Source organism: Pseudomonas sp. IT-P100 (assembly GCF_949767185.1).
In the GTDB taxonomy this organism is placed as follows: domain Bacteria; phylum Pseudomonadota; class Gammaproteobacteria; order Pseudomonadales; family Pseudomonadaceae; genus Aquipseudomonas; species Aquipseudomonas fluorescens_B.
This window is the reverse complement of record NZ_CATKQK010000044.1, coordinates 1-56,182: the sequence shown is the minus strand read 5'-3', so window position 1 is coordinate 56,182 and position 56,182 is coordinate 1. Positions and strand designations below refer to the sequence as shown.

General features: G+C 59.8%; 54 protein-coding genes and 1 pseudogene (1 of these 55 cut by a window edge). 38 read left to right on the top strand and 17 right to left on the bottom strand.

The window, feature by feature from the left end:
• The 3 genes in view from ACM6IQ_RS22500 to ACM6IQ_RS22490 are tightly spaced (at most 40 nt apart) and all read left to right on the top strand, a layout consistent with a single transcriptional unit that may run on beyond the window.
• On the top strand, window positions 1-1,094 hold the 3' portion of the coding sequence (locus ACM6IQ_RS22500; RefSeq protein WP_414879895.1) for a sensor histidine kinase. It extends 715 nt beyond the left edge of the window; only the last 1,094 of its 1,809 coding nucleotides appear in the window; the start codon falls outside the window, past its left edge; its stop codon occupies window positions 1,092-1,094.
• On the top strand, window positions 1,091-2,476 hold the full coding sequence (locus ACM6IQ_RS22495; RefSeq protein WP_017335937.1) for a sigma-54-dependent transcriptional regulator: 1,386 nt from the start codon (window positions 1,091-1,093) through the stop codon (window positions 2,474-2,476). Before ACM6IQ_RS22500 ends, ACM6IQ_RS22495 begins: the two co-directional genes overlap by 4 nt.
• A gap of 40 nt (window positions 2,477-2,516) precedes the next feature.
• Window positions 2,517-2,972: a thioesterase domain-containing protein gene (locus ACM6IQ_RS22490; RefSeq protein WP_017335936.1), complete on the top strand. Its 456-nt coding sequence runs from the start codon at window positions 2,517-2,519 to the stop codon at window positions 2,970-2,972.
• A gap of 174 nt (window positions 2,973-3,146) precedes the next feature.
• On the opposite strand, the gene cysQ is transcribed toward ACM6IQ_RS22490, so the two are convergent.
• Both cysQ and nudE read right to left on the bottom strand, forming a co-directional pair.
• Window positions 3,147-3,974: a 3'(2'),5'-bisphosphate nucleotidase CysQ gene (cysQ, locus tag ACM6IQ_RS22485; RefSeq protein WP_017335935.1), complete on the bottom strand. Its 828-nt coding sequence runs from the start codon at window positions 3,972-3,974 to the stop codon at window positions 3,147-3,149.
• Window positions 3,971-4,537 carry an ADP compounds hydrolase NudE gene (gene nudE / locus ACM6IQ_RS22480; RefSeq protein WP_017335934.1) on the bottom strand — a complete coding sequence of 189 codons (567 nt, stop codon included), beginning with the start codon at window positions 4,535-4,537 and terminating at the stop codon, window positions 3,971-3,973. Before nudE ends, cysQ begins: the two co-directional genes overlap by 4 nt.
• A 90-nt stretch (window positions 4,538-4,627) precedes the next feature.
• On the opposite strand from nudE, the gene yrfG reads away from it, so the two are divergent.
• A complete protein-coding gene (gene yrfG / locus ACM6IQ_RS22475; RefSeq protein ID WP_017335933.1) occupies window positions 4,628-5,290 on the top strand; it encodes a GMP/IMP nucleotidase in 663 nt (220 codons plus the stop codon).
• A 144-nt stretch (window positions 5,291-5,434) separates the two neighbouring features.
• Here the strand turns inward: yrfG and lysM are convergent, their stop codons facing one another.
• On the bottom strand, window positions 5,435-5,875 hold the full coding sequence (lysM, locus tag ACM6IQ_RS22470; RefSeq protein ID WP_017335932.1) for a peptidoglycan-binding protein LysM: 441 nt from the start codon (window positions 5,873-5,875) through the stop codon (window positions 5,435-5,437).
• A 136-nt stretch (window positions 5,876-6,011) separates the two neighbouring features.
• On the opposite strand from lysM, the gene ACM6IQ_RS22465 reads away from it, so the two are divergent.
• From ACM6IQ_RS22465 to ACM6IQ_RS22450, 4 genes are all read left to right on the top strand, one after another.
• On the top strand, window positions 6,012-6,899 hold the full coding sequence (locus ACM6IQ_RS22465) for a LysR family transcriptional regulator (protein WP_017335931.1): 888 nt from the start codon (window positions 6,012-6,014) through the stop codon (window positions 6,897-6,899).
• A 94-nt stretch (window positions 6,900-6,993) separates the two neighbouring features.
• Window positions 6,994-7,833, top strand: a complete 840-nt coding sequence (gene fdhD / locus ACM6IQ_RS22460) for a formate dehydrogenase accessory sulfurtransferase FdhD (RefSeq protein ID WP_017335930.1) — start codon at window positions 6,994-6,996, stop codon at window positions 7,831-7,833.
• A complete protein-coding gene (locus ACM6IQ_RS22455; protein WP_017335929.1) occupies window positions 7,830-10,178 on the top strand; it encodes an FdhF/YdeP family oxidoreductase in 2,349 nt (782 codons plus the stop codon). Before fdhD ends, ACM6IQ_RS22455 begins: the two co-directional genes overlap by 4 nt.
• 363 nt (window positions 10,179-10,541) lie before the next feature.
• A complete protein-coding gene (locus tag ACM6IQ_RS22450; protein WP_414879894.1) occupies window positions 10,542-11,021 on the top strand; it encodes a glycine zipper domain-containing protein in 480 nt (159 codons plus the stop codon).
• Between the two features lie 68 nt (window positions 11,022-11,089).
• Here the strand turns inward: ACM6IQ_RS22450 and ACM6IQ_RS22445 are convergent, their stop codons facing one another.
• The 3 genes from ACM6IQ_RS22445 to ACM6IQ_RS22435 form a co-directional block, all read right to left on the bottom strand.
• Window positions 11,090-11,521 (bottom strand): acyl-CoA thioesterase, encoded by a 432-nt coding sequence (locus ACM6IQ_RS22445; protein WP_017335927.1) that lies wholly within the window; start codon window positions 11,519-11,521, stop codon window positions 11,090-11,092.
• Window positions 11,522-11,613: 92 nt separating this feature from the next.
• Window positions 11,614-12,840 (bottom strand): 3-hydroxyacyl-CoA dehydrogenase NAD-binding domain-containing protein, encoded by a 1,227-nt coding sequence (locus tag ACM6IQ_RS22440; protein WP_414879893.1) that lies wholly within the window; start codon window positions 12,838-12,840, stop codon window positions 11,614-11,616.
• Between the two features lie 102 nt (window positions 12,841-12,942).
• Window positions 12,943-14,877, bottom strand: a complete 1,935-nt coding sequence (locus ACM6IQ_RS22435; protein WP_414879892.1) for an ATP-dependent DNA helicase RecQ — start codon at window positions 14,875-14,877, stop codon at window positions 12,943-12,945.
• A gap of 274 nt (window positions 14,878-15,151) precedes the next feature.
• Between ACM6IQ_RS22435 and ACM6IQ_RS22430 the strand changes: the two genes are divergently transcribed.
• On the top strand, window positions 15,152-16,216 hold the full coding sequence (locus tag ACM6IQ_RS22430; protein WP_414879891.1) for a S8 family peptidase: 1,065 nt from the start codon (window positions 15,152-15,154) through the stop codon (window positions 16,214-16,216).
• 46 nt (window positions 16,217-16,262) lie between these two features.
• On the opposite strand, the gene ACM6IQ_RS22425 is transcribed toward ACM6IQ_RS22430, so the two are convergent.
• Window positions 16,263-16,766, bottom strand: a complete 504-nt coding sequence (locus tag ACM6IQ_RS22425; RefSeq protein WP_017335923.1) for a hypothetical protein — start codon at window positions 16,764-16,766, stop codon at window positions 16,263-16,265.
• A gap of 295 nt (window positions 16,767-17,061) precedes the next feature.
• Between ACM6IQ_RS22425 and ACM6IQ_RS22420 the strand changes: the two genes are divergently transcribed.
• The 5 genes from ACM6IQ_RS22420 (at window position 17,062) to ACM6IQ_RS22400 (ending at window position 19,265) form a co-directional block, all read left to right on the top strand.
• On the top strand, window positions 17,062-17,337 hold the full coding sequence (locus ACM6IQ_RS22420; protein WP_017335922.1) for a hypothetical protein: 276 nt from the start codon (window positions 17,062-17,064) through the stop codon (window positions 17,335-17,337).
• Between the two features lie 280 nt (window positions 17,338-17,617).
• On the top strand, window positions 17,618-17,914 hold the full coding sequence (locus ACM6IQ_RS22415) for a hypothetical protein (RefSeq protein WP_017335921.1): 297 nt from the start codon (window positions 17,618-17,620) through the stop codon (window positions 17,912-17,914).
• Between the two features lie 153 nt (window positions 17,915-18,067).
• Window positions 18,068-18,511 carry a hypothetical protein gene (locus ACM6IQ_RS22410; RefSeq protein WP_031318228.1) on the top strand — a complete coding sequence of 148 codons (444 nt, stop codon included), beginning with the start codon at window positions 18,068-18,070 and terminating at the stop codon, window positions 18,509-18,511.
• Window positions 18,511-18,810, top strand: a complete 300-nt coding sequence (locus tag ACM6IQ_RS22405) for a type II toxin-antitoxin system RelE/ParE family toxin (protein ID WP_017335919.1) — start codon at window positions 18,511-18,513, stop codon at window positions 18,808-18,810. Before ACM6IQ_RS22410 ends, ACM6IQ_RS22405 begins: the two co-directional genes overlap by 1 nt.
• Before the next feature lie 101 nt (window positions 18,811-18,911).
• Window positions 18,912-19,265 carry a DUF1493 family protein gene (locus ACM6IQ_RS22400; RefSeq protein ID WP_017335918.1) on the top strand — a complete coding sequence of 118 codons (354 nt, stop codon included), beginning with the start codon at window positions 18,912-18,914 and terminating at the stop codon, window positions 19,263-19,265.
• 143 nt (window positions 19,266-19,408) lie between these two features.
• On the opposite strand, the gene ACM6IQ_RS22395 is transcribed toward ACM6IQ_RS22400, so the two are convergent.
• On the bottom strand, window positions 19,409-20,950 hold the full coding sequence (locus ACM6IQ_RS22395) for a phosphoenolpyruvate carboxykinase (RefSeq protein ID WP_017335917.1): 1,542 nt from the start codon (window positions 20,948-20,950) through the stop codon (window positions 19,409-19,411).
• Window positions 20,951-21,132: 182 nt separating this feature from the next.
• Complete coding sequence (hslO, locus tag ACM6IQ_RS22390) at window positions 21,133-22,035, bottom strand: Hsp33 family molecular chaperone HslO (protein WP_017335916.1); 903 nt, start codon at window positions 22,033-22,035, stop codon at window positions 21,133-21,135.
• Window positions 22,036-22,136: 101 nt separating this feature from the next.
• On the opposite strand from hslO, the pseudogene ACM6IQ_RS22385 reads away from it, so the two are divergent.
• A pseudogene (locus ACM6IQ_RS22385) lies at window positions 22,137-22,373 on the top strand (phosphoesterase); the annotation flags it as partial.
• 212 nt (window positions 22,374-22,585) lie between these two features.
• On the opposite strand, the gene ACM6IQ_RS22380 reads toward ACM6IQ_RS22385, so the two are convergent.
• Window positions 22,586-22,993 carry an RNA-binding S4 domain-containing protein gene (locus tag ACM6IQ_RS22380; RefSeq protein ID WP_017335914.1) on the bottom strand — a complete coding sequence of 136 codons (408 nt, stop codon included), beginning with the start codon at window positions 22,991-22,993 and terminating at the stop codon, window positions 22,586-22,588.
• Window positions 22,994-23,109: 116 nt separating this feature from the next.
• On the opposite strand from ACM6IQ_RS22380, the gene ACM6IQ_RS22375 reads away from it, so the two are divergent.
• Genes ACM6IQ_RS22375 through rimK form a run of 3 tightly spaced genes read left to right on the top strand, consistent with a single transcriptional unit; the run spans window position 23,110 to window position 25,287 of the window.
• Window positions 23,110-23,889, top strand: coding sequence for an EAL domain-containing protein (locus tag ACM6IQ_RS22375; protein ID WP_017335913.1), 780 nt, complete (start codon window positions 23,110-23,112; stop codon window positions 23,887-23,889).
• Between the two features lie 34 nt (window positions 23,890-23,923).
• Window positions 23,924-24,385, top strand: coding sequence for an ATP-dependent zinc protease (locus ACM6IQ_RS22370; RefSeq protein WP_193393014.1), 462 nt, complete (start codon window positions 23,924-23,926; stop codon window positions 24,383-24,385).
• Window positions 24,382-25,287: a 30S ribosomal protein S6--L-glutamate ligase gene (gene rimK, locus ACM6IQ_RS22365; protein ID WP_007949201.1), complete on the top strand. Its 906-nt coding sequence runs from the start codon at window positions 24,382-24,384 to the stop codon at window positions 25,285-25,287. The genes ACM6IQ_RS22370 and rimK overlap by 4 nt, the downstream gene beginning before the upstream one ends.
• Before the next feature lie 129 nt (window positions 25,288-25,416).
• Here rimK and ACM6IQ_RS22360 read toward each other — a convergent pair whose 3' ends face one another.
• A complete protein-coding gene (locus tag ACM6IQ_RS22360) occupies window positions 25,417-26,730 on the bottom strand; it encodes an ATP-binding protein (protein ID WP_017335911.1) in 1,314 nt (437 codons plus the stop codon).
• A gap of 103 nt (window positions 26,731-26,833) precedes the next feature.
• Entirely contained in the window at window positions 26,834-27,574 is a 741-nt protein-coding gene (gene ompR, locus ACM6IQ_RS22355; RefSeq protein ID WP_008149284.1) for a two-component system response regulator OmpR, read from the bottom strand.
• A gap of 360 nt (window positions 27,575-27,934) precedes the next feature.
• Between ompR and ACM6IQ_RS22350 the strand changes: the two genes are divergently transcribed.
• From ACM6IQ_RS22350 to tauD, 7 genes are all read left to right on the top strand, one after another.
• Window positions 27,935-30,259, top strand: coding sequence for a Tex family protein (locus ACM6IQ_RS22350; protein ID WP_017335910.1), 2,325 nt, complete (start codon window positions 27,935-27,937; stop codon window positions 30,257-30,259).
• The gene (locus tag ACM6IQ_RS22345; protein ID WP_017335909.1) at window positions 30,259-30,642 is read left to right on the top strand and encodes a PaaI family thioesterase; all 384 of its coding nucleotides are present in this window, start codon (window positions 30,259-30,261) and stop codon (window positions 30,640-30,642) included. The genes ACM6IQ_RS22350 and ACM6IQ_RS22345 overlap by 1 nt, the downstream gene beginning before the upstream one ends.
• A gap of 272 nt (window positions 30,643-30,914) precedes the next feature.
• Window positions 30,915-32,498, top strand: coding sequence for a glutamate--cysteine ligase (gshA, locus tag ACM6IQ_RS22340; protein WP_414879890.1), 1,584 nt, complete (start codon window positions 30,915-30,917; stop codon window positions 32,496-32,498).
• A 305-nt stretch (window positions 32,499-32,803) separates the two neighbouring features.
• Complete coding sequence (tauA, locus tag ACM6IQ_RS22335) at window positions 32,804-33,781, top strand: taurine ABC transporter substrate-binding protein (RefSeq protein WP_414879889.1); 978 nt, start codon at window positions 32,804-32,806, stop codon at window positions 33,779-33,781.
• Between the two features lie 16 nt (window positions 33,782-33,797).
• Complete coding sequence (gene tauB / locus ACM6IQ_RS22330; protein WP_414879888.1) at window positions 33,798-34,592, top strand: taurine ABC transporter ATP-binding subunit; 795 nt, start codon at window positions 33,798-33,800, stop codon at window positions 34,590-34,592.
• On the top strand, window positions 34,589-35,422 hold the full coding sequence (gene tauC / locus ACM6IQ_RS22325; RefSeq protein ID WP_414879887.1) for a taurine ABC transporter permease TauC: 834 nt from the start codon (window positions 34,589-34,591) through the stop codon (window positions 35,420-35,422). The genes tauB and tauC overlap by 4 nt, the downstream gene beginning before the upstream one ends.
• A gap of 54 nt (window positions 35,423-35,476) precedes the next feature.
• A complete protein-coding gene (gene tauD, locus ACM6IQ_RS22320; protein WP_017335904.1) occupies window positions 35,477-36,319 on the top strand; it encodes a taurine dioxygenase in 843 nt (280 codons plus the stop codon).
• A gap of 163 nt (window positions 36,320-36,482) precedes the next feature.
• Here the strand turns inward: tauD and mgrA are convergent, their stop codons facing one another.
• Together mgrA and ACM6IQ_RS22310 are read right to left on the bottom strand one after the other, a co-directional pair.
• Complete coding sequence (mgrA, locus tag ACM6IQ_RS22315; protein WP_017335903.1) at window positions 36,483-37,520, bottom strand: L-glyceraldehyde 3-phosphate reductase; 1,038 nt, start codon at window positions 37,518-37,520, stop codon at window positions 36,483-36,485.
• 163 nt (window positions 37,521-37,683) lie between these two features.
• Window positions 37,684-38,574 (bottom strand): LysR family transcriptional regulator, encoded by an 891-nt coding sequence (locus ACM6IQ_RS22310; RefSeq protein ID WP_414879886.1) that lies wholly within the window; start codon window positions 38,572-38,574, stop codon window positions 37,684-37,686.
• Window positions 38,575-38,707: 133 nt separating this feature from the next.
• Here ACM6IQ_RS22310 and ACM6IQ_RS22305 point away from each other — a divergent pair, with 133 nt between their 5' ends.
• Together ACM6IQ_RS22305 and ACM6IQ_RS22300 are read left to right on the top strand one after the other, a co-directional pair.
• Complete coding sequence (locus ACM6IQ_RS22305; RefSeq protein ID WP_414879885.1) at window positions 38,708-39,448, top strand: SDR family oxidoreductase; 741 nt, start codon at window positions 38,708-38,710, stop codon at window positions 39,446-39,448.
• A 94-nt stretch (window positions 39,449-39,542) separates the two neighbouring features.
• The gene (locus ACM6IQ_RS22300) at window positions 39,543-39,803 is read left to right on the top strand and encodes a hypothetical protein (RefSeq protein ID WP_017335900.1); all 261 of its coding nucleotides are present in this window, start codon (window positions 39,543-39,545) and stop codon (window positions 39,801-39,803) included.
• Window positions 39,804-39,805: 2 nt separating this feature from the next.
• On the opposite strand, the gene betT is transcribed toward ACM6IQ_RS22300, so the two are convergent.
• Complete coding sequence (betT, locus tag ACM6IQ_RS22295; RefSeq protein ID WP_193393013.1) at window positions 39,806-41,761, bottom strand: choline transporter BetT; 1,956 nt, start codon at window positions 41,759-41,761, stop codon at window positions 39,806-39,808.
• A 532-nt stretch (window positions 41,762-42,293) separates the two neighbouring features.
• Window positions 42,294-43,220, bottom strand: coding sequence for a serine O-acetyltransferase EpsC (gene epsC / locus ACM6IQ_RS22290; protein WP_017335898.1), 927 nt, complete (start codon window positions 43,218-43,220; stop codon window positions 42,294-42,296).
• Between the two features lie 192 nt (window positions 43,221-43,412).
• Between epsC and ACM6IQ_RS22285 the strand changes: the two genes are divergently transcribed.
• From ACM6IQ_RS22285 to ACM6IQ_RS22235, 11 genes are all read left to right on the top strand, one after another.
• Window positions 43,413-44,411, top strand: a complete 999-nt coding sequence (locus ACM6IQ_RS22285) for a D-cysteine desulfhydrase (protein WP_017335897.1) — start codon at window positions 43,413-43,415, stop codon at window positions 44,409-44,411.
• Window positions 44,412-44,762: 351 nt separating this feature from the next.
• On the top strand, window positions 44,763-45,557 hold the full coding sequence (tcyJ, locus tag ACM6IQ_RS22280) for a cystine ABC transporter substrate-binding protein (protein WP_414879884.1): 795 nt from the start codon (window positions 44,763-44,765) through the stop codon (window positions 45,555-45,557).
• Window positions 45,557-46,222, top strand: coding sequence for a cystine ABC transporter permease (gene tcyL / locus ACM6IQ_RS22275; protein WP_414879883.1), 666 nt, complete (start codon window positions 45,557-45,559; stop codon window positions 46,220-46,222). Before tcyJ ends, tcyL begins: the two co-directional genes overlap by 1 nt.
• A gap of 4 nt (window positions 46,223-46,226) precedes the next feature.
• Window positions 46,227-46,982: an L-cystine ABC transporter ATP-binding protein TcyN gene (gene tcyN, locus ACM6IQ_RS22270; protein ID WP_017335894.1), complete on the top strand. Its 756-nt coding sequence runs from the start codon at window positions 46,227-46,229 to the stop codon at window positions 46,980-46,982.
• 468 nt (window positions 46,983-47,450) lie between these two features.
• A complete protein-coding gene (locus ACM6IQ_RS22265) occupies window positions 47,451-48,215 on the top strand; it encodes a hypothetical protein (protein ID WP_017335893.1) in 765 nt (254 codons plus the stop codon).
• Window positions 48,216-48,594: 379 nt separating this feature from the next.
• Window positions 48,595-49,836, top strand: a complete 1,242-nt coding sequence (locus tag ACM6IQ_RS22260) for an SfnB family sulfur acquisition oxidoreductase (protein ID WP_414879882.1) — start codon at window positions 48,595-48,597, stop codon at window positions 49,834-49,836.
• Window positions 49,837-49,859: 23 nt separating this feature from the next.
• Window positions 49,860-51,053: an SfnB family sulfur acquisition oxidoreductase gene (locus ACM6IQ_RS22255; RefSeq protein ID WP_414879881.1), complete on the top strand. Its 1,194-nt coding sequence runs from the start codon at window positions 49,860-49,862 to the stop codon at window positions 51,051-51,053.
• Window positions 51,053-52,411 carry an LLM class flavin-dependent oxidoreductase gene (locus tag ACM6IQ_RS22250; protein WP_414879880.1) on the top strand — a complete coding sequence of 453 codons (1,359 nt, stop codon included), beginning with the start codon at window positions 51,053-51,055 and terminating at the stop codon, window positions 52,409-52,411. Before ACM6IQ_RS22255 ends, ACM6IQ_RS22250 begins: the two co-directional genes overlap by 1 nt.
• Window positions 52,412-52,588: 177 nt before the next feature.
• Entirely contained in the window at window positions 52,589-53,398 is an 810-nt protein-coding gene (locus ACM6IQ_RS22245; RefSeq protein WP_017335889.1) for a MetQ/NlpA family ABC transporter substrate-binding protein, read from the top strand.
• A 2-nt stretch (window positions 53,399-53,400) separates the two neighbouring features.
• A complete protein-coding gene (locus ACM6IQ_RS22240) occupies window positions 53,401-54,522 on the top strand; it encodes a methionine ABC transporter ATP-binding protein (RefSeq protein ID WP_414879879.1) in 1,122 nt (373 codons plus the stop codon).
• Window positions 54,512-55,156: a methionine ABC transporter permease gene (locus ACM6IQ_RS22235; RefSeq protein WP_017335887.1), complete on the top strand. Its 645-nt coding sequence runs from the start codon at window positions 54,512-54,514 to the stop codon at window positions 55,154-55,156. Before ACM6IQ_RS22240 ends, ACM6IQ_RS22235 begins: the two co-directional genes overlap by 11 nt.
• 68 nt (window positions 55,157-55,224) lie before the next feature.
• On the opposite strand, the gene ACM6IQ_RS22230 is transcribed toward ACM6IQ_RS22235, so the two are convergent.
• Window positions 55,225-56,182, bottom strand: a 958-nt coding sequence (locus ACM6IQ_RS22230) for an RHS repeat-associated core domain-containing protein (protein ID WP_414879878.1), incomplete at its 5' end; no start/stop codon positions are given.

Sequence of the window (56,182 nt, the reverse complement as noted above, 5' to 3'; positions counted from 1 at the left end):
CCCGAGAACCCAAGCCGTTGAACCTTGATCCGGACGCGTGGCTGACCCAGACCCGGCAGATCGACGAAACCGGCTGGAGCGTCAGCATCCTTGCGCCGCGCACCCTGATCGACCGCCCGGTGCGCACGGTGGTCGCCATTGGCGGCGCGACGCTGCTGGTGTTGATGCTGCTGCTCGGCCTGATGATGCAACGCCGCCGCCACTACCTCGATCGAATCGCCTTCGAAGCCAAGGCCCGTCGGGAACTGGAGGGCCGCGTCGCCGAACGCACCAGCGACCTCGAAGGCCTCAACCGTCGGCTGAAACAGGAAGTGCTGGAGCGTGAAAATGCCCAGCAGGAATTGGTGCGCGCCCAGGATGATCTGGTGCAGGCGGGCAAGCTGTCGGCGCTCGGGACCATGTCGGCGAGCATCAGCCACGAACTCAATCAACCGCTGGCGGCGATTCGCAGCTACGCGGAAAACGCCGAAGTGCTGCTTGATCACGAGCGCACCGACGATGCGCGCGGCAACCTCAAGCTGATCAGCGAACTGACCGGGCGCATGGCCTCAATCATCGCGCACCTGCGTGCCTTTGCCCGGCGTGATCGCCACGCCCCGGAAAGCGTTGCGCTGCAACCGGCGCTGGATGACGCGCTGGCGCTGTTGGCCAAGCGCCGGCGGAGCATGGAGGTCGAGTTGATCCGCGATTTGCCGGCCGCCACGCTGTGGGTCGAAGCCGGGGAAACCCGTTTGCGTCAGGTGCTCGGCAACCTGCTGGCCAACGCGCTGGACGCGCTGACGGAAAAAGGCCCGCCGCGTAAACTCTGGTTGAGTGCCCAATCCACCGCCGATGGCGTCATTCTGTACATTCGCGACAACGGCCCTGGCTTTTGCATGGAAGCCCTCGGCCGCGCCAGCGAGCCTTTCTACACCACCAAGACCCGCACGCAGGGCCTGGGCCTGGGGCTGGCGATTTGCGAGACCCTGATGCGCGCCTTCGGGGGTGAACTGTCGTTCGCCAACCACAAGGAAGGCGGTGCCTTGATTACCCTGAAACTGCGCGCAGGCGCACCGGGCGTGAGCCTGCAACCGTCCGAGGACCGAAGTGCATGACCATCGACAACCGCATCCAGGTCGTGTTGATCGACGACGATCCGCATCTGCGCCAAGCCTTGAGCCAGACGCTGGACCTGGCGGGCCTGAAAATCCTGCCACTCGCCGAAGCCAAGGGCGTGGCCGGGCAACTGGAGCGTGACTGGCCGGGGGTAGTGGTCAGCGACATTCGCATGCCGGGCATGGACGGTCTTGAGTTACTGACCGAACTGCACGCGCAAGACCCGGAGCTGCCCGTGCTGCTGATCACCGGTCACGGCGACGTGCCGCTGGCCGTGCAAGCGATGCGCACCGGCGCTTATGACTTTCTGGAAAAACCCTTCGCCAGCGACGCCCTGCTCGACAGCGTGCGCCGTGCATTGGCCTTGCGCCGGCTGGTGCTGGACAACCGCAGTCTGCGTCTGGCCCTGAGCGACCGCAATGAACTGAGCGCAAGACTGGTCGGGCAATCGGCGCCGATGCTGCGTTTGCGCGAACAGATCGGTGCACTGGCCGCGACCAAGGCCGACGTGCTGATCCTCGGCGAAACCGGTGCCGGCAAAGAAGTCGTGGCCAGGGCCCTGCACGATTTGTCGAACCGGCGTAACGGCCCGTTCGTGGCCATTAATGCCGGGGCCCTCGCCGAATCAGTGGTGGAAAGCGAGTTGTTCGGTCATGAACCGGGCGCGTTTACCGGGGCGCAGAAGCGCCGTATCGGCAAGTTCGAATTCGCCAGCGGCGGCACGGTCTTCCTCGATGAAATCGAAAGCATGAGCCTGGACGTGCAGGTGAAGCTGCTGCGCTTGCTGCAAGAGCGGGTGGTCGAGCGTCTGGGGGGCAATCAGCTGATCCCGCTGGACATCCGCATCATCGCCGCGACCAAGGAAGACCTGCGCCAGTCCGCCGATCAGGGACGCTTCCGCGCCGACTTGTATTACCGTCTCAACGTCGCACCGCTGCGGATTCCGCCGCTGCGCGAACGCGGTGAAGATGCGCTGATGCTGTTCCAGCATTTTGCCGATGAAGCCAGCGCTCGCCATGGCTTGCCGCCCCATGAACTGCAACCGGGGCAACGGGCGCTGCTGCTGCGTCACACCTGGCCGGGTAACGTGCGGGAATTGCAGAACGCCGCCGAACGCTTCGCCCTGGGCCTGGAACTGGCACTGGACAACAGCGCGCCGGAGGCTGGAGCGAGCACAACGGTTGAAGCGTTCAGCGGCGGATTGAGCGAACAGGTGGAAAACTTCGAGAAATCGCTGATTGCCGCCGAACTGGCGCGCTCTCACAGCTCGGTCCGCAGCCTCGCCGAAGCCCTCGGCATTCCGCGCAAGACCTTGCACGACAAACTGCGCAAGCACGGGCTGAACTTTGCCGACCATCACCCGACCGACGAACTCGATTGAGTGACCGTCAATCCTTACTCCTCAAGCAAAAGGCCCATTCATGAACCGCGACAGTCGTCATCTGGAATCAGTCCTGCACCGCGACATTCCCCTGACGCAGGCCATGGGCGTCAAAGTGCTCGACTGGCATGACCAGCAATTGCGCCTGTACTTGCCGCTGGAAGCCAACGTCAATCACAAGAGCACCATGTTCGGCGGCAGCCTGTATTGCGGCGCGGTGCTGGCGGGCTGGGGCTGGCTGCACTTGCGTCTGCGCGAGGAAGGGATTGAGGACGGGCACATCGTGATCCAGGAAGGGCAGATCAGCTATCCGCTGCCGGTGACCATGGACGCGACGGCGATTTGCCAGGCGCCGAGTGCGGCGGTATGGAAGAAGTTCTTGGCGATGTATGGACGCTATGGGCGGGCGCGGTTGACGTTGCACTCACGGATTGTGAATGCCGATAGCGATGACGATGCAGTAACGTTCACCGGGCAGTACGTCCTTCACCGATAACGACACAACACCTGTGGCGAGGGAGCTTGCTCCCGCCGGGTCGCGGAGCGGCCCCAAGGCCAGCCACCGCGCGATATCATTTAAATCCCGGTGCCTGAATTGCGGCTGCTGCGCAGCCGAGCGGGACGGTGCGGCGTTCCGACAAGCTCCCTCGCCACAAGGCGTGTGCGCAGATCAGGAACGGGCGAGTTCCAGCAGTTTTTCCCGCCAGGCAGCCTTCGCCGGCAGCGCCAGGAAAAACTCGTTCAGCAAAGACTCCCGCGCCGGATAACTGAACGGCACGCCGCTCAACTCCAGCACTTCACCGCCGGCTCCTTCCAGCACACCTTGGGCCGCCGCCGTATCCCACTGCGAAGTCGGTGCCAGGCGCGGATAACAATCGGCCGCGCCTTCCGCCAGCAGGCAAAATTTCAGCGAACTGCCGATATTGGCCAGTTGCAACTCACCGAGGCTGTCGCTCAGTCCGGCCAGCAAGCGTTCTTGTTCAGGGCTTGAATGCCGACGACTGGCAACGACCGTGAACGCCTCTCCAGGAGCCAGAGCATTGCGAACCTGAATCGGCGATGGCTCGGCTTCTCGATCACCACGCCACGCGCCAAGACCCGCACCGCCAACATAGAAACGCCCGTTGGTCGGCATCGACACCACACCAAACACCACGCGACCTTGCTCGATCAGCGCGATGTTGACGGTGAACTCTTCGCTGCCCGAGATGAACTCCTTGGTCCCGTCCAGCGGATCGACCAGCCACCAGCGCTGCCAGCCGGCACGCACGCTCTGCGGGATGTTGGCGTCCTCTTCGGACAACACCGGAATGCTTGGGTCCAGCGCGGTCAGCCCGGCCAGAATCAGGTGATGAGCGGCAAGGTCGGCCGCGGTGACCGGTGAATCGTCAGCCTTGGCGGTCACCGCAGTGCCGGTACGCCAAAACGGCAGGATGGCGTCGCCAGCCTTCAGTGCCAGTTCAACCACCGGCGCCATCAAGGGATGCGGAAAATTCATGGCAGGAATACCCCGCGCTGAGTCAGCAGATCGCGGGCCAGGTACAGCGCCGCCAAGGCACGGCCCTCGGTGAATCGCGGGTTCTGTGCCAGGCCGGACAGTTCACGCAGATTGATCTTGTCCACGCCCATAGGTTCGGGCTCGTCACCCTCTAGCCGTTCTTCGTACAAGTCGGTGGCCAGGACCACCTGAATTTTCTGGCTCATGTAACCCGGCGACAAGGACAACTCGGTCAGATGCTCCAGCTGTCGTGCGCCATAACCGGCTTCTTCCTTGAGCTCGCGCTCCGCCGCCGCCAACACGTCTTCACCCGGTTCGATCAAGCCCTTGGGCAAAGACAGCTCGTATTCATCGGTGCCGCCGCAATATTCCTCGACCAGCACCGCGTGGTCTGCATCGATCATCGCCACGATCATCACCGCGCCATACCCGGCGCCCTTGCCGACCAGTCGTTCATATGTGCGCTCCACGCCATTGGAAAAGCGCAGTTTCAGCTCTTCGACGCAGAATAAACGGCTGGTGGCGACAATCTCGCGGGCGAGGACGGTGGGTTTCTGGCGCATGAAAAGCTCCTTGGCGTGAACGCGTTACTATACCCGGCCTATCCTGATTGTTGACCTCGGATATCTTTTTTACCGTTGGAGAAGTTTTTTATGTCACTGCTGCCGTGGCGCGACATCGACACCGTTCTGCTGGACATGGACGGCACGCTGCTGGACCTGCATTTCGACAATCATTTCTGGCTGGAGCATTTGCCCCAGCGTTACGCCGAGTTGCACGGGGTGAGCCGGGCCATGGCCGAGATGGAATTGCAGCCGCTGTTCGAACGCAACGCCGGCCAGTTGCAGTGGTATTGCCTGGATTTCTGGAGCGCCGAGCTGAAGCTGCCGGTGCGCGAACTGAAACTGGAAACCGCGCACCTGATCGCTTTGCGCCCCGATGCGGATACATTTCTGGAGGCGATCAGGAAGGCGGGCAAACGGGTGGTGATGATCACCAATGCGCACCGGGACTCGTTGTCACTGAAGCTGGAACGAATTGAACTGGCGCCCTACTTCGAGCGATTGATCAGCTCTCACGATTACGGCTTCCCCAAGGAGAATCCGCAGTTTTGGGAGGCCTTGCAGGCGGACATCGGCTTCGATCCGGCGCGCAGCCTGTTTATCGACGATACGTTGCCGATCCTGCGCAGTGCGCGGGATTTCGGTGTTGCGCATTTGTTGGCAGTGCGGGAACCGGACAGCCGCAAAGGGCCGAAAGACACGGCGGAGTTTGTGGCGGTGATCGATTATCGGGAGCTGATTGCCGGGCTTTGAGACTTGTGGCGAGGGAGCTTGCTCCCGCTGGAGTGCAAAGCGCTCCCAATCTGGCTGAAGTTTCCTTCAGAGAATTGCGGCTGCTGCGCAGCCGAGCGGGACGGTGCGGCGTTCCGACAAGCTCCCTCGCCACAGGTTTATGTGTTACTCCGGAATCCGCAACGACTGCCCCGGATAAATCTTGTTCACATCCTTGAGCATCGGCTTGTTGGCCTCGAAGATTTTCTGATACTTGTTGGCATCGCCATACACGCGCAAGGAAATCGCACTCAGGGTGTCGCCCTTCACAACCGTGACAAAGGTCGCAGCCTTCACCACCGGCCCGGTCACCGTAATCTGGTCATCCACGCTCCCGACACCGGCGATATTGCCCACCGCCAACAGAATCTTCTCCTTCTCTTCCTGACTGCCGACTTCACCTGTCACCGTGACCTTGTCGCCATCCACTGTCGCCTGCACATTCGGGTTACCCAGGCCGACCTTGCTGATGTGTTCCTTCAACTGCTCGCTGGCATTGGCATTGCCGGGTGTCAGCAGATCGATAAGTTTTTCGCCTGCTTCTTTCACAAAGCTAAAAATACTCATGGTGCACGCTCCTTGGGTTTTGGGTTCCAGACGCAAAAGCCTAGACCAAGGTTGCAACCCTCGGTTCTCACCCGACCAATGACGCCGCTTGCCCCCAGGCGCTAGAATCCCGACCTTCCCGCGCCCTGGAGCGAAGATGGACATCAAGCAACTGAAATTCCTCATCGCCCTCGACGAAACCCGTCACTTCGGCCAGGCCGCCGCACGTTGTCACATCACCCAGCCGACCTTGTCCATGCGTCTGCGCAGCCTCGAAGAAGAGCTGGAGCTGCCATTGGTCAACCGCGGCCAACGCTTCGAAGGCTTTACCGCGCCTGGCGAGCGAGTGCTGGCCTGGGCGCGCACCGTGCTGGCGGCCTGTGACGGTTTGCAGGCCGAGGCCGCCGCCTGTCGCGGCAACCTGGTCGGTACGCTGCGTCTGGGCGTGGTGCCCTTGTCGAGTTTCGATCCGCTGCCCCTGCTACAACGCCTGCACACCGAACACCCGAACCTGCGTTTCGAACTCTCTGCGCTGAGCTCCGAGCAGATCCTCGAACAACTGGCGAACAATCGCCTGGACCTGGGCGTGTCGTACCTGGAACGCCTGGACGCCGAACGCTTCGACTCCCTGACCTTCAGCGAAACCCGCATGGGCCTGCTCTACGATCAGCGCTTCTTCACGTTCGGCGAGGCACCGCTGAGCTGGGAGTCGTTGATCGAACTGCCGCTGGGCATGCTCACCAGCGGCATGCATTTCCGCCAGTCCATCGATCACAATTTCCACAGCCGCGGCCTCACCCCCCAGCCGCTGTTGCAGACCGATGCCGTGCATCAACTGTTACAAGCTGTGCACGGTGGTTTGTGTTGCGCGGTGATGCCGCTGGACGGTGGGCTGGAAAACCTGACCGATCATCTGCGTTTGCAACCGATCGAAAACGCGCAGACCCTCGGCCAACTGGGGCTGATCATGCGTCGCAGCGCGCCGCGGTCAGCGCTGGCGGAAGCCTGTTTTGCGATCTATCAGAAATCGCCAACCATCTCTTGATCGATGTCATCTATCGGCAGATCAGTAATAGCGATTAGACGCGACACTTTGACGCGCATAGGCTTAAACCTGACTAAACCGTCGGTGATGCCTGATGAAAGCCAAGCGCCCTGTTTGCGCGGCGCCAGCCCTCGAAGCGCCCGCGCCCGCCGCCAGCCAAACCTACAGTTACAGCGATCTTCAATACACCGAATCGGCCAGCACCGCGCTGGCCGAAGAAGTCGCGCTGGCGATTGCCTTCAACGGCATCAGCCAGGCGGTGATGCTGGTGACGCCAACGGATCTGGAAGACTTCATTGTCGGTTTCAGCCTCGGCAGCGGCATCATCGAAGACGCCTCCGACATTTATGACCTGCAACTCAGCGGCTCGGGTTCGGCGCAATACGCGCAAGTGACCATCGCCAACCGCGCCTTCTGGAACCTCAAGCAGCAGCGTCGGCAATTGGCCGGCACCAGCGGTTGCGGACTGTGTGGCGTGGAAGCGGTGGAGCAGGCCTTGCCGGACCTCAAGGTGTTGCCCGGCGCCCCCCTGCCACCCGCCGAATGGCTTGACGGCTTGCGCCAGCGCATCAGCGCGTTTCAGCCTCTGGGTCAGCATTGCGGCGCGGTGCATGCGGCGGTGTTCATGAACGCCGAAGGCGAATTGCTGCTGGGTCGCGAAGACATTGGCCGGCACAACGCCCTCGACAAACTGATCGGCGGGCTGATCCGGCAAAAAATCCCGACCACCGGCGGCCTGGCGATTGTCACCAGCCGTTGCAGCCTCGAATTGATCCAGAAAGTGTTGCGCGCAGGCATCCAGACCCTCGTCAGCCTGTCCTCGCCCACGGGCCTGGCCGTGCAATGGGCCCGCCGCCATAACCTCAATCTCATCCACCTGCCGCAGAAAAGTGCGCCGCGGGTATATAGCCCTGCGTTGGAGAATCAAGCGTGAGTCAACATCGTCAAGCCGACCAGACACCCGTCCCCCGCTACAAGCCCTACAAAGGCCCGGCCGGTGGTTGGGGCGCGCTGATCAGCGTTGCCCAGGCCTGGTTGACCAGCGACAACGCGCTGAAAAACCTGCGCATGATGCTCAAGACCAACAAGAACGGCGGCTTCGACTGCCCCGGTTGCGCCTGGGGCGATTCCAATGAAGCCGGCATGGTGGCGTTCTGCGAGAACGGCGCCAAAGCGGTGAACTGGGAAGCGACCAAACGCCGTGTCGACGGCAAGTTCTTCGCCAAACACAGCGTCACCCAGCTGCTGGAGCAGAGCGACTACTGGCTTGAATATCAGGGCCGCCTGACCGAGCCATTGAGCTACAACGCCGAAACCGATCGCTACCAACCGATCAGCTGGGACGATGCGTTTGCCCTGATCGCCAAGCATCTGCGCGGTTTGTCGAGCCCGGACCAGGCCGAGTTCTACACCTCGGGACGTGCCAGCAACGAAGCGGCGTACCTCTATCAATTGTTCGTGCGCGCCTACGGCACCAACAACTTCCCCGACTGCTCGAACATGTGCCACGAGGCCAGCGGTGTTGCGTTGTCGCAGAGCGTTGGCGTCGGCAAAGGCACCGTGACCTTCGATGACTTCGAGCACGCCGATGCGATTTTCGTCTGGGGCCAGAACCCCGGCACCAACCACCCACGGATGCTCGAACCGTTGCGCGAAGCGGTCAAACGTGGCGCTCAAGTGGTGTGTATCAACCCGCTGAAAGAACGGGGACTGGAACGTTTCCAGCACCCGCAACACCCGCTCGAAATGCTCACCAACGGCGACAAGCCGACCAACACCGCGTACTTCCGTCCGGCACTGGGCGGCGACATGGCGATCATGCGCGGCATGGCCAAGTTCCTGCTGCAATGGGAGCGCGATGCGCAGAAGGCGGGTGAGCCTGCCGTGTTCGACCACGACTTCCTCAATGAACACAGCGTCAACGTGCTGGACTACCTGGGCGTCGTCGACGACACCTCGTGGGAGCAGATCGTCGAGCAATCTGGCCTGCCCCTAGTCGAAATCGAAAAAGCCGCGCGCATGTACGCCAAAGGCAAGAACGTCATCATGTGCTGGGCCATGGGTATCACCCAGCATCGTCATTCGGTGGCGACCATCCAGGAAATCGCCAACCTGATGCTCTTGCGCGGCAACATCGGGCGGCCGGGCGCGGGCCTGTGCCCGGTGCGTGGCCACAGTAATGTGCAGGGCGACCGGACCATGGGTATCAACGAGCGTCCGCCGGTGGCGTTCCTCGACGCCCTGGAACGTCGTTTCCAGTTCAAGGTGCCGCGTGAAAACGGCCACAACGTGGTTGAAGCGATTCACGCCATGGCCGAAGGTCGGGCAAAAGTGTTCATCGCCCTGGGTGGCAACTTCGCCCAAGCCACCCCTGACAGTCCGCGGACCTTCCAGGCGCTGAGCAATTGTGACCTGACCGTGCAGATCAGCACCAAGCTCAACCGCAGCCACCTGGCCCACGGTAAAGACGCGCTGATCCTGCCGTGCCTGGGCCGGACCGACATCGACCGGCAAACCGAAGGCCCTCAAGCAGTGACCGTCGAAGACTCGTTCAGCATGGTCCACGCCTCCAATGGCCAGTTGGAGCCGCTGTCGAACCAGATGCGCTCGGAGCCGGCGATTCTTGCCGGTATCGCGGCCGCCACGCTGGGCAGCCACCCCGTGGACTGGAATTGGCTGGTAGCGGACTACAACCGCATCCGCGACTTGATTGCCGACACCATTCCCAACTTCAAGGACTTCAACGAGAGGATCAAGAACCCTGGTGGTTTTTACCTCGGCAACAGTGCCGGTGCGCGCAAATGGAACACTGCATCAGGCCGGGCCAATTTCCGCCCGAACGTATTGCCCAAGGACCTGGTGCACGAACGCACCCGCGCCACTGGCGTATTGCCGGACCTGATCCTGCAGTCAATGCGTTCCCACGATCAATACAACACGACGATCTATGGCTTGAATGACCGTTATCGCGGCGTGAAAGGTCAGCGTGACGTGTTGTTCGTCAACGAAGCCGACATTATTCGCCTGGGCTTCAAGCCTGGGCAGAAGGCCGACATCGTGTCGATCTGGGACGATGGCGTAGAGCGTCGGGTGAAGGGCTTCACGCTGCTGGCGTTTGATATTCCTGCGGGGCAAGCAGCTGCGTATTACCCGGAAGTGAACCCGCTGGTGCCTCTGGAGAGCACCGGGGATGGCAGCCATACGCCGACGTCGAAGTTTGTGGCGATCCGGTTGGAAGCGGCGAGTGAGACCGGGTTGATCATGGCCAAGTCGGCTTAACGCGCACACCCTGTGGCGAGGAAGCTTGTCGGAACGCCGCACCGTCCCGCTCGGCTGCGCAGCCGCCGCTGCTTTTTTTGGGGCCGCTTCGCGACCCAGCGGGAGCAAGCTCCCTCGCCACAACACGATGTACGCGCCTGATTTTCAGCGGCAAGCCAACTTTCCCAACGCCCACAAAAAAGGCCGTTTTTTCACAAAAACGGCCTGTCCGAAGTAGCTAAAGACCGGCGAAAAACACTTAAGTTCCGCCCAAAAAACAGTAACTTAGGTATATCTGCTGAAGTCGTGTCATTCGTCGGATTTCGATTGTAAGCACCCTGCCTCAGCCTCAGGATCGCGCCGTCATCCCCTTGAGGTTCCTCTATGAAGTTCTCCTCGATTCTCTTGTTGTCCCTTGGCCTGGTCAGTGGCTTAGCTTCTGCCGGAGGCACCACCGAAGCAGGTGTGGGCGGCGCATTGGGCGGGGTTTTGGGCTCGGTCGTCGGTCAATCGTTAGGCGGCAACACAGGTTCCACCATCGGCGCAGCCCTGGGCGGCGCGGGTGGTAGCGCAGTCGGCGCAGACAAACGCAGCCGTGGCGAAGCGGCCATTGGCGGTGCGTTGGGCGCAGCGGGCGGTAACGTGGTCGGTCGCAGCATGGGCGGCACCACCGGCAGCCTGATCGGCTCCGCGGCAGGTGGCGGCGCCGGTGGCGCGCTGGGTAACTACATGGGCAACAAGAGCGATGAGGACGATGATCGTCGCTCTCATCGTGGCGGTGATCGTCGCTACTACCGTGATGGTCACCATGATCGTGGCCACCACTACGGTCATCGCAAGCACAAACATCGCTATCGCGACTGAGGCTTGAATCGCCTCGTTTACCGGTAGATCAAAAAGTCGCAGCCCACGGGCTGCGATTTTTTTGCCGGTCAAACCACCAACCGCTCCAGCGCACCGCGCAATCCGCCAGGAATCGCCACCGGCTGATTCGATGTCCGATCCACGAACACATGTACGAAGCGCCCCGCCGCACAGGCGTCGTCTTCACCCGCCTTGAACACCGCCAGTTCGTATTGCACAGAGCTGTTGCCCAACTTGCCCACCCGCAAACCGATCTCGATCCGGTCGGGGAAAGCGATGGAGGCAAAGTAATCGCACGCCGAACTCACGACAAAACCCACGACTTCGCCGTCATGAATATCCAGGCCGCCGACTTCGATCAGATACGTGTTCACCGCCGTGTCGAAAAAGCTGTAGTAGGTGACGTTGTTGACGTGACCGTACGCATCGTTGTCGTGCCAGCGAGTGGTGATGGGCTGGAAGTGCGGGTAGTCGGTGCGTTGAGGCATCGGGTTGGACATCAGGTTCGATTCCTTGAGTTGGATGGCGAGTTTAAGGTGGAAACCGCGTCGTACTCATCGCAAGCCTGCTCGCGATGGCGTCATTAAAGACACTACAAATCAGCAAACCCCTTACCCACCGCCGCCAACTCCCCAATCAACCGCGCCGGCTGCCAGTGATCACCCTGCCGGGTCTCCAGCGCCAACAACCGCTGATGAATGTCCGCCAACCCTTGCTGATCCGCCCAGGCCATCGGCCCGCCCTTGTCCGCCGGGAACCCATAGCCGTTGAGGTACACCAGATCGATGTCGTGCGCCGTTGCAGCAACCCCTTCCTGAAGGATTTTCGCGCCCTCGTTGACCAGCGCCAGCAAGCAGCGCTCCAGAATCTCCTCAGGGCCGATTTCACGACGCTGGAAGCCTAATCCCTCGCTGACTTGCAGCACCAGCGCATCCACTTCCACATCGTGCTCAGCCTGGCGACTGCCGGCTTCGTAGTGGTAATAACCGTTGCCACTCTTCTGGCCGAAACGCCCCAGTTCGCACAGGCGGTTGTCCACCTGGACCTGCGGCGCATCCTGCCCGACACCGGCCAGTTCCCGAGCGCGCCATTGCAGGTCGATGCCGACCACATCGAACATGCGAAACGGCCCCATGGCGAAACCGAAGCCCTGCAACGCCGCATCCACCTGATAGGGATAAGCGCCCTCGAGCAGCATCTTGCGCGCTTCGAGCACGTAGGTATTGAGCATGCGGTTGCCGATGAACCCCTCGCAGTTGCCCGACACCACACTGACCTTGCCCATGCGCTTGCCCAGCTCCAGCGCGGCATCCAGTACCGCCGGCGCAGTCTGTGCGCCACGAACGATTTCCAGCAGTTTCATGATGTGCGCCGGGCTGAAGAAGTGCAGGCCCAGCACTTGTTGCGGACGGCGAGTGGCCGCAGCGATCGCGTCGATATCCAGCGCTGACGTGTTGCTCGCCAGAATGGCTTCGGGTTTGAGCAGGCCATCGAGCTCACGGAAAATTTTCTGCTTGAGCTCAAGGTTTTCGTACACCGCCTCAATCACCAGATCGACATCGCGGATCGCTGCGTAATCGGCAGCCGCCGAGATCCGCGCAATACGAGCGTCCGCCTCGGCCTGATCGATCCGCCCCTGACGCACGTTGTGCGCGCCGGTCTCGGCCACGCTGGCCAGCGCTTGCTCAAGCATCTGCGGATTGTTATCCACCCATTGCACCGGCACCCCGGCGTTGGCCAGGCACATGACAATGCCACGGCCCATGGTGCCCGCACCGATGACGGCGGCGCGCTGAATGTTGAACGGTGTCTGGCTCATGATTGTTCTCTTGTTGGCGATCCAAAGACAGTCCCCACCATAGTCAGCCACCGGGCATTTTTGAAATTTATTCCTGTGATGGGGGACATTCAGCGGATGGATCTAACCCGGCAAATGCGCCTCGGCCCAACTCCGCACATCGCCATACGGATAATCCTCCAGCGCTGCAAACCCTGGAATCGACCGGGCCTTGAGCTTGGTAAACAGTGGCACGCTGATCCCGCACAAAAACCGCGTCACGCGCTCCGCTGAGGGAACGCTGCCGACGTGCTGTTCATGCCTGTGGATAAAATCACCGCACAGCGCCTCGAAGTTTTTATCCACAAGCGCCGGCAACTCTGGCGGTGCGGGCAGCCGCGCCACATGCCCGTGACACACCGAACAGTGCCCGCACTGCTGCGGCGCATTTTCGTCGCCGAAATACTCGGCGAGGCGATAACCCAGGCAATGCTCGGTGGCGAACAGATCCAGCATGGCGTGGATTCGCGCGATCTCGGTGCGTTCATGCTGGGTGAAACAAGCATGCAGTTCGGCACTCAGCGCCTGACTGTCGAAGTCCGTTTGCAGCAGGCTGTAGACCTCGGTCATCTGTTTGCTTTCCAGCTCGACCCAGCCCTTTTCCTGGAAATAATCCAGTGCCTTGACCACCCGATCGCGCTCGGCCCGATGCTGCTCGTACAACGCATCGAAATTCACCGTGGCCCAGGTCCGCGCGCGGGTGGAAGTCTGGATGATTGCCGCTACGAAGTCCTTGCGCTCACCCTCGAAGCGGGCCAGCAAGTCTTCCGGCTCCTGCAAATACTTGAAGCGGTATTCGGCGTAATAGGCGTAACGCGGGGCGATGATTCTGCGTAGCTCCAATTGCACCAGCAAGGTCTTGAGCGGTAACTGGCGGATATTGCTCTGATCGGCCAACGGTCCCAGCAGAAACTCCCATTGCCCCTCGGGTGCAGCGGCTTGCAATTCGTCGAGTACGTGACGGATGCCGTCCAATTCCGGCGTGTCGCCGTAGACGAAGTTTTCCAGCACGTTGAGGCTGTCGCGGTTGGCCAGTACCAGGCAGTCCGACGGTTGCCCGTCACGCCCGGCGCGACCGATTTCCTGACTGTAGTTTTCGATGGATTTGGGCAAGTCAAAATGCACCACGTTGCGAATGTCGCTCTTGTCGATGCCCATGCCAAAGGCGATGGTAGCGACGATGCAATTGGACTGACCGCCCATGAAGCGCTTTTGAATCGCTTCCCGTTGTTCATGGGGCAAACCGGCGTGATAGGCCTCGGCCTGCACGCCGTTGCGCCCCAGGTGTTCGGCGATGTGCTCGGCGGTTTTCTGCAGGGTGACGTAGACGATGCTCGGCTGCTCGGGACGCTCACTCATCCATTCGACCAGGCGTCGACGTTTGTCCTGGCCGCGCACCGGCTCCACCAGCAAGTTGAGGTTCGGCCGATAGAAACCGGTGGTGACCACGTCTTCAGGAGCGATGGAAAATTTCGCTTCCATATCCGCGATCACTTTCGGGGTCGCGGTGGCGGTCAGCAGCAACGCCTGAGGGATGTTGAACTGGCGCTGGTAGTCCGGGAGCTTGAGATAGTCGGGGCGGAAGTTATGACCCCACTCCGAGATGCAATGCGCCTCGTCCACCACCAGCAGCGAGATCGGCACCTGCTGCAAGAAATGGCGAAAGCGCTCGTTCTTCAGGCGCTCCACGGAAATCATCAGAATCTTCAGCTCGCCGGACTTGGCGCGAGCCATCACATCGCTGGCGTCGTCGCGGCTCTGGGCCGAATCGATACTGCCCGCTGCGATCCCGTGTCGCTGAAGAAACGCCAACTGGTCCTGCATCAATGCCAACAGCGGCGAGACCACCAGCGTCAGGTGCGGCAGCAATACCGCCGACATCTGGTAACACAGGGACTTGCCTGAACCCGTGGGGAAAATCGCCGCCGCCGAACGCCCGGCCAGTACAGCGCTGATCGTCGCCTCCTGGCCGGGCCGAAACTGTGGATAACCGAAAACCTGTTCCAGGGTGTTGTGCATAAGCTGTCACTCCGTTGACCGCTGCGAAGCCCAAAGCCTAGCCGGTGATCGCAGCGAGTCGAGAAAAGGTCGGGGGCAAAAACGATACGGGATGATACAGCGTCCATCAGGCCAAACCTTCGCCACAGGTTGAAACAAACGGGGCACTTTGCCTCCCTGACGCTTCACCCCTTTTCACCGGTAAGGTTCACCTTCAAAAAAAATTGCCCTCTTCGCGCAATGTTCAACACGGCAGGAAAGCCTGATGTGCGCGGAGATTTACGAAGGAACGATCATGCCTCAACGACCCATTTTTTTACTCCCCCCCGTGCTCGCATTGCCCTTTTTGTTAAGCGGCTGCCTGACGAACCCCACGCAGCCGTCCATCGACCCGACCCCGTTCGAGACACTGGAATATCAGGGCCAGCAAGGCCTGGCGGTGATTAACGCGTCAGCCCTCTACGCCCGAGGCGGCACTGGCCAGGGGGTGGCCGTAGCGCTTGTCGACTCAGGCCTGAACAGCAACTTGCCGGAATTTCAGGGAAGAATCGCTGACCCGGGTTTTGACTATGTCGAGAACCGTGCCGGCACCTTCGACCGGGTGGGTCACGGTACCCAGATGGCCGGCATTCTCGCCGCCAACAAAGATGACCAGGGCATGCACGGTGTCGCCTTCAACGCACAACTGATCCCCTTTCGTTTCGGCGACGACAACGAGCCATTTTTCTTCGACACCGAGATTGCACAATCCTGGCAGGCCGGCTTCGACAAAGGTGCGCGCATTCTCAACAACTCGTGGGCCAATGCCATTCCGGCGACAGAGATCAATGAGGCGCGTTACAAGCAGGTCATGCCGGAGTCGTTGGTGACTGCCCGGAAACTGGTTCAGGACGGCGCTGTTTTTGTGTTCCCGACGGGTAACGAACTGAAACGGGAACCGTTGGCTGAACCCGGCTTGCCGATCGCCATACCCGAACTGGAAAAGGGCTGGATCGCCGTGGTTGCACTGAAAAACGACGGCAGCGCCATCAATGCCAAGTCCAACTATTGCGGCGTGGCGGCTGCCTGGTGCATCGCGGTACCGGGCGGCGATTCCGGCGCTGGGCAAGGACTGCTGACCACCAGCAAGGACGGAAAGTACGTGCAGACCGCCGGCACCTCGCCGGCTGCCGCCATGGTCAGCGGAGCCCTGGCAGCATTGCAAAGCCGATACCCCGAACTTACCGCGCAACAAGTACGCGAACACCTGCTGGCAACAGCGAACCGAACAGGTATCTATGCCAACAGTGAGGCGTACGGTCGAGGTTTGATGGATCTTGAAGCGGCTTCGCGCCAGGCTCCGAAATCCACGATCAACTAAGCCGAAACGGGAAGGACAGCGTCACCGGGATTTGCCCTAGACAGCACTAGGGCACCAACACCGCCACCCGAAGCTGCTCATTCAACGCCTGCTCATGAAACACCTGGCTCTTGCTCGCCCACGCCGCGTGGGCCGGGCTGATTTCGCCGGTGAACGCCGCGGCCAACTGACGCAAATCAGCGACGCTTCGCACACGGGGGCAGAACGGTTCGCCGTCGCAGTCTTGGCTGGCATTGCGGTAGGTGGTCAGCAATCGATCCCACAAGCCATCACGCACCTGGCGTACAGACTTGAGCTTCACCGCCTGCACGCCCAGGCGTTGTTTCAGACCCTGTTCGTCCAGCGCTTCGCTGGCCAGCAGCGCCTTGCCGAACATCAACACCTCAGCGCGAGACGCGGTGTCCATGTTCGCCTGAGTGGTGAGCGCGTCCGGCCAGCCCGTGCGGTCCATGTTGGCCAGCACCATCGAGTTACCCGCGTCAGCCGCGCCGGTCAAACGACACGCCCCCGCCCACAACAACAAAACCGAGGCCATACGTAGCCATTGCATACCTAATTCCCTTTAAGTGCTTAACCAGGCATTTTCGAAATGCCCTACAGATTCTGGCGCGCACGATACAGAGGTTTGCTGCGCTGCGCCTGAGAAACACGTAGGAAAATTCACCTGTAAGGGTTTCGATTAAAAAAACCTCGGGAAACGCGTAGGGCGAATGCCCGAGGGCCAGTAAATCCCCTACAAACTGTGTCGATTGCAGCCGTATTGCCGCAACGCGTCGTCCGCTTCATAGTTTTCGGCGCGGCTGAAACAGTGTCGGCCTGCCAGACTTCCTACAGGACGGACCCAGATGCAAGACCGCTATTGCCCACTCAAAAGCCGCTACAGCGACACCCCGGTCCTGGTGATTGACACCGAGGCCGACCCGCACGAAATCCTCGACGCCGCCCGACAACGCATCCGCGCCGCCAGCGACCTGCTCGAAACGCTGTACTGCCTATGCTTCAAACAGGCGGACGCGAGCGACATTCCCAACATCGTCAACGCGCTTTACCTGCTGACCCAGGACGGCAACGAACTCCTCGACATCGCCCGCCAACGCCTCCCAAAACTCACCGCTGGTTAATGCCCACCCACACCCCCCTGGAGGAGCGAGGCTTGCCCGCGAAGAACGATAACGCGGTGTGCCTGCATATCAATAAACGAGAGAAATTCGACGGGGGATAAGTACGTAGGCAACGCCCTATCAAAGCTTCATCCCGGTCCTACAACAGAAGGCACCTTGTCGCCTATCGCCAACCGGCGACTCACACCTATAGTCAGACCGTCGCTGCCAAATCAGCGACTCGGGCTTGGTCACTCGACAAAGAGAACGCATATTCCCAATTAATTAGAGGTGTTCTTCAGTGACCATATTAAATCCGTTTCCAAACCGCTACCGCCCACTCGAAACAAACCTCACCGATTCCCCGCCCCTGATCATCGACACAGAGGCCAATCCGCAAGACATCCTCGAAGCCGCCCTCCAGCGCATCCGCGCTTCCAGCGACCTACTCAAAACCCTACATTGCCAATGCTTCAAAAACGGTGACGTCGAAGACATCCCGCATATCACCCACGCCCTCTACCTGTTGACTCAGGACGGCTGCGACCTACTGAAAGTCGCCCAACAACGCATGATGGGCTGGAAAGCACCGGCCTGACACACCGTGTTCACAGGGTATGCCAGCCTCACTGTGAGCTGGCTGCCCACGAAAAAGGATACTAATTCCTACATCCTTAATGGAGACAGAAGATTGCAAACTATTATTGATTGCGTAGCATGTGAGCCACTGATCAGCCATAGGCTCCTTCTTATGACAACCGAAACGATTGATCACAGCGCACTCGTCAAACTGGTTGAAAGCGACGCTGTTAGCGCCATTCACATCGTAGCCAAGCAAGGTGGTTGGGCGATTCAGGTCCAACATGGATCAAAAAAGCATTCTCTGGCAGCGCAACGCAGCCAGCAAATACGCCTATTCAAACGACTCGAAACCCTAGTGATCTATTTGCAAGGAATAGGCATCAATCATTTCGATGTCGACGCTTCGAGCTATGACCCCCTTCAAGTAAAAACCTATTCTCGCCCTGACCGCTCCGACGCAATGAAGCAAGTTCACGAAGCGGCTGCTTACGAGGAGTGGTTCAGGAAACAGGTTCAGGCCAGCATTGATGATCCTCGGCCAAGTGTTAGCGACGAAGAGGCGCGCCGAATCTTTGCTGCCAAACGTGATGCCATACGTCAACGGGCGCGCTGATGCGGGTAGTTTGGCGCCCCTCGGCGCTGACTGACCGGGATAACATCATGAATCATATTTGTCAGGACAACCCTGACGCGGCCCTTGTTTTAGACGAAATCTTTGAGCTCAAAGCAGACCAAGCACGTCAGCGACCAAAGCTGTATAGGAGGGGTAGAGTTTTTGGTACTCATGAAATCGTCGCCACATCGAATTACATCATGGTCTACATGGTCCTGGATGAAACGGTAGAAGTAGTGCGGATACTGCATGCTAGACAGAAGTGGCCGTGGACTGAGTCAACCGCAGGGTCATCTTGAGTCCTGAGGGCTTCAAGAGCTCTGAAGGACCTACTCAACAGCGCGTGTCAGGAGGCGCTGATAAGCATCGGCGCCAGCCTTGCCTTCAACTGGACTCAATCATGAACCTCGCTTCCAACTTCCCCGACGATCACGCCATGCACCTGCTCATGCAGTTGCTGCACGAAGAACTCGGCCTGCCCGAACGCAAAACTATCAGCCTCAACACCTCGATCAACTTCGACCTGGGCTGTGACGGCGCCGATGCGCGAAACCTGATGGAAGCCCTGGAAGAACAGTTTGGAATCGACTTCATCGACTACGACGCTTATCGCTACTTCCAACCGGAAGGGTTTGATGTGTTTCAAAAGCGCCGGGCGAAGGGGCGCGGTGACAAAGTCCCGCTAACCATCGGAATGCTTTACCAAGCGATCAAAGTGCAACGGTGGGAGACACAGGAATTGGAAGGCATCTAGCCGAACGCGTAAGTGCCATTATTCTGGTCGTTTAGTGCCTTTTCGGTTGGAATAATGGCAGTTACGGTGTGCCTGACAGCCTGAATTGCACATACAAAAAAGCCGCCCCAAAGGGCGGCTTTCTCATTCCATCAAACCAGCTCTCACAACTTCGGCCCAGCAGCCTTGATCGCGTCGCTCACTTCGAACTTCTTGAAGTTCTCAACGAACAACCCGGCCAGTGCTTTAGCGGCTTCATCATAAGCAGCCTTGTCAGCCCAGGTATTACGTGGGTTCAACAGGCCAGTCTCAACGCCCGGTACGGCCAGTGGCACGTCGAGGTTGATGGTGTCGAGGTGCTCGGTTTCAACACCGATCAACGCGCCGCTCTGGATCGCTGCGATCACGCCGCGAGTGGTCGGGATGTTGAAGCGTTTGCCGACGCCGTAGCCGCCGCCGGTCCAGCCGGTGTTGACCAGGTAGACCTTGGAGCCGAAGCCGCGGATGCGCTTGATCAGCAGCTCTGCGTATTCACCGGCCGGACGCGGGAAGAACGGAGCGCCGAAGCAGGTGGAGAAGGTCGACTTGATGCCGCTGCCGGAACCCATTTCAGTCGAGCCCACCAGTGCGGTGTAGCCGGACAGGAAGTGGTAGGCCGCTTGTTCTTCGCTGAGGATCGAGACGGGCGGCAGGACGCCGGTCAGGTCGCAGGTCAGGAAGATCACAGCGTTTGGCTCGCCACCGAGGTTTTTCTCGGAACGCTTGGCAACGTGCTCCAGCGGGTAGGCGGCGCGGCTGTTCTGGGTCAGGCTGACATCGGCGTAGTCGGCGTGCTTGGCGTCGTCGATCACGACGTTTTCCAGGACGGCGCCGTGCTTGATGGCTTTCCAGATGACCGGCTCGTTCTTCTCCGACAGGTCGATGCACTTGGCGTAGCAGCCGCCTTCGATGTTGAAGACAACGCCTTCGCCCCAGCCGTGTTCGTCGTCACCGATCAGGTAGCGGCTTTCGTCGGCGGACAGGGTGGTTTTACCGGTGCCGGACAGGCCGAAGAACAGGGTCACGTCGCCGGCTTCGCCGATGTTGGCGGCGCAGTGCATCGGCAGTACGTCGGCAGCCGGCAGCAGGAAGTTCTGCACCGAGAACATGGCTTTTTTCATTTCGCCGGCGTAGCGCATGCCAGCGATCAGCACTTTCTTCTGGGCGAAGTTGAGGATCACGCAACCATCGGAGTTGGTGCCGTCACGCTCTGGCACGCATTCGAAGTTGGCAACGTTGAGCACTTGCCACTCATCACGGCCAGCCGGGTTGTATTTTTCCGGGTTGATGAACAGGCAACGACCGAACAGGTTCTGCCAGGCAGTCTGGGTGGTCATTTTCACGGCCAGGTAGTGGTCTTCAGACGCACCTACATGAACGTGGGAAACGAAATGCTCTTGCGCGTTGTTGAACGCCTCGACGCGAGCCCACAGGGCATCGAACTTGTCGGCCGGGAACTTGCGGTTGATAGGGCCCCAGGCGATGGCGGCCTGGGTGGTCGGCTCTTCAACGATGAAACGGTCGACTGGCGAGCGGCCGGTACGGTGACCGGTGCGAACAACCAGTGCGCCAGTGTCGGCAAGCTCGCCTTCACCGCGATTCAGAGCTTCTTTTACCAGATCATCAACACTCAGATCGGTGTACACGGCGTTATTGGCTTGCGTCATGAGATTCCCCGTCGGCCAGTGGCCGAGTGTGCTCCAAACGTTTTGTAGTAGAAAGTCGTGCACTACTACCGCGACAAAAAGTGGGCCGGATTATGCCAGAAACGCCCAAAAATAGTAGGGCCCTCCCGTCAGAACGGCGTTATTCCGGCGCTATCCAGTGAATTTACCTGCGCTGAACCGTTTTAGTGCCGGGTATCTGACGGCGTCTCGACACCTGCGCCAGCGAACAATTGACTGATATCGGCGGCGTCGAACAGGTAGCGCTGGTTACAGAACTGGCAATCGATCTCGATGTGGCCACCGTGTTCGATGACCAGTGCCTGGGCATCTTCCTGACCCAAACTGACCAGTGCATTGGCAGAACGTTCGCGCGAGCAGCTGCAACGGAAGCGTAGCTTCTGCACATCAAACAGCCGAACCTGCTCTTCGTGGTAGAGGCGATGGAGCACGGTTTCGTTGTCCAGGCTGAGCAATTCATCGGCGGTCAGGGTGCCGGCCAATGCAGTGACATGCTGCCAACTGGCGGCGCGTTCTTCTTCGTCTTTCAGACGGTCGGCGGGCAGTTGCTGCAGCAGCAGGCCCCGGGCGCGACGGCCATCGGCGTACAGCCAGAAACGCGTACCCACCTGCTGGGACATGACGAAATAATTGGTGAAGCACTCCGACAGGGTTTCGCCATCCAGATCGACGATGCCCTGGTAGCGCTGGCCTTGGGTCGGGTCGACGGTCAGTGCCAATACGCCGTTGGGCATCAGGTCGGCGAGGGTTGCGTCGGGGGCGATCTGGTCGGCCTCGTAACGGGCCAGGCCACGGATTTCGCGCTCGCTGGAACATTCGATCATCAGCAACGGCACCGGGCCATCGGAGCGGGCCTGGAGAATCAGCAACCCATCGAACTTCAAGGTGCCGACCAGCAACGAAGCCGCGGCCATCAGTTCGCCGAGCAGTTGTTTTACCGGCTCCGGGTACGCGTGTTTGGCGAGGACTTCGGCGTAGCTGCGCTCCAACGACACCAGCTCGCCGCGGGTGTCGCTGTCATCGAAGATGAAGCGTTGGGTGTAGTCGGTATCCGGTAGCTCGGTCATAGGTCTGGGTATCTGAAGTAATGACAAATAATTGCAGAACGTGAAATTGCGCCCACACGGCACCGTTTTGGTGCGCGACGTTCAGCCAAGGGAGGCATTTTATGAACAATCCGGGTTTGTTCCAAGCAAGGTGGAACACCCGCCGGTTGGCGTTCTGCAATGTTGTGCCTCTGGCACTGCTGGCCTTCTGGTTATGGCCTACGGGTCAAAGGCTGTGTGTGATTTTCGACGAGTGGCTGTTTCACCCACTCAATTCGCCGCTGGCGACTCACCCGATATGGCTGCACAGCTGGGCAATTGCAAGTCTGCGCCCGTTCGATGCGGTGGTCGGGATGATCTAGCTTCACTGGTGATCCGGGGGCTGGCGTTGTTCGGACTGCTGGGAAAAATGCCGATGGTTTCGCAGATGAGTGTGGTGTAGCGCTGCAGCTGGGTAACGCGGTGATCCTGAAAGACCGCAGCCTTCGGCAGCGCCTACATGGGAATGCGTACACCCGTAGGAGCTGCCGAAGGCTGCGATCTTTTTGCAGGCAACACACATCTGCCAGCCCTACTCGTCGTTACTGCTCCCACGAAACTTAAACAGATCCCGCCGCTGTTTCTTGCTCGGCTTGCCATCGGTGCTCACGCCCAACGAACCGGCCTTGCGCATGGCTGCAGCCGCTTCGCGCTTGGCGATGCTGGCTTCGGTTTCGGCGTACAACGCCTGAGCCTCCGGCGCGCCACGGCGCACGATCGACAACGCCTGGACCACCACCGTGCGCTCCTCGAACCCGGTACGAATCTGAAACTCGTCGCCAATCCTGGGCTCCTTGCCCGGCTTGCATCGCTCGCCCCGGCAATGCACCTTGCCGCTTTCAATCGCGGCCTTGGCCAAGGCACGTGTTTTATAAAAACGCGCGGCCCACAACCATTTATCGAGACGGACCTTGTCGTCTTCTTCCTGTTTTTGTGCCACTTGAATTCCTCTTTCCGCCAATAGTCGGAACTGTACTACCGTTTCTGTCGGGCGCAACAACCCGGCTCTCCAGATAGACTGTGACCAAGGCCGGATCCCCGGCATGGAGTGATCGAGTGACTATATTTCCGGCTTCATTGACCTCGCCTCAAAATGGTTGCCAGGGCTGTCAGCAAAGCGAGCCGCTGGGCTTCGACTTTGCCTTTGCCTACCAACCGATCGTCGACTTGCGGGATCAGTCGGTTTTCGCCCATGAAGCCTTGGTACGCGGCATCGCGGGGGAAGGCGCTCTGTCTGTGCTTGAGCAGATTACAGAAGCGAATCGCTACCGCTTTGACCAGCTCTGCCGGACTCGAGCTATTGCAGGCGCGGCTCGTCTAAACATGCAGACACACTTATCGATCAACTTCATGCCCAACGCTGTCTACCGCCCCGAACTCTGTATCCGCAGCACGCTAGAGGCCGCGAAAACACACAGCTTCCCCATCGACCGTCTGATTTTCGAAACCCTGGAAAGCGAGCACGTAGATAACTATCGCCATTTGACTAATATTCTGCGTGAATACCGCGAATTCGGCTTCAAGACCGCCATCGACGATTTCGGCGCGGGCTACTCGGGGCTCAATCTGCTGGCTGATTTCCAACCGGACCTGATCAAACTCGACATGGCGCTGATCCGCGATGTCGACCGCGATCGTGTTCGTCAGGCTATCGTTCGGGGGATTGTCACAATCTGTGCGGAGTTGGACGTTACAGTCATCGCCGAAGGCATTGAAAGCGCCGGAGAACGGGATTTCCTGGCGGACTGTGGAATTTTTCTGATGCAGGGTTACTGGTTCGCCAAACCTGCATTCAAAGCGTTGGCTCAGGTACCACCTGAAGCCTGGACGCGATAATCGCCGGTTTTTCCTATTGAAGACATTTGACCATTTGACCGTTATCGGTCTGCGCGAGTGGGTGGCGCTCCCGGATTTGGGAGTCGCGGGCCTGCGGGCAAAAATCGACACTGGCGCCAGCACCTCCAGCCTGCACGCCACCGACATCGAGCCGTTCGAGCGCGAAGGCGAGAGCTGGGTGCGCTTCACCGCGCACCTGGGCACGGTCGTGCAACTGCGTCACCGCCGCTGCGAAGCACCACTGGTGACGATGAAAACCATCAAAAGCTCCAACGGCCATGCGCAGAAGCGTTACGTGGTCAGCACCACCCTGGCCCTCGGTGATCGGGTCTGGCGGGTCGAGTTCACCCTCGCCTGTCGCAAGTCCATGCGTTATCGCCTGTTACTCGGTTCCAAAGCCCTGATCGACGGCCAGTTGGTGGTCAATCCGGGCATTAAATATGTACAAGACAAGCCGGTGTTCCCGGTATCTACCTCTTCCACAGGTGTTGCATGAAGATCGCTGTGCTGTCGCGGAACCCGCGTCTGTATTCCACTCGTCGTCTGGTCGAAGCCGGTACCGAGCGTGGCCATGAAATGGTGGTGATCGACACCCTGCGCGCCTACATGAACATTGCCAGTCACAAGCCGCAGATCCACTACCGCGGCAAACCGCTGGAAGGTTTCGACGCGGTGATCCCGCGGATCGGTGCATCGGTAACGTTCTATGGCTGCGCGGTGTTGCGCCAGTTCGAAATGATGGGGGTGTTTCCGCTCAACGAATCGGTGGCCATTGCCCGCTCGCGGGACAAACTGCGTTCGCTGCAATTGCTGTCTCGCCGTGGAATCGGTTTGCCGGTCACCGGATTTGCGCATTCCCCGGATGACATTCCCGACCTGATCGACATGGTCAACGGCGCACCGCTGGTGATCAAGGTGCTGGAAGGCACCCAGGGGATTGGCGTAGTGCTGTGTGAAACCGCGACGGCGGCGGAATCGGTGATCGAGGCGTTCATGGGCCTCAAGCAGAACATCATGGTTCAGGAGTACATCAAGGAAGCCGGCGGTGCGGACATTCGTTGCTTCGTGGTGGGCGACAAGGTGATTGCGGCGATGAAGCGTCAGGCCAAGCCCGGGGAGTTTCGCTCCAACCTGCATCGTGGTGGCAGCGCCAGCCTGATCAAGATCACACCGGAAGAACGCATGACTGCGTTGCGTGCAGCGAAAGTGATGGGTTTGGCGGTGGCGGGCGTGGATATCCTGCGTTCCAATCACGGGCCGCTGGTGATGGAAGTGAATTCTTCGCCCGGTCTGGAAGGGATTGAAACCACCACCGGAAAGAATGTGGCGGGGATCATCATTGAGCATCTTGAGAAAAATGGTGGGCCGAATATGACGCGGACCAAAGGGAAAGGTTAAACCCTGAGATTTATGGCGGTCGGAAGACCGCCTTCGCGAGCAGGCTCGCTCCCACAAGGGAAACGTATTTCAATGTGAGAGCGAGCCTGCTCGCGATGAGGCCTTAAGCCCCACTGACAATGCTGGTCTTTAAACCGCATCCCGCGGCAACATCAACCCAAGCGGTAACCGCACCCGCGCTTCCAGTCCGCCACCCGACCGGTTGCGCAACTCAACATTCCCACCATGCATCGAAGCAATCCGCTTCACGATCGCCAGGCCCAACCCGGTCCCTTTACCACCGCGAGCGCGATCCCCACGAGTGAACGGATTGAAAATCGCCTCCAGCTCCGACGGATCAATACCCGCACCACGGTCCATGACGCTCAGCACCACGTAAGGAGCGCTCACATCCCCGGAAACATAAGCCGCCACTTCGACCCCACTGCCAGCATGATGCAGCGCGTTGCCGATCAGGTTGTTCAGCAGGCGCTTCATTGACACCCGACGCAACGGGAACGGCTGAATCGGCTCCAGGCGCAGGCGTACTTTCTCTTCATTCTGGTTGTACGGCGCGGCGACTTCACGCACCAGGTCGGTCAAATCCACCTCTTCCACCGATTCATCGCGACCATCGCGAATGAACGCGAGGAACTGGTCGAGAATCGCGTCCATGTCTTCGATGTCGCGCACCATGTCGTCCGTCAGGTCGCTGTGGTCGCCCATCAGTTCCAGGGACAGCCGCAATCGCGTCAGTGGCGTACGCAAGTCATGGGACACGCCGGCCAGCATCAGCTCGCGCTCGCGGCCGGCCTGTTCGACGTCTTCAGCCATCTGGTTGAAGGCGCGATACACCTCGGTCATCTCGCTTGGCGTATCGCTGATCGGTAGACGCACACTACGGCCCTGGCCAAGTTGCCTCGCGGCGTAGACCAAGCGTTTCAAAGGTTGATTGAGCTGACTGACGAAGATCCATGCCGAGGCGGTGGACAGCAAGCCGATGGCCAGGAACCAGCCCAGCACGTTCCAGATTTTCTGGCCGCGTAAAGGATGTGGGTACAGCGGCACTTTCAGCCAGCCATCACCGAGACTGGGCGCCCGAACCCACAGGGCCGGTGGCGAGTGCATGCGCAATCGCACCTCGGTGTCGGCGCCAAGCTCTGCCTGCATCTGCCGCTGGTAGATCTCGCTGTAAGGCCAGTGTTGCTCGCCTTCCGGCACGCCGGCACCCACCACCCGGATCAGGGTCGCGGCTTCGGCAATCTTTTCACGGTTGTTTTCATCCGCCGCCCAATAGGCGCGCAGCGTCAGGGCGACGCCGTGGCTGTATTGGCGATCCACCAGCACGTCTTCGTTCATCAACAGATAAACCAGGGTCAGCGCCTTGGAGAACAGGACGACGATCAGCACCAGCCACAGGGTGCGGGAGAAGAAACTCTGGGGGAACCAAACGGGGGTTTTCATGGATAACCGCTACACACTTGCAGGAGCGAGCGATGCTCGCATATTGCGGATCGCGAGTCTGCGGACAACATCATCCGCGCGACCCGCTCCTACAAATCGCCGATCACTTGGTGGCGGCGCCATCCGGAACGAACACGTAGCCCACGCCCCAGACGGTCTGGATGTAACGCGGCTTGGATGGATCGGGTTCGATCATCCGACGCAGACGGGATATCTGCACGTCGATGGAACGCTCCAGGGCATCCCACTCGCGGCCTCGGGCCAGGTTCATCAGTTTGTCGCGAGTCAGAGGCTGACGCGCGTTCATGACCAACGCCTTGAGCACCGCAAACTCACCGGTGGTGAGCATGTGCACTTCGTCACCGCGTTTCAGTTCGCGAGTGGCCAGCGACAGTTCATAGTCACCGAAGGTCACGCTTTCGTCTTCGCTGCCCGGCGCGCCCGGCACCGGAGCGGACTGACGACGCAGGACGGCTTTGACGCGCGCCATCAGCTCGTCCGGGTTGAACGGCTTGGCCAGGTAATCGTCGGCGCCCAGCTCCAGGCCCTTGATGCGGCTCAGCTCGTCGCCCTTGGCGGTGAGCATGATGATCGGAATCTGATTGTTCGCCGTGCGCAGGCGGCGGCAGGCGGTCAGACCGTCTTCGCCGGGCAGCATCAGGTCGAGGACGACCAGGTTGAACACTTCACGCGCCAGCAGGCGGTCCATTTGCTCAGTGTTCGGTACGGCGCGGGCGCGATAGCCCTTGCTGACGAAAAAGCGTTCCAGCAGGCTGCTGAGCCCCGGATCGTCGTCAACGATAAGAATTTTTTCGCCTTCAGCAATGTTTGCAGTGCTGCTCATTGGATGCTCCTTTGATCTCGGCGCGCATTATGGCGTAGCTGCCGTTATACGCACCGTGTGCATTGTTAGCAGATTTTTCCTTCACCGCCAGGAATCCGGGCATTGTGCCTACAGCCTGTGATGCCCCCGAATGACAGAACGCTGGTTATAATGCGCGGCCTTTTGTGTCAGGCAACGTCTGATCATTACTGCGGCAGCCGCTTTTTATTTTCAAGGCGCTGGCAGTATTTGTTCGATTTCACGGGTCAACGGGATGCCTGTTGATTCAGGTAGCGGCGCAGGCCAGGCCGCTCAACCAGACTCGCCGAGCCTTTATTCATGCGCCCGCGAGCCTGCTTTCACAATTTGTCAGGTGGTTTTATGGACAGCATCAACAGCCGCATCGCCGAGGAACTCGGCGTACGCCCACAACAGGTCGAAGCGGCCGTCGCGCTACTCGATGAAGGCTCTACCGTTCCCTTCATCGCCCGTTACCGGAAAGAAGTGACCGGCAGCCTCGATGACATCCAGTTGCGTCATCTGGAAGAGCGTCTGCGCTACCTGCGAGAACTCGACGAACGGCGCATCAGCATCCTTGCCAGCATCCAGGAGCAAGGCAAGCTGACCCCGCAACTTGAACGCGACATCAAGCTCGCCGACACCAAGACCCGCCTCGAAGACTTGTACCTGCCGTACAAGCAGAAGCGCCGCACCAAGGGCCAGATCGCCCTGGAAGCCGGCCTCGGCGAGCTGGCCGACGGCCTGTTCAACGACCCGACCCTGACGCCAGACACCGAAGCTGCGCGCTTCGTTGATGCCGAAAAAGGCGTCGCCGATGTGAAGGCTGCCCTCGAAGGCGCCAAATACATCCTGATGGAACGCTTCGCCGAAGACGCCGGTTTGCTGGACAAGCTGCGCAGCTACCTCAAGCAGGAAGCCACCCTCAGTGCCCGCGTGATTGCCGGCAAGGAAGAGGAAGGTGCCAAGTTCCGCGATTATTTCGAACATGATGAACCGCTGAAAAGCATGCCGTCGCACCGCGCGCTGGCGATTTTCCGTGGCCGCAACGAAGGCATTCTCAGCTCCGCGCTGAAAGTCGGCGATGAACTGCCGGGCACCATGCACCCGTGCGAAGGCATGATCGGCCAGCAGTTCGGCATCCAGAACCAGAACCGCGCCGCCGACAAATGGCTGGGCGAAGTGGTGCGCTGGACCTGGAAGGTCAAGCTCTACACCCACTTGGAAACCGACCTGTTGGGCGAACTGCGCGACGGTGCGGAAACCGAAGCGATCAACGTGTTCGCGCACAACCTGCACGACCTGCTGCTGTCGGCTCCGGCCGGCCCGCGAGCCACGCTGGGCCTCGACCCGGGCCTGCGCACCGGTTGCAAGGTCGCCGTGGTCGACGCCACCGGCAAGCTGCTGGATCACGCCACGGTTTACCCGCACGTACCGCACAACAAATGGGACCAGACCCTCGCGATACTTGCAGCCCTGTGCGCCAAGCACTCGGTGGACCTGATTGCCATCGGCAACGGCACCGCCAGCCGCGAGACCGACAAGCTGGCCGCTGAACTGATCAAAAAATACCCGGCCATGAAGATGACCAAAGTCATGGTGTCCGAGGCCGGCGCATCGGTTTACTCGGCGTCGGAACTGGCCTCCAAGGAATTCCCGGACCTCGACGTGTCGATCCGTGGCGCGGTATCCATCGCTCGTCGCTTGCAGGATCCACTGGCCGAGCTGGTGAAGATCGATCCGAAATCCATCGGCGTCGGCCAGTACCAGCACGACGTGTCGCAGCTGAAACTGGCGCGCGGCCTGGACGCGGTAGTCGAAGACTGCGTGAACGCCGTGGGCGTGGACGTGAACACCGCTTCCGTGGCGCTGCTGGCCCGTATTTCCGGCCTCAACGCTACTTTGGCGCAGAACATCGTCAGCCACCGCGACGAGCACGGCGCCTTCAAGACCCGTGCAGCGTTGAAGAAAGTTGCGCGTCTGGGTGAAAAAACCTTCGAACAGGCAGCCGGCTTCTTGCGCGTGATGAACGGCGACAACCCGCTGGATTCGTCCGCCGTTCACCCGGAAGCCTATCCGCTGGTGCAACGCATCGCTGCTGAAACCGACCGCGACATCCGCTCGCTGATCGGCGACGCCAGCTTCCTCAAGCGTCTCGACCCGAAGAAGTACACCGACGAAACCTTTGGTCTGCCAACGGTTACCGACATCCTGCAAGAACTGGAAAAACCGGGCCGCGACCCGCGTCCCGAGTTCAAGACCGCCGAGTTCCAGGAAGGCGTCGAAGACCTCAAGGACCTGCAGCTGGGCATGATCCTCGAAGGCGTCGTGACCAACGTGACCAACTTCGGCGCGTTCGTCGACATCGGCGTGCATCAGGACGGTTTGGTGCACATCTCCGCGCTTTCGGAGAAGTTCATCAAGGATCCGCGCGAAGCGGTGAAGGCCGGTGACGTGGTGAAAGTGAAGGTCATGGAAGTCGATATCCCGCGCAAACGCGTAGGCCTGTCGATGCGCATGAGCGACACTCCGGGCGAGAAAATCGACGGCGCCCGTGGTGCACGTCCGGGGTCGGCACCGCGCCAGTCCCAGAACACTGCACCGCGCAAGGAAACCACGGCGGCGGCCCCGGCCAACAACGCCATGGCTTCGCTGTTCGCCAACGCCAAGCAATTGAAGAAACGCTGATGGACATTCCGGCCGGGCTGACCGAAAGCGCTTTTTTCAAGTTGCTGGGATGTCGCTTGCACAGTCTGGAGGCCGGGGTGGCGCAAGTCGCCCTGGCGCTGGAACCAGAACTGCGCAATCGCGGCGGCAAGCTGCACGGCGGGGCCCTGTTCAGCCTGGTGGACATTGCCATGGGGCTGGCCTGTTCCAGCACCCACGGCTTTGACCAGCAGAGCGCGACCATCGAGTGCAAGATCAACTACATCCGCGCCGTCGCAGACGGTGAAGTGATGTGCACGGCGCGGGTGATCCACCCGGGTCGCCGCACGCTGGTGGTCGAAGCCGACGTGATGCAGGGCGACAAACTCGTCGCAAAAGCACAAGGCACGTTCGCTGTCCTGTAGATGATTGCCATCATTTTGAGTTAATTTCAGCGCAACGAATCCTGTGGGAGCGAGCCTGCTCGGGATGAGGGTGTGTCAGCCGACAAAAATGTTGCCTGACACTCCCTCATCGCGAGCAGACTCGCTCCCACAGGGATTGTGCGGTTACTGACTGACCGGCATATGGCCTGAGCGGCTCAAAAACCAGGCGAAAACGCCAGTTTCAACTTCACCCTTGTAGACCGTCTTGCCCACCCCCATATTGGGGCGACTGACGCGTGAAGGAATCCAACTTGAGCGAACTTCTCAACCGCCGCCTGGCTCTGCTCGGCGAGCGCGCTAACCTCTCTCTGCTCGAACAGTGCCTTCACGGCATCGAACGTGAATGCCTGCGCGTGACCGGCGAAGGTCGCCTGGCGCAAACGCCGCACCCGGAAGAATTGGGTTCCGCGCTGACCAACGAACAAATCACCACTGACTATTCCGAGTCACTGCTGGAGTTCATCACCCCCGCCCTGCCCGACCCGGCCGACACCCTGGCGAGCCTGGACAAGATTCACCGTTTTGCCTACAGCAAGCTCGGCAACGAGTACCTGTGGAGTCCGTCGATGCCGTGCCCGTTGCCGGCCGAGGAAGATATCCCGATCGCCTATTACGGCACGTCCAACATCGGCAAGCTCAAGTATGTCTACCGCAAGGGCCTGGCCCTTCGCTACGGCAAGACCATGCAGTGCATCGCCGGGATACACTACAACTTTTCCCTGCCGGAAAAACTCTGGCCGCTGCTCAAAGAAGCCGAAGGCTTTGTCGGCACTGACCGCGACTATCAGTCGTCGGCCTACATCGCCCTGATCCGCAACTTCCGTAGCTACAGCTGGCTGCTGATGTACCTGTTCGGTGCCTCTCCAGCGCTGGACGCCGGTTTCCTGCGCGGTCGCTCGCACCAGTTGGAGCAACTGGACCCGGACACTTTGTACCTGCCGTACGCCACCAGCCTGCGCATGAGCGACCTGGGTTACCAGAGCAACGCCCAGGCCGGTCTGACGCCGTGCTACAACGATCTGACCAGCTACACCGACAGCCTGCGCAAAGCGGTGGCTACGCCGTACCCACCGTACGTTGAAATCGGTACCCATCAGGACGGTGAGTGGGTTCAGCTCAACACCAACATCCTGCAGATCGAAAACGAGTACTACTCCAACATCCGCCCGAAACGCGTGACCTACACCGGCGAACGACCGATCCAGGCGCTGGTGGCCCGTGGCATCCAGTACGTTGAAGTCCGTTGCCTGGACATCAACCCGTTCCTGCCAATGGGCATCGACCTCACCGAATCGCGCTTCCTCGATGCGTTCCTGCTGTATTGCGCGCTGAACGACAGCCCGCTGCTGACCAATACTTCATGCGGCAACGCCACCTCGAACTTCCTCAGCGTGGTCAAGGAAGGTCGCCGTCCGGGCCTGCAACTGCAGCGCGACGGTCAACCGGTTGACCTGAAAGAGTGGGCTGGCGATCTGTTAGAGAAAATTGCACCACTGGCGGCATTATTGGATCAGAGCCATGGCGGCGATGCGCACAGCAAGGCGCTGGATGCGCAACTGGCCAAGGTCAAGGACCCGTCCCTGACGCCATCGGCCCAGGTGCTGGCGGCGATGGCCGAGCACAAGGAAAGCTTCAGCCAGTTCTCCCTGCGTCAGAGCGAGGCCCACGCGGAATTTTTCCGCAGCGAGCCGCTTTCAGGCGAAGACCAGGCGAAATTTGAAGACCGTGCACGTACCTCGCTGGCTGAGCAAGTAGAGCTGGAACAGAACGAAGTCGGCGATTTCGATGTGTTTGTCGGTTCGTATCAGGCGAGCATTCTGGCAATCAGCAACTAACCTTCACTCGCTCCCTCAGTCACTGCAAATCATTGTGGCGAGGGAGCTTGCTCCCGCTTGGCTGCACAGCAGTCGCACAACCAGACAACCCTGTTTTATCTTCCAGATGCGGCTGTCTGGATCGGGAGTCCTTCGGCCTCCCGCGGGAGCAAGCTCCCTCGCCACGAAAGCGGTCGACAACGACTCTCTCTCTTAGAATTTTCCGCTCATAAGCTCATTCTAAAAAGTTATTTATTTTCGGATTCTTATATCATTTAGTCTCGTTTTCACGCCGACTCTCGGTTCGTCTGAAAAGGAGCTTCCCAATGAAACTGAATTCCCCTCTTCGCCTCCTGGCAGCCGCGTCTTTGGCGGCGGCGAGTTTCTTTGCCCAGGCGGCTGACGTGACCGTCGCTTACCAGACAACCGTAGACCCGGCGAAAGTCGCCCAGGCCGACGGCGCGTACGAAAAAGCCACCAACGCCAAAATCGACTGGCGCAAATTCGACAACGGCGCCGACATCATCGCCGCCATCGCGTCCGGTGATGTGCAGATCGGTTACCTCGGCTCCAGCCCCCTGACGGCTGCGATCACTCGTAAAGTTCCCGTAGAAACCTTTCTGATTGCCACGCAAATCGGCGCCGCGGAAGCCTTGGTCGCCCGCGACGGGTCCGGGATCAAGACGCCGCAAGACCTGATCGGCAAGAAAATTGCCGTGCCGTTCGTTTCCACCGGTCACTACAGCCTGCTGGCCGCGTTGAAGCACTGGAACATTGATCCGTCGAAAGTCACGGTGCTCAACCTCGCGCCGCCGGCGATCATTGCGGCGTGGAAGCGCGGTGACATCGACGCCACTTACGTTTGGGATCCGGCGCTCGGTATAGCCAAGGAAAACGGCAAAGTGCTGATCACCTCCGGCGAACTGGCCAAGTTCGGCGCACCGACCTTCGATGCATGGATCGTGCGTAAAGACTTCGCCCAGAAGCACCCGGAAATCGTCACCGCGTTCGCTAAAGTCACCCTCGACGCCTACGCCGATTACCGCAAGGATCCGCAAGCCTGGCTCGCCAATCAGTCCAACGTCGACAAACTGGTGAAGCTGTCCGGCGCCAAGGCCAGCGACATTCCGCTGTTGCTGCAAGGCAACGTCTATCCGCTGGCGGCTGATCAGGTGATCACCCTCGGTGCGCCGACCACCAAAGCCATCACCGACACCGCCGTGTTCCTCAAGGAACAAGGCAAAGTCGAGGCCGTACTGCCGGACTACGCGCCGTACGTCAGCGCCAAGTTCATCACCAACTGATCGGGAGTGAATCGCGATGGCTTTGCTACAGCTGGAGCGCATCAGCGCACAGTACCCTGGCAGCCCGGAACCGGTGCTGGCGGATATTTCCTTGAGCCTTGGCCCCCAGCAATTGCTGGTGGCCCTCGGCCCTTCCGGCAGTGGCAAGACTTCGCTGTTGAACCTGATTGCCGGTTTCGTCGAACCCAGCGCCGGGCGCATCACCCTTGATGGTGCGCCGGTCAAAGGCCCGAGCGCAGAACGTGGCGTGGTGTTCCAGGACGACGCGCTGCTGCCTTGGCAGGACGTGCTGGCCAACGTCGGTTTCGGTCTGGAACTGGCGGGTGTTTCCCGCGACAAACGTGAAAGCCGCGCTCGGGAAATGCTCGCGCTGGTGGACCTTTCCGGTTTCGAACATCGCCGCATCTGGCAATTATCGGGTGGCCAGAAACAGCGTGTCGGCCTGGCCCGTGCGCTCGCCGCCGATCCTCGCGTGCTGCTGATGGACGAACCCTTCGGCGCCCTCGACGCCTTCACCCGCGAACAGATGCAGGAGCTGCTGTTGCAGGTGTGGAAGCGCACAGCCAAACCCGTTTTCCTGATTACCCACGACATCGAAGAAGCGGTGTTTCTCGCCACGGACCTGATTCTGCTGGCGCCAAACCCCGGGCAAATCGTCGAGCGACTGAGCCTGGATTTTGGTCAGCGTTATGCCGCTGGCGAATCCGCACGGGCGATCAAATCCGACCGGCGCTTTATCGAAACCCGCGAACACGTACTCGCCAAAGTCTTCTCCCAACGCAGCGCCGCCACGCGGCAGGAGCGCGCATGAGCAGCTATGAAATTCCGGCGGTGACGGTGAAACCGGGTTCGACGGTCATTCCTGTTCGTCGCAGTGTGAGCACGCACTGGATCAGCGTGCTGACCCTGGTCGCGCTGGTTGCCCTTTGGTGGGCCGTGACTGCTACCGGAATGATCGAGCCGCTGTTTCTGCCGCCACCGTCTGCCGTGCTGCAAAAGGGCTGGCTGCTGGTGACCACCGGCTACATGGATTCAACGTTGTGGCAGCACCTGGGCGCGAGCCTCGGCCGCATCGGTCTGGGCCTCGGCTTTGCCGTGCTGACCGCCGTGCCGGTCGGCATTGCGATCGGTGCCAACCGTATCGCGCGGGGCATTCTCGATCCGCTGATCGAGTTCTACCGCCCGATTCCACCGCTGGCCTATTTGCCGCTGATCGTCATCTGGTGCGGCATTGGCGAGCTGTCGAAAGTCTTGCTGATCTACCTGGCGATTTTCGCCCCGATCGCCATCGCCACCGCCACCGGCGTGCGCACCGTCGACCCGGCCAGATTGCGCGCTGCGCAGTCGCTGGGCGCAACCCGGGCACAATTGATTCGCCATGTGATTTTACCGAGTGCCTTGCCGGACATTTTGACTGGCGTGCGCATTGGGCTGGGCGTGGGCTGGTCGACGCTGGTCGCTGCTGAACTGATAGCCGCCACCAGCGGTTTGGGCTTCATGGTCCAGTCGGCCGCGCAATTCCTGGTCACCGATGTGGTGGTACTGGGGATTCTGGTGATTGCGCTGATCGCCTTTGCCATGGAGATGGGCCTGCGTGCTCTGCAACGCAAACTGGTGCCGTGGCACGGCCAGGCTCACTAAAGACTTGTCATTGAACACGCCGACAGTTCGGCACCCCGGATTAAGAGAACCACCATGAGCCACCTGACAATCGTCTCTCTGAGCTACGCGCTCGGCGCGCAAATCAGCGGCATCGACATCAGTCAGCCGCTGACCCTGGAACAGCGCGATGCCATCGAGCAGGCGCTGCTCCAGCATCAGGTGCTGTTCTTCCGCGACCAGCCGATCACGCCGCAGCAACAGGCACGGTTCGCCGCCCATTTCGGCGACCTGCATATTCATCCGATCTACCCGAATGTACCGGAACAACCGGAAGTGCTGATCCTCGACACGGCCGTCACCGACGTGCGCGACAACGCGATTTGGCACACCGACGTGACCTTCCTGCCGACCCCGGCGATGGGTGCGGTGCTCAGCGCGAAATTGCTGCCGGAGTTTGGTGGCGACACGTTGTGGGCCAGCGGCATTGCGGCTTATGAAGCGTTGTCAGCGCCGATGAAGAGTTTGCTTGAAGGGCTGACCGCGACTCACGATTTCACCCGTTCGTTTCCGCTGGAACGCTATGGCAATACGCCTGAGGCGCTGGCTCAGTGGGAAGAAGCACGCCGCAGGAATCCGCCGCTGTCGCACCCGGTGATCCGCACACACCCGGTGAGCGGGCGCCGGTCATTGTTCGTCAATGAAGGCTTCACCTCGAAGATCAATGAGCTGTCGGAAACCGAGAGCGAGGTGATTCTGAAATTTCTGTTCGCCCATGCCACGCGGCCGGAGTTCACCATTCGCTGGCGCTGGCAGAAGGACGACGTAGCGTTCTGGGATAACCGCGTGACGCAGCATTACGCGGTGGATGATTACCGACCGGCGCGGCGGGTGATGCAGCGGGCGACGGTGTTGGGGGATGTGCCGTTTTTCAGGTAAATCCTGATTTTTCCATTGACTGTACTGGCCCCATCGCGAGCAGGCTCGCTCCCACAGAGTGATCGGCCGGCCACACATTTTGTGGTCAACCCCCAACCACTGTGGGAGCGAGCCTGCTCGCGATAGCGGTCTAAAAGGCGCCAAAGATTCTGGCGCCAAACCCTTACTCAGCCGTCGAAGGTTTCTCCCAAAGATTGATCCCGCCCTCCTGGGCAAACCGGTCAATCTCCGCCAACTCCTCCACAGTGAAGCTCAAATTCTTCAAGGCCCCGACGTTCTCGATGATCTGCTCCGGCCGGCTCGCACCAATCAGCGCCGAGGTCACCCGTGGATCGCGCAGCGTCCACGCCAGCGCCAGTTGCGCGAGGCTCTGGCCGCGACGCTTGGCGATTTCGTTGAGCCCACGCACATGGGCGATGTTGGCCTCCGACAGATGCGAGGACTGCAAAGAACCACCGCCCGGACGATTGACCCGCGCGTCCTTTGGAATGCCATTGAGGTATTTGTCGGTCAACAGGCCCTGCGCCAACGGCGTGAACGCAATCACGCCGGTGCCCAGTTCGTCGGTGACCTCCAGCAGGTCCTTTTCCACCCAGCGATTGAGCAGGTTGTAGGCCGGCTGGTGAATCAGCAACGGCACTTTCCACTCTTTCAACAGCGCCGCCATCTCACGGGTTTTCACCCCGGAATACGACGAGATGCCGATGTACAGCGCCTTGCCCTGCTGCACCGCCGTAGCCAATGCGCTGGCAGTTTCCTCCAGCGGAGTATCCGGATCGAAACGGTGGGAATAGAAAATATCCACATAATCCAGGCCCAGGCGCTGCAGGCTCTGATCAAGACTGGCCAGCACGTATTTGCGCGAACCGCCGCCCTGCCCGTAAGGACCGGGCCACATGTCCCAACCAGCCTTGCTGGAAATGATCAGCTCGTCGCGATACTGCTTGAAGTCTTCGCGCAGCAAACGGCCGAAGTTGATCTCGGCGCTGCCGTACGGCGGGCCGTAATTGTTGGCCAGGTCGAAGTGGTTGATCCCCAGATCGAACGCCGTGCGCAGCAACGAACGCTGGGTGTCGATCGGCGTGCTGTCGCCGAAGTTGTGCCACAGGCCCAGGGACAACGCCGGCAGCACCAGACCGCTGCGGCCGACGCGGCGGTAAGGAATGGAGTCGTAGCGGTTTTCGGCAGCGGTGTAGGTCATCGAATCCTCTCTTGTCTGTCTTGAAGTTGGCATCGACTGCTTCGCAAGTTGCCCAGCATACGCCCAGACAAACGTCGATAAACCTCCGACTCGAGGAAATGCTGAAACGTTTCACATTATTCATCTTCGGCGGTACAACCATCGCCAGGATCGCAGCCTTCGTTCAAACGGCCCCCGCAAACACCTCCCCCAACCAATCCACAAACACCCGAACCCGTGGCGACAGGTGTCGGTTGTGCGGATACAGCACTGAAACCGGCATCGGCGGTGGAGGGGTGTCGATGAGGATTTCCTGCACCACCCCCTGAGCAATCAGCGTTGCCATTCGGTAATGCGGGCACTGGATCAAGCCCAGTCCGGCTATGGCCGACGCGGCATAGACTTCCGCGCCGAATACTGAAATCGCGCCGTCGATGGCCACTTCCTTCAGCTCGCCATCAACCATGAACTCGAATGGAAACAACTTGGCCGTGGTGCGCGAGACGTAGTTCACCGTGCGATGGTGTTTCAGGTCTGCGAGGGTTCTCGGTTCGCCGTATTTGCGCAGATATGCAGGACTGGCGCAGGTGATCTGCCGCAGGTTGGCGACACGCTTGCCGATCAGCGCCGAGTCGCCGAGGGTGCCGGCGCGCAGCACGCAGTCGACGCCTTCGGCAATCAGGTCGACAAAGCGGTCGGCCTCGCTGATGGACAGTTCGATATCCGGGTAACGGGCCATGAACTGCGGCAACGCAGGGATCACGAAGTGCTTGGCCAAGGTGCCATGCAAATCCACGCGCAATCGCCCCTTCGGCGCCACGCTGCGAAAGGCCAGCTCGGCTTCTTCCAGCTCTGCCAGCAACTGCACACAACGCAGGTAGTAAGCCTCGCCGTCCAGCGTCGGACGCACTTTACGTGTGCTGCGCTCCAGCAAACGCGTACCGAGCCAGGCTTCGAACTGATTCAGCGTGTGGGTCAGGGTTGCCCGCGGCAGGTTCAGGTCTTCGGCGGCCAGGGTGAAGCTGCTGCGCTCGTAGATCCGCACGAAAACCTTCATTGCCTTGACTTGATCCACGCTGAGCTCCGGAGCTTCGATTGTTGGCGATTATTGAACAGTCAAGGCAACTCTCGTGCATTTATCGGCCTGAGTAAACATGTGAATCTGGCTTCCCCCCCCCCCCACCAACACCCCCAAAGGATTAACCGCCATGACTACTCAAACTTCGAAAGTGGCCATCGTGACCGGTGCCTCTCGCGGCATCGGCGCCGTCATCGCCAGACAACTGGCCAGCGAGGGGTTCGCCGTCGCCATCAACTACGCCAGCAGCGCCGCCGAAGCCTCCGGACTGGTCGTGGAGTTGCGTCAGGCCGGCCATCAAGCCATAGCGATCAAGGCTGACGTGGCCAATGCCGACGACGTGCGCCGGATGTTCGATGAAACCGAAACGCAGCTGGGCAAAGTCGATGTGTTGATCAACAACGCCGGCATACTCAAAGTGATGCCGCTGGCGCAACACACGGACGAACTGTTCGACCAGAACTTCAACATTCACGCTCGCGGCACGTTCAACACGTTGCGTGAAGCGGCCACTCGCCTGAACAGCGGCGGACGGATCGTCAATTTTTCCAGCAGTACCGTCGGCATGAACCTGCCGGGCTACGCCGTGTACATCGCCAGCAAAGCGGCGGTGGAATCCCTGACTCAGGTGTTCGCCAAGGAAATGCGCGGTCGCCACATCACCGTCAATGCCGTCGCCCCGGGCCCGGTGGCGACCGATCTGTTCCTGCACGGCAAGAGCGAAGAACACATTCAAACCTTCGCCAGGATGCCGCCGCTGGAACGCCTGGCTCAGCCGGAAGACATCTCCCGCGTTGTGTCCTTCCTCGTCGGGCCGGATGCGGCTTGGGTCAACGGGCAAATCCTGCGGGTCAATGGCGGGTTGGTTTAAGCACGGAGAGCGCACCGACGCCTATGCTCAAAAGTGAGCAGGGAGACCGAGGGCGGCTGCACAGGCGACACCCACCTGACAGGAGGAACACATCATGCACACCACCATCATCATCTTCTTCGGCCTGGTCCTCCTCGCGCTGATGCTGTTCATCGGCGAAAAAATCGGCTTCGGTCGGCAGACCCTGACCTACAGCTTCATCGTCCTGTGGCTGGCCCTGACAATGATCAACGGCGCCATCGGCGTGGTCACTGCCGGCCAGCCCGTGACGACGGAACTGGTGGTCGGCAGTGTGGTGTTTGGTGTGCCGGTGGCAGCGCTGGTGCTGTTCATGGTGATGAGCAGCGAGACCTGACCTCAACGCACCAAATGCAAAAACTGCATGTGCCGCTCGTACTGATCGAGGATGTCGTTGATGACCTGCTCCTTGGTGTAGCCCACCAGATCGTAGTCCTGACTGCCCTCGCTCAAATGCACTTCGGCCCGATAATAACGACGATTGTTGAGTTCCTTGGAACCCATGCCGCCACGGGCGAAGGACGGCGTGAAGTAGCCACGCATCTGCACCTGATAGATGAACGGATGCTGCTCGCCGTGACCGATTTCCAGGCTGACGCTGTCGTTCGCCGGATCAGGCTGAGTGACCACGTTCAAGCCCTTCTCGACGAACACCGCCGTCACTTCTTCAATCGCCGGGCGCACCGTCGTGTCGAGGAAGCGATAGACCTCATCGCGCGACGGGAAATGCACCGCCTGGCTCAAACGCTGACGCCATCCGCCACGCCGGGAACCGGACACCGGCGCCAGGGAATGCAATTGGGCGATCTGCTTCTGTGACTCGAGATAAAACGCCTTGTGCAGACCCCACATCATCAGCAGCAAGATCAGCGAGAACGGCAACGACGTCAGCACCACCGCCGACTTCAGCGCGTCGATGCTGCCGGAGAACAGCAACGCACTGGTCACCAGCGCGGTCATCGCGCCCCAGAACACCCGCAGCCATTTCGGCCCGTCTTCATCCGGGTTGCCACCCTTGGCCGAGAGCGTCGACAGCACCACGGTGCCGGAATCGGCCGAGGTGACGAAGAACACGAAGCTGATGAACACCGTGACCGCAATCACGGTTTTGCTCCACGGGTAGGTTTCCAGCAGCAGGTAGAGGGTCATCGACGGGTTGTCGATGGCCGACATGCCGAGCGCGCTCATGCCGTGGTTGAGCACTTGGTCGATGGCGCTGTTACCGAAAATCGACATCCACGCGAGGGTGAAACCAAGCGGGATCAACAGCACCCCGAAGACGAATTCGCGGATGGTCCGGCCACGGGAAATCCGTGCGATGAACAGGCCCACGAACGGCGACCACGCGATCCACCAGGCCCAGTAGAACACCGTCCAGCCACCCAGCCAGTCGCTGGGTTTGTCGTAGGCGTAGAGGTCAAAACTCTTCATCGGCAACGCGCCGAGGTAGTCACCGATGTTCTGGATCAGGGTGTTGAGCAAGTGCTGCGTCGGGCCGGCGAACAACACGAACAGCAGCAGCGCACAGGCCAGCAGCATGTTGATGTCGGACATCACCCGCACGCCTTTATCGACGCCGGACACCGCGACGATGATCGCAGCGCCCATCATCAGCGTGATCAGGCCGACCTGAACCCACTGGGTGTGGGCGACGCCGAACAGGTAGTCGAGCCCCGAGTTGAGGTGCAACACCCCGAAGCCCATGTCGGCACCAAGGCCGAACACCGTGGCGATGATGCCGAAGCCATCCACCGCGTAACCGATCGGACCGTTGATGCGTTTGCCGATCAGCGGATACAGCGCCGAACGCAAGGCCAGCGGCAGGTTGTGGCGGTAGGCGAAATAGGCCAGCGCCATGCCGACGAAGGCAAACACGCCCCAGCCGTGCAGGCCCCAGTGCAGAAACAGAATCTGCATCGCCTGGCGCGCCGCGTCCGCGGTGCCGGCCTCGCCTTGGGGCGGTTGCGACAAATGGGTCAGCGGTTCGGACACGCAAAAGAAAAACAGCGTGATGCTGATCCCGGCGGCGAACAGCATGCCGGCCCAGGACAGGTAACTGAATTCGGGCTCGTCGTGGTCGGCACCGAGCTTGATCTTGCCGTAGCCGGACAAGGCGGTGACCACCACGAAGACCAGATACAGGGTCATCGCGAGCATGTAGTACCAGCCGACCGTGTTGGCCGCCCAGTTTTGCGCTTGCAGAAGCCAGGCGCCGGCCTGTTCAGGCATGGCGATGACGACGAGGCCGAAGAGCAGAATGAAGGTCGCGGCGAAGTAAAACACCGGCGGATTCATGCGGACCTGGCCGCTGGCGGGGGTAGACGGTGCACTCATGAAAGGTGCGCCTCAAGGGGGTGAAACCGGGCAATCAATAACGGACTCGGCAAGGGCAAGCCTCCTGTTGTGAGCGGGCAGCAAACCGGCGGTTTAACTTGAATGAGCGTTCAAGTTAAACATGAATAGGGTGCTAAGGACTAATCGCAAGGCTCGGCGGTACGGTGTGGCGAGGGAGCTTGCTCCCCCTGTGTCGCGAAGCGGCACCCCGGTTTTCGCCAGGAATGCGGCTGCTTCGCAACCGAGCGGGAGCAAGTTCCCTCGCCACAAAAACCTGTTGTGTACGCTAGCTCAAGGATGGGTATGACGTGGGGTTTGGGGGATTCGTTCAGTGGGAAATCAGTGAAATGCCATTATCTCGGTTCGGCTTGAAACCAATCGCGGGCAAGCCCACAGGTTTTGTGGCGTTCGCAAAATCCGGGTTCGACACAAGACCTGTGGGAGCGTGGCTTGCCCGCGATGGCGTCAGCAAGACCACTGGAGATGTCGAGACTTACTTCTGCGCCCCATCATCATGCTGCAGATTCGCCTGCGTCAGGTTGCACCCCGCCGGCACACTGCGCGTCAGCCAGACGTTACCGCCGATGGTCGAGCCCTTGCCGATGGTGATCCGCCCCAGAATCGTCGCACCGGCGTAGATCACCACATCATCCTCGACAATCGGATGCCGCGGATGGCCCTTCTGCAACTGGCCGTCTTCATCCGCCGGGAAACGTTTGGCGCCCAGGGTCACCGCCTGATAAATCCGCACGCGCTCGCCAATGATGGCGGTCTCGCCGATCACCACACCCGTCCCGTGATCGATGAAGAAGCTGCGGCCGATTTGCGCGCCCGGGTGGATATCGATACCGGTCGCCGAGTGAGCGATTTCTGCGCTGATCCGCGCCAGCAACGGCAGTCCGGCGCGGTACAAGTGATGCGCGAGGCGATGGTGAATCACCGCCAGAATCCCCGGATAGCACAGCAACACTTCATCGACGCTGCGAGCCGCCGGGTCACCGTGATAGGCCGCCAGCACGTCAGTGTCCAGCAGGCTGCGCAGCCCCGGCAGCGCCAGGGCGAAGTCCTGGATGATCTGGATCGTTTTGGCTTCGACTTCAGTGTCGGCCGAGGCGCTGTGGCGGGCGGCGTAACGCAATTCAAGCCGCGCCTGACCCAGCAACGCGTTCAGCGCAACGTCCAGCGTGTGGCCGACATAGAAGTCTTCACTCTCTTCACGCAAGTCCACCGGCCCCAGGCGCATCGGGAACAGCGCCCCGCACAGCGCTTCAAGAATCTCCGCCATGGCCGCTCGGGAGGGCAACTCGCGACCGCCCTGCTCGCCGCTGGCACGGCCGTTTTGCGCACGCCACTGGTCGCGCGCCGTGCGCAACTGGCTGACGATGGTCTGCAATTGCCAATGGCTGGAACGCTCGCTCACGGTAAAAACTCCACACGGGCGGCCGGAGTGTCTGGCCGCGCTGACGGCGATTACTTTACGGCAAGGTCTGGAAGCCGAATTAAGAACCGATTGTGCTGTGCTCAGCACTTTTGGCTATAAGTAATCTTGCCGGTTGCCCCTGCATATAGGCGTGCCTATAGTCCTGACATCTATCACCGCCAGTACGGACCCATGATCAAACAACAGCTCGCCCGCTTTGACCGCCTCGATCTGCTCGGCCACCCGACCCCTCTGGAAAAACTCGAACGCCTGTCGGCCTGGCTCGGCCGCGACGTCTACGTCAAACGCGACGACCTGACGCCGCTGGCGATGGGCGGTAACAAGCTGCGCAAACTCGAATACCTGGCCGCCGATGCGCTGGCCCAGGGTGCGGACACGCTGATCACAGCAGGTGCGTTGCAATCCAACCACGTGCGCCAGACAGCGGCTCTCGCAGCGAAACTGGGCCTGGGATGCGTAGCACTGCTGGAGAATCCTCTGGGCACCGACGACACCGACTATGTCGGCAACGGCAATCGGCTGTTGCTCGACCTGTTCGATACCAAGGTTGAGTTGGTGGAAAACCTCGACAACGCTGACGAGCAACTGGAGGCCTTGGCCGCACGCCTGCGCAGCAACGGCAAAAAACCGTATCTGGTGCCGATCGGTGGCTCGAACGCGTTGGGCGCTTTGGGTTATGTGCGCGCCGGGCTGGAACTGGCCGAGCAGATCAAGGACACCGGCCTGAATTTCGCGGCGGTGGTATTGGCCTCGGGCAGCGCCGGAACCCACAGCGGCCTGGCACTCGCGTTGAGCGAAGTATTGCCGGATTTGCCAGTGATTGGCGTGACGGTATCCCGTAGCGATGAAGATCAGCGGCCCAAGGTCCAGGGACTGGCCGAGCGTACCGCGGCGCTGTTGGGCGTGAGCTTGCCGGACAGTTTCAAGGTCGAGCTGTGGGACGAATATTTTGCTCCGCGCTATGGCGAGCCGAATGCCGGGACGCTGTCCGCGGTGAAGCTGGTGGCGAGCCAGGAAGGTTTGCTGCTGGACCCGGTGTATACCGGCAAGGCCATGGCCGGTTTGCTCGACGGGATTGGTCGTCAGCGTTTTGATCAAGGGCCGATCATCTTCCTGCACACCGGCGGGGCGCCGGCGTTGTTTGCCTACAAGGATTCACTAACTGGCTGAAGAGCGTTTGTGGCGAGGGAGCGTGCTCCCGCTGGGGCGAGGAGTGCCCCCAAAATTTGCGCTGCGGTGTTTCATTCGAATCGCGGTGATCGGGTTTTTCGACTGCTTCGATGCCGAGCGGGAGCAAGCTCCCTCGCCACAGGGGATCGAACTGACCGTATATGCAACAAAAGAATAACAAACAGAATATTTATTATTTTCCTATCTAAAAGCGTCGTCATATAGTCACGCCGCAGGCGAATTTGCAGCGAGACGCATACGCTTCTTTAGGGCAGGATATTGCAGTCGTCCAAATCCCGATTTTGCCAACATTCCTAAAAGCGTCTTCATAAGAAAACACAGGGGCTTGTCATGAATTTTTCCGCACTACGTCGAAATCTGCTGGTGGGTTCGCTGGGCCTGGCGCTGAGCGCCGGTCTGCTGGGGCAAGCGGTTGCCGGTGAGCAGCTGCAAAAAATCAAGGACGTGGGCGTGATCAACGTCGGTCTGGAAGGTACTTACCCACCGTTCAGTTTCGTCGATGCCGACGGCAAACTGGCCGGCTTCGAAGTCGAGTTCTCCGAAGCCCTGGCCAAAGAGCTGGGCGTGAAGGTCAAACTGCAACCGACCAAATGGGACGGCATCCTCGCGGCGCTGGAATCCAAGCGTCTGGACGCGGTGATCAACCAGGTGACCATCTCCGAAGAGCGCAAGAAGAAGTATGACTTCTCCGAGCCGTACACCGTTTCCGGGATTCAGGCGCTGACCCTGACCAAGAACAAAGACACCATCAAGACCGCCGCCGATCTGGCCGGCAAGAAAGTGGGCGTCGGCCTGGGCACCAACTACGAGCAGTGGGTGAAAGAGAATGTGCCCAAGGCAGACATCCGCACTTATGAAGATGATCCGACCAAATTCCAGGACCTGCGCGTCGGCCGTATCGACGCCATCCTGATCGACCGTCTCGCTGCACTGGAATACGCCAAGAAAGCCAAGGACACCTCCGCCGCCGGCGAAGCGTTCTCCCGTCAGGAAGCCGGTGTCGCCCTGCGCAAAGGCGAACCTGAGTTGCTGGCAGCGGTGAACAAGGCCATCGACAAGCTGCGTGCCGACGGTACGCTGAAAAAGCTTTCGGAAAAATACTTCAGCGCTGACGTCACTCAATAATGGAAGAAGCTTTCCAACTTGCGCTGGACTCCGCGCCCTTCCTGCTGAAGGGTGCGTACTACACGGTAATCCTCAGTCTGGGCGGAATGTTCTTCGGTCTGGTGATGGGTTTCGGCCTGGCGTTGATGCGTCTGTCGCGCTTCAAACTGGTGAGCTGGATCGCCCGCATCTACGTGTCGTTCTTTCGCGGCACGCCGTTGCTGGTGCAACTGTTCGTGATCTATTACGGCTTGCCGCAATTGGGTATCGAACTTGATCCACTGCCGGCGGCCCTGATCGGCTTCTCGCTGAACATGGCCGCCTACGCCTGCGAAATCCTGCGTTCGGCAATCAGTTCTATCGAGCGTGGCCAGTGGGAAGCCGCCGCGAGTATCGGCATGACCCGTGCGCAAACCCTGCGCCGGGCCATCCTGCCGCAGGCGATGCGCACGGCCCTGCCACCGCTGGGCAACAGCTTCATCTCGCTGGTCAAGGACACCGCACTGGCCGCCACCATCCAGGTGCCGGAACTGTTCCGCCAGGCGCAGCTGATTACCGCCCGGACCTTCGAAATTTTCACCATGTATCTTGCCGCCGCGCTGATCTACTGGATTCTGGCCACGGTGCTTTCGCACCTGCAGAACAAGTTGGAAGAGCGGGTCAATCGGCACGACCAGGAGTCCTGACCCCATGATTGTCGTGGAAAAACTGACAAAGCAGTTCAAGGGTCAAGTCGTGCTCAACGGCATCGATCTGGAGGTGAAGGAAGGCGAGGTCGTCGCGATCATCGGGCCAAGTGGCTCGGGGAAAACCACGTTCCTGCGTTGCCTGAACTTCCTGGAAGAACCCACCAGCGGCCGGATCAAGGTCGGCGACATCGAAATCGATGGCAGCCGCCCGCTGAACCAGCAGCAGAACCTGGTGCGACGCCTGCGTCAGCACGTCGGCTTCGTGTTCCAGAACTTCAACCTGTTTCCCCATCGAACCGCCCTGGAAAACGTCATCGAAGGCCCGATCATCGTGAAGAAGATCCCTCACGCCGAAGCCGTCGCCCTGGGTAAAAAGCTGTTGGCCAGGGTTGGCCTCGCGGGCAAGGAAGATGCTTACCCGCGACGACTCTCCGGTGGGCAGCAACAGCGTGTGGCGATTGCCCGCGCGCTCGCGATGGAGCCGGAAGTGATCCTGTTCGATGAACCCACCTCAGCGCTCGATCCGGAGTTGGTGGGTGAAGTGCTGGCGACCATTCGCAGCCTGGCTGAAGAGAATCGCACCATGGTCATCGTTACTCACGAAATGGGTTTTGCCCGAGACGTGGCCAACCGCGTGGTGTTTTTCGACAAGGGGGTGATCGTCGAGCAAGGCGAAGCCAAGGCGCTGTTTGCCAATCCTAAAGAAGAACGTACAAAGCAGTTTCTCAGCAAGTTTCTGAACAATTCTCACAACTGAGCTGCGATGACAAAGTGTTAACTTCCACGGATGGAAGTAACATTGCACGGTCATAATCTTCCTTACGAAAACTCGAATTATTTATCTTTCCTTTAATATCGTGTGCGGTACATATCTATGTCCTGCTACCGATAAACCTCGCCTAAAATCTCTCGAGACGCTTCGCCCTCAGTGTGCACGGGATCTGCATATTCGGCGCGCAAACACCGCTGATTCAGTGGTCATGTTCGACAGCACGCTGCGGCTTCTTAACCTCAAAGTGTAGGAGACTTCTGAATAACGTCAGATTCATTACTCAACTAACTCATTCTATTGACAGTTATTCATGCGCACTCTTATCTAGTCGCCAGCCGATGTAATCACTGACGGTTCAATCATTGTTTTCATACGAAGTAATGATCCGTTTATTACTCAGCACTTCAGCTCTTTCAGAAACGGACTTCGCTGCAAGACTTCAAGGAGAAACCCATGAAAAACACTTCGAACAAACCCGAACTTGCGGCGCCGATCGTGGCGCAATCACACAAGAGCGGCATCAACATCAGCTCGGCAGCTCATCTGCTGATCGACGTCGCGCCTTACTCCGGCATGGATGAAGGCGACTTGATCGAGCTGTTCTGGGATAACTGCTACGTGGCCTCCAGAGTGCTGAATACCCAGGACGTCGGGAAAGCGATCAGTCTGCGAGTGCCGGAAAGCTTCATCGCCAATGGCTCCTCACGCCTTCACTATCGGCTCATGCAGGTCGGCCAGGGGCCTGCGCTGTCACCGGCAACCCGTGTACAGGTCAAGCTCGACTGCCCCGGCGGCCAGCCATCTGCGCTGTGTGGTGACGAAAACCAGCGCCTGGCGCCGGTGGGCATTCCTGAAACCATCCGTCGTCAGGGCGTCAACCCGAACCAGATCAAGCGCGGCGTTCCCTTGACCATAGAGCCGTACCTGAACATGGCCGCCGACGATGAAATCACCGTGCGCTGGGGCGATGTGCGCATGGACCTGCCACGCCTCAAGGCGAGCGACGTGGGTGAGCCGATTCAAGTCTGGGTGCCGCCCGCGATCATTCTCGAAGCCGGCGAAGACCTGCGGCTGGAAGTGACTTACTGCATCCTCGACCGCGTGGGTAACAATTCCCGATGGGCACCGGCGCGCACGCTGAAAATCGGATGTGCGAATCCCTATTTAAAGGTCCGGCCAAAGGAACCGCTCATGGCTGCAGAGCCCCGAAAACACTGAACGTTGTGCGTTCACTGTAGGAGCGAAGCTTGCTCGCGAAGGCGTCAGCCTTTGACGCACCCAGTCATCGTTCTTCGCGAGCAAGCCAGACCGCACCGTTCGCTCCTACAGACTGATCTCGGGCGGTGTGTTGCTACAAAAACAAAGTGTTGCCCTGCGTACAGTTGCTCACGACACACTTCTATTCATATTCCTAAAAGTTAGTTTATTTATTTTTTATACGCGCTTAGGGTATATGCACCGGACCACCGGACATTCTTGTTTTTACTTCGCTGCACTCATCGCAGCGTTCCATGAGATGTGAGGTAGGTATGGTCCGGAACACAATCACCCCAGTGCAGATCGCCAGGGCATTGCGTGCAGCCAAGGAGCGGCACTGATGTCCAGTCTGGCAGAAGCAACCCTCCAGAGTGATCTGGATATCGCCCCCCTGTTGTTGCCCGCGCAGGTTTTGCGCAACGACGCGCAAGCCATCAAGGCCGCCCATGAGCTGGCGCACGTCGCCCGCTTGCAAGCGGCCAAACGTGATCAGCAGCGCAGGTTGCCATGGTCGGAAATCGAACAGTTCACCCGCAGCGGCCTGGGCAGCATTACCATCCCGCGCGAGTACGGTGGCCCGCAGGTTTCATTCGTCACACTGGCCGAGGTGTTCGCGATCATTTCCGCGGCCGACCCGGCATTGGGACAGATCCCGCAGAACCAGTTCGGCATTCTCAACCTGGTGCTCGGCAGCGCCACCGAAGCGCAGAAAAAGCAGCTGTTCAAAAGCGTGCTCGAAGGCTGGCGCATCGGCAATGCCGGGCCGGAACGCGGGACCAAAAACACCCTTGAACTCAAGGCACGGATCACTGCCGACGGTGATGGTTTTGTCATCAGCGGACAGAAGTTTTATTCCACTGGCGCCCTGTTCGCCCACTGGGTCGCGGTCAAGGCGCTGAACGACGACGGCAAGCAAGTGCTGGCTTTTGTCCGTCGCGGCACTCCGGGGCTGCGCATCGTCGATGACTGGTCCGGTTTCGGCCAGCGCACCACCGCCAGCGGCACCATTTTGCTCAACAACGTGCGGGTCGACGCCGAGCTTGTTGTGGATAACTGGAAGATCAATGACAAGCCGAACATTCAGGGCGCGGTTTCACAGCTGATTCAAGCGGCAATCGATGCCGGCATCGCTCGCGGCGCCATCGATGATGCCATCGAATTCGTGAAGACCCGCGCGCGGCCGTGGATCGACGCCAAGGTCGAACGCGCCAGCGACGACCTGTACGTGATTGCTGATATTGGCAAACTGAAAATCGAACTGCACGCCGCCGAAGCGCTGCTGCGCAAGGCCGGGCAAGTGCTTGATCAAGTCAACGCCGTGCCGCTCACCGCCGACTCCGCTGCGCGGGCTTCGATTGCCGTGGCCGAAGCCAAGGTGCTGACCACCGAAATCTCGCTGCTGGCCAGCGAAAAACTTTTCGAACTGGCCGGCAGCCGCGCCACCCTCGCCGAATTCAACCTTGACCGCCACTGGCGCAACGCCCGCGTGCACACGCTGCACGACCCGGTGCGCTGGAAATATCACGCGGTCGGCGCGTACCACCTCAACGGCACGCTGCCGGCTCGCCATTCCTGGATCTGACGACCCGATATCTGGAGAAACCTATGACTCTTTCTCACCACGTCGCGGTCATCACCGGCGATGAACAAGCCCTGATCGTCGCCACTGATCTGGCTGAAGATTTCAGACGCGACAGCGCCCTGCGCGACCGCGAGCGCCGTTTGCCGCACCCTGAACTGGAAGTGTTTTCCCGCTCGGGCCTGTGGGGCATCAGCGTGCCGAAGGAGTACGGCGGCGCTGGCGTTTCGAACGTCACGCTGGCCAAGGTGATTGCCCTGATCGCCCAGGCTGACGGCTCCCTCGGACAAATTCCGCAGAACCATTTTTATGCCCTCGAAGTGCTGCGAGTGAATGGCAGCGAAGAGCAGAAAAAACGCCTCTACGCAGAAGTGCTCGCTGGTCAGCGCTTCGGCAACGCGCTCGCCGAACTCGGCACCAAGACCGCCCACGACCGCGTCACCAGCCTGACTCGAGACGGTGACGGCTATCGCATCAACGGCCGCAAGTTCTACGCCACGGGTGCGATCTACGCACAACGCATCCCGACGTCAGTGGTGGATGAAAACGGCGTGCAGCAACTGGCATTCGTCCCGCGCGACAGCAAAGGCCTGACCGTCATCGATGACTGGAGCGGCTTCGGTCAGCGCACCACCGGCAGCGGTTCGGTAGTGTTCGAAGACGTATACGTCGCCGCCGCAGACGTCATCGCGTTTCAAAGTGCCTTCGAACGCCCGACCCCGGTCGGCCCGCTGGCGCAGATACTTCACGCCGCCATCGACACCGGCATCGCCCGCGCCGCCTATGAAGACGCACTGCATTTCGTGCGAACCAAAACCCGGCCATGGATCGACGCCACGCATGAAAAAGCCACCGATGACCCGCTGACCATCAAGAGCTTCGGCCATCTGAGCATCCGCTTGCACGCAGCAGAAGCGCTGCTGGAGCGTTCCGGCGAATTCCTCGACAAGGCCCAGGCCGAGACCAACGCCGAGACTGTCGCTGCGGCATCGATTGCCGTCGCCGAAGCCCGCGCCATCAGCACCGAAATCTCCCTCGCTGCCGGCAGCACGCTGTTCGAATTGGCCGGCAGCCAGGCAACCCTGATCGAACACGGACTGGATCGCCACTGGCGCAACGCTCGGGTGCACACGCTGCACGACCCGGTGCGCTGGAAGTATCACGCCGTGGGCAACTACTACCTCAACGATGAAAACCCGCCGCTGCGGGGGACCATCTGATGGCCGACGCGAAAAAGAAGATCCTGCTCAACGCGTTCAACATGAACTGCATCGGGCACATCAACCATGGTTTGTGGACGCATCCACGGGACACCTCCACCCAATACAAAACCATCGAATACTGGACCGAACTGGCGCAATTGCTGGAGCGTGGACTGTTCGACGGTTTGTTCATCGCCGACATCGTCGGCGTGTACGACGTCTACCAGAACTCGGCGGACGTGCCGCTGAAAGAGTCGATCCAGCTGCCAGTCAACGACCCGTTGCTGCTGGTCTCGGCGATGGCCGCCGTCACCAAAAACCTTGGCTTCGGGCTGACCGCCAACCTGACTTACGAACCGCCCTATCTGTTCGCCCGGCGCATGTCGACGCTCGATCACCTGAGTCGCGGTCGGGTCGGCTGGAACATCGTCACCGGTTACCTCGACAGCGCCGCCAAGGCCATGGGCCTGAGCGAGCAAGTTGAGCACGACCGTCGTTACGACCAGGCTGATGAATACCTCGAGGTGCTCTACAAACTCTGGGAAGGCAGTTGGGAAAACGGTGCAGTGCTCAACGATCCCAAACAGCGGATCTACGCGCAACCGGACAAAGTGCACAGGATCGAACACAAGGGCGAGTTCTATCAGGTCGAGGGTTATCACCTCTGCGAACCGTCGCCGCAGCGTACGCCGGTGCTGTTCCAGGCCGGCAGTTCGGATCGCGGCTTGCTGTTCGCCGGGCGCCACGCGGAGTGCGTATTCATCAGCGGGCAGAACAAACCATCGACCAGGGTCCAGGTGGACAAGGTCCGCGCCAGCGCCGTCGAGGCCGGGCGTAATCCCGAAGACATCAAGGTGTTCATGGGGCTGAACGTGATCGTCGGCGCCACCGAAGAGCTGGCCTGGGCCAAGCATGCCGAGTACTTGAGCTACGCCAGCGCCGAGGCCGGCGTGGCGCATTTCTCGGCGTCGACCGGGATCGATTTTTCCGAGTACGAACTCGACGAACCGATCCAGTACGTGAAGAGCAACGCGATTCAGTCGGCCACCAAGAACCTGCAAAACAACGACTGGACGCGACGCAAGTTGCTCGAGCAACACGCCCTCGGTGGCCGCTACATCACCGTGGTGGGCTCGCCGGAGCAAGTGGCCGATGAACTGGAATCGTGGATCGCCGAAACCGGGCTGGATGGCTTCAACCTGACGCGGATTGTCACGCCGGAAAGCTATGTGGACTTCATTGCACAGGTGATTCCGGAGTTGCAGCGGCGTGGGTCGTACAAGACCGCCTATGACAACGGCAGCTTGCGGGAAAAGCTGTTTCACGGCGAAGCGCATTTGCCTGAGCAACACACCGGCTCTCACTACCGACACTGATCCCCTGTGGCGAGGGAGCTTGCTCCCGCTCGACTGCGCAGCAGTCGCAAAACCCGCAGACTGTTTTTACCTGACGCACCTCATCGAATGGCTTTGGGGCTGCTCCGCAGCCCAGCGGGAGCAAGCTCCCTCGCCACCAATGCGTTCACACATTGTTAATTGACTGGAATAACCATCATGACCAAGCACTACCTCTCTCACCCAGTCAAAGCACTGGCCCTGGCCCTCGGCCTTTTCAGCTCCATCACCTTCGGCGCCGACGCGCCGCTGAAAGTCGGCACCACCGCCGCGTTCGCCATCCCCCTGGAGGCCGCCGTCGAGGAAGCCAACAAACAAGGCCTGAAAGTCGAACTTGTCGAGTTCACCGACTGGATCGCGCCCAACGTCAGCCTCGCCGCCGGCGACATCGACGTGAACTACTTCCAGCACGTCCCGTTCCTGGAAAATGCCAGGGCCGCCTCCGGTTTTGACCTGGTGCCGTTCGCGCCGGGCATCATCAACAACGTCGGCCTCTACTCGAAGAAATACAAAAGCTTCGACGAGCTGCCGGAAGGCGCCAGCGTGGCCATCGCCAACGACCCGATCAACAGCGGTCGCGGCCTGCAACTGCTGGCCAAGGCCGGGCTGATCACGCTCAAACCGGGTGTCGGCTACAAGGCCACCGAAGAAGACATCATCGCCAACCCGAAGAAAATCAAAATCCTTCAGGTCGAAGCCGTGCAACTGGTACGCGCCTACGATGATGCCGATCTGGTTCAGGGCTACCCGGCGTACGTTCGCCTGGCGAAAACCTTCGACGCCGGTTCCGCGCTGCTGTTCGACGGCCTCGATCACAAGGAATACGTGATCCAGTTCGTGATCCAGCCAAAAAGCAAAACCGACCCGCGCCTGATCAAATTCGTCGACATCTACCAGCATTCGCCCGCCGTTCGCGCCGCCCTCGACAAGGCTCACGGCAAGCTCTACCAAGCCGGTTGGGAAAGCTGAACATGACGGCCGCTATCCAACGGCGACTGGAAATTCCAGAGCCTCAGAACGCCGAACAGACTGAACTGCACCCAGACCTGAACCGTGCCCACGTGCGCTTCATCGGCCTGGGCAAAACCTACAACGGCCAGCAAGGTCCGGTGGCCGCACTTCAGGGCATTGACCTGGCGATCCAGCGCGGTGAAGTGTTCGGCATCATCGGCCGCAGCGGCGCCGGCAAGTCGTCGCTGATCCGCACCATCAACCGCCTAGAACAACCGAGCACGGGGCGCGTGCTGATCGATCAGGTGGACATCGGCGAGTTCGATGAAGACCGCCTGGTCACGCTGCGTCGGCGCATCGGCATGATCTTCCAGCACTTCAACCTGATGTCGGCCAAGACCGTTTGGCAGAACGTCGAATTGCCGCTCAAAGTCGCCGGCGTGCCTAAGGAAAAACGCGAGCGGAAAGTCCGCGAACTGCTGGAACTGGTCGGCCTGCAAGAGAAACACACAGCCTACCCGGCACAGCTTTCCGGTGGACAGAAACAGCGCGTCGGCATTGCTCGCGCCCTGGTGCACGACCCGGCGATTCTGCTGTGCGACGAAGCCACGTCGGCACTGGACCCGGAGACCACGCAATCGATCCTCGGCCTGCTGCGCGAGATCAATCAGCGACTGGGGCTGACCATCGTGCTGATCACTCACGAAATGGCGGTGATCCGCGATATCTGCGACCGCGTCGTCGTGCTGGAACACGGGCGAATCGTCGAGCAAGGCCCGGTCTGGGAAGTCTTCGGCAACCCGCAGCATGAGGTCAGCAAAACCTTGCTCGCACCGTTGCAACACGCGTTGCCAGAAGAGCTGCAGAGTCGTTTGCAGGCACAGCCTCAATCTTCGGATGCCGCCGTGGTCCTGCGTTTGCAATTCACCGGCAGCGCCACGGACGAGCCGGATCTTGCAGCGTTGTTCGCCGCACTCGGTGGCCGCGTGCGCTTGCTGCAAGGCGGCGTCGAACGGATTCAGGGCCATGCACTGGGGCAATTGTTGCTGGCGGTGGCCGGCTCGTCCCTCGGCGCCGAAGAACTGCGCCAGCGCGCCGGTCATTGGGCACAACAGGTGGAGGTGCTGGGTTATGTGGTTTGATCGCTTGCTGCAGGGTTTCATCGACACGTTTTTGATGGTGGGCGTGTCGTCACTGATCGCGCTGCTGGCGGGTATTCCACTGGCGGTGATCCTGGTGACCAGCTCCAAAGGCGGGATCTACGAAGCACCGGCACTGAACCGCGCGTTGGGTGCGTTCGTGAACCTGTTTCGCTCGATTCCGTTCTTGATTTTGATGGTGGCGTTGATCCCGTTCACGCGGTTGATCGTGGGCACCACTTACGGTGTCTGGGCTGCTGTAGTACCGCTAACCATTGCGGCCACGCCTTTCTTTGCGCGCATCGCGGAAGTCAGTTTGCGTGAGGTGGATTTCGGCTTGATCGAAGCGGCGCAAGCGATGGGGTGCCGGCGCTGGCATATCGTTTGGCATGTGTTGCTGCCCGAGGCGCTGCCGGGGATCGTGGGTGGTTTCACCATTACGTTGGTGACGATGATCAACTCATCGGCCATGGCCGGGGCGATTGGTGCTGGCGGGTTGGGGGACATCGCGTATCGGTATGGGTATCAGCGGTTTGATAGCCAGATCATGCTGACGGTGATTGTGTTGCTGGTGGTGTTGGTGGCGGTGATTCAGTTGGGCGGGGATCGGTTGGCGCGGGGATTGAATAAACGCTAGGCAGATGTGAACACTTACTAGGTTGAAATGGAGCGGGTAACCCGCTCCAATCGACATACCACTCCCCCTTAAGCATGCCGATTCAGATACGACTGACTCAAAGCGTCCGCAGCAAATACAAGGCTATCCGCGTTCACGGCTGCCATTTCGGCGCGCAAGTATATATCAGCATTAAAAGTTGATATCGCGGTATGGATATCCATTCCAGACCCAACTCTTCCGTCATATTTTTCAACAACACTAATAAAATCGCTATGAACATCTGTAAATGAGTTCAGATAGTCCAGACTCATTCCCCCCTGCATAATAATTTCAGACACTCGACTCTCCTGAAAAATGTACTGAGTAACACTACGACCCACAGTCCAATCAGCACTTGAGCTTAAATAAAAACCATCCAGTGCACCGGGCCCAACCGCTGCAATGTTATTCACACCCGTTAGATGGAGTACTTCATGACCAAAAAACACATTTAGCTTCCCGGTATTAATCATATCAATGCTAACCGCTATTCTTCCATGGACATCACTGACATCCACCTCTCCGTAAAAGTTTTTATTATCGGTTTCAAACCCTATAAACTTATAATTTCCTCGGCTCCCTTGGTACTCTCTCACTAGGGCTTCCCCCCGACTCCAGGAGTCCAGAACTTTGTTCGCAACGACGCCGTACGCGGGACCAAAGTGACTCTGCATAATGTCTCCAACTCCGGAGAAATCTGAGAGCAGTGCACGTTGAGCATCAGAAAATATACGCTCCCGCTTGAGCAATTCCGATCTGACAATATCTCTTTGCTCTGCTGAAAACTGGTCTAGTCCACGCGCGACAATCTTTGCACCAAATGACAGACTCCGTTCAATTTTATCCCCCTCCCCCTCATAAAAACGGCCATCCACATCTTCGAGATTGACTGGGTGATTCGAAACAAATAAAAAAAGATTAAGGCCGTTTATAGAGCCCGCCGGATCCGGGGATATCCACCGTTGCAACCATGGTGCGCTATACCGAAATCCGTAGTAACAAAGC

What these genes read in the sequence shown, in the direction of transcription:
- ACM6IQ_RS22495 (WP_017335937.1), top strand. Translation starts at nt 1,091, where the DNA reads ATGACCATCGACAACCGCATCCAGGTCGTGTTGATCGACGACGATCCG.
- ACM6IQ_RS22490 (WP_017335936.1), top strand. Translation starts at nt 2,517, where the DNA reads ATGAACCGCGACAGTCGTCATCTGGAATCAGTCCTGCACCGCGACATT.
- cysQ (WP_017335935.1), bottom strand. Translation starts at nt 3,974, where the DNA reads ATGAATTTTCCGCATCCCTTGATGGCGCCGGTGGTTGAACTGGCACTG.
- nudE (WP_017335934.1), bottom strand. Translation starts at nt 4,537, where the DNA reads ATGCGCCAGAAACCCACCGTCCTCGCCCGCGAGATTGTCGCCACCAGC.
- yrfG (WP_017335933.1), top strand. Translation starts at nt 4,628, where the DNA reads ATGTCACTGCTGCCGTGGCGCGACATCGACACCGTTCTGCTGGACATG.
- lysM (WP_017335932.1), bottom strand. Translation starts at nt 5,875, where the DNA reads ATGAGTATTTTTAGCTTTGTGAAAGAAGCAGGCGAAAAACTTATCGAT.
- ACM6IQ_RS22465 (WP_017335931.1), top strand. Translation starts at nt 6,012, where the DNA reads ATGGACATCAAGCAACTGAAATTCCTCATCGCCCTCGACGAAACCCGT.
- fdhD (WP_017335930.1), top strand. Translation starts at nt 6,994, where the DNA reads ATGAAAGCCAAGCGCCCTGTTTGCGCGGCGCCAGCCCTCGAAGCGCCC.
- ACM6IQ_RS22450 (WP_414879894.1), top strand. Translation starts at nt 10,542, where the DNA reads ATGAAGTTCTCCTCGATTCTCTTGTTGTCCCTTGGCCTGGTCAGTGGC.
- ACM6IQ_RS22445 (WP_017335927.1), bottom strand. Translation starts at nt 11,521, where the DNA reads ATGTCCAACCCGATGCCTCAACGCACCGACTACCCGCACTTCCAGCCC.
- ACM6IQ_RS22440 (WP_414879893.1), bottom strand. Translation starts at nt 12,840, where the DNA reads ATGAGCCAGACACCGTTCAACATTCAGCGCGCCGCCGTCATCGGTGCG.
- ACM6IQ_RS22435 (WP_414879892.1), bottom strand. Translation starts at nt 14,877, where the DNA reads ATGCACAACACCCTGGAACAGGTTTTCGGTTATCCACAGTTTCGGCCC.
- ACM6IQ_RS22430 (WP_414879891.1), top strand. Translation starts at nt 15,152, where the DNA reads ATGCCTCAACGACCCATTTTTTTACTCCCCCCCGTGCTCGCATTGCCC.
- ACM6IQ_RS22425 (WP_017335923.1), bottom strand. Translation starts at nt 16,766, where the DNA reads ATGCAATGGCTACGTATGGCCTCGGTTTTGTTGTTGTGGGCGGGGGCG.
- ACM6IQ_RS22420 (WP_017335922.1), top strand. Translation starts at nt 17,062, where the DNA reads ATGCAAGACCGCTATTGCCCACTCAAAAGCCGCTACAGCGACACCCCG.
- ACM6IQ_RS22410 (WP_031318228.1), top strand. Translation starts at nt 18,068, where the DNA reads ATGACAACCGAAACGATTGATCACAGCGCACTCGTCAAACTGGTTGAA.
- ACM6IQ_RS22405 (WP_017335919.1), top strand. Translation starts at nt 18,511, where the DNA reads ATGCGGGTAGTTTGGCGCCCCTCGGCGCTGACTGACCGGGATAACATC.
- ACM6IQ_RS22400 (WP_017335918.1), top strand. Translation starts at nt 18,912, where the DNA reads ATGAACCTCGCTTCCAACTTCCCCGACGATCACGCCATGCACCTGCTC.
- ACM6IQ_RS22395 (WP_017335917.1), bottom strand. Translation starts at nt 20,950, where the DNA reads ATGACGCAAGCCAATAACGCCGTGTACACCGATCTGAGTGTTGATGAT.
- hslO (WP_017335916.1), bottom strand. Translation starts at nt 22,035, where the DNA reads ATGACCGAGCTACCGGATACCGACTACACCCAACGCTTCATCTTCGAT.
- rimK (WP_007949201.1), top strand. Translation starts at nt 24,382, where the DNA reads ATGAAGATCGCTGTGCTGTCGCGGAACCCGCGTCTGTATTCCACTCGT.
- ACM6IQ_RS22360 (WP_017335911.1), bottom strand. Translation starts at nt 26,730, where the DNA reads ATGAAAACCCCCGTTTGGTTCCCCCAGAGTTTCTTCTCCCGCACCCTG.
- ompR (WP_008149284.1), bottom strand. Translation starts at nt 27,574, where the DNA reads ATGAGCAGCACTGCAAACATTGCTGAAGGCGAAAAAATTCTTATCGTT.
- ACM6IQ_RS22350 (WP_017335910.1), top strand. Translation starts at nt 27,935, where the DNA reads ATGGACAGCATCAACAGCCGCATCGCCGAGGAACTCGGCGTACGCCCA.
- ACM6IQ_RS22345 (WP_017335909.1), top strand. Translation starts at nt 30,259, where the DNA reads ATGGACATTCCGGCCGGGCTGACCGAAAGCGCTTTTTTCAAGTTGCTG.
- tauA (WP_414879889.1), top strand. Translation starts at nt 32,804, where the DNA reads ATGAAACTGAATTCCCCTCTTCGCCTCCTGGCAGCCGCGTCTTTGGCG.
- tauB (WP_414879888.1), top strand. Translation starts at nt 33,798, where the DNA reads ATGGCTTTGCTACAGCTGGAGCGCATCAGCGCACAGTACCCTGGCAGC.
- tauC (WP_414879887.1), top strand. Translation starts at nt 34,589, where the DNA reads ATGAGCAGCTATGAAATTCCGGCGGTGACGGTGAAACCGGGTTCGACG.
- tauD (WP_017335904.1), top strand. Translation starts at nt 35,477, where the DNA reads ATGAGCCACCTGACAATCGTCTCTCTGAGCTACGCGCTCGGCGCGCAA.
- mgrA (WP_017335903.1), bottom strand. Translation starts at nt 37,520, where the DNA reads ATGACCTACACCGCTGCCGAAAACCGCTACGACTCCATTCCTTACCGC.
- ACM6IQ_RS22305 (WP_414879885.1), top strand. Translation starts at nt 38,708, where the DNA reads ATGACTACTCAAACTTCGAAAGTGGCCATCGTGACCGGTGCCTCTCGC.
- ACM6IQ_RS22300 (WP_017335900.1), top strand. Translation starts at nt 39,543, where the DNA reads ATGCACACCACCATCATCATCTTCTTCGGCCTGGTCCTCCTCGCGCTG.
- betT (WP_193393013.1), bottom strand. Translation starts at nt 41,761, where the DNA reads ATGAATCCGCCGGTGTTTTACTTCGCCGCGACCTTCATTCTGCTCTTC.
- ACM6IQ_RS22285 (WP_017335897.1), top strand. Translation starts at nt 43,413, where the DNA reads ATGATCAAACAACAGCTCGCCCGCTTTGACCGCCTCGATCTGCTCGGC.
- tcyJ (WP_414879884.1), top strand. Translation starts at nt 44,763, where the DNA reads ATGAATTTTTCCGCACTACGTCGAAATCTGCTGGTGGGTTCGCTGGGC.
- tcyL (WP_414879883.1), top strand. Translation starts at nt 45,557, where the DNA reads ATGGAAGAAGCTTTCCAACTTGCGCTGGACTCCGCGCCCTTCCTGCTG.
- tcyN (WP_017335894.1), top strand. Translation starts at nt 46,227, where the DNA reads ATGATTGTCGTGGAAAAACTGACAAAGCAGTTCAAGGGTCAAGTCGTG.
- ACM6IQ_RS22265 (WP_017335893.1), top strand. Translation starts at nt 47,451, where the DNA reads ATGAAAAACACTTCGAACAAACCCGAACTTGCGGCGCCGATCGTGGCG.
- ACM6IQ_RS22260 (WP_414879882.1), top strand. Translation starts at nt 48,595, where the DNA reads ATGTCCAGTCTGGCAGAAGCAACCCTCCAGAGTGATCTGGATATCGCC.
- ACM6IQ_RS22255 (WP_414879881.1), top strand. Translation starts at nt 49,860, where the DNA reads ATGACTCTTTCTCACCACGTCGCGGTCATCACCGGCGATGAACAAGCC.
- ACM6IQ_RS22250 (WP_414879880.1), top strand. Translation starts at nt 51,053, where the DNA reads ATGGCCGACGCGAAAAAGAAGATCCTGCTCAACGCGTTCAACATGAAC.
- ACM6IQ_RS22245 (WP_017335889.1), top strand. Translation starts at nt 52,589, where the DNA reads ATGACCAAGCACTACCTCTCTCACCCAGTCAAAGCACTGGCCCTGGCC.
- ACM6IQ_RS22240 (WP_414879879.1), top strand. Translation starts at nt 53,401, where the DNA reads ATGACGGCCGCTATCCAACGGCGACTGGAAATTCCAGAGCCTCAGAAC.
- ACM6IQ_RS22235 (WP_017335887.1), top strand. Translation starts at nt 54,512, where the DNA reads ATGTGGTTTGATCGCTTGCTGCAGGGTTTCATCGACACGTTTTTGATG.